The following is a 57,671-nucleotide window of genomic DNA, read 5'->3' as shown; positions in this document are numbered from 1 at the left end:
GTCAACCCGACGCAACAAAATATTTATCTACTTATTTTCCTCCTGTTACTGCAATTCCTTCAATAAATTGTTTTTGCAAAATGATAAATAAAACGAGCATTGGAAGGATCGCTAAAAAGGAGCCTGCCATTAATATTGGGTAGTTTGTTAAATATTGACCTTGAAGCGAAGACAATCCGACAGAAAGTGTCATCGATTCTGGTGAACTATTTACAATCATTGGCCACATCAACTCATTCCAGCTCCAAAGAGTAGTGAAAATACCGAGTGCAACCAATCCAGGCTTCGCTAAAGGAAGCATAATCTTCCAATAAATTTGGAAATGATTGCATCCATCCAGTCTGGCTGCTTCCTCCAGTTCTTTCGGAAGCCCCATAAAGAATTGCCTTAGCAGGAAAGTGCCGAATGCACTAAACAAACCTGGAACTATTACAGCTTGTAATGTATTTAGCCATCCTAATTTTACCATAATCATATATTGTGGAAGTAAAAAGACTTGCCCTGGCACCATTAAAACAGCTAACGCTAGCAAAAACAGGAAGTTTCTGCCGGGAAATTCAATCCGAGCGAAGGCATAGGCGGCTAGAGAGCATAAAAATACTTGTCCTACCGTCCGTACGATCGTAATAATAAGTGTATTTAACATAAATTTAAAAAAAGGCAGGAGTTCAAAAATTTCTTTGTAGTTCCCCCACTGGAATTTATCGGGAAAAATAACAGGAGGAACATGAATAGACTCCGCGTACGTCTTTAATGAGGTTAAGATCATCCATAAAAAAGGAACAACCATTGCTACAGATCCTAAAATTAAGATGAAATGGATTAGGAATGTTTTACTTGTCACAAGCTGTCTTGCTCTTTCCAATGGTTCTCCCTCCTTTAATCATAATGAACCCATTTTTTCTGTAAGACAAATTGAATAGCTGTGATAATCAGAATAACGATTAATAATAGAACAGCAATTGCCGCTGCATAGCCCTTATCGTTTAATACAAACGCGTGCTGATAGAATAAATAGACAATTGATTGCGTATTTTCTAATGCAGTACTGCTCTTTCCAATCATCATGAATATTAAGTCAAACACTTGAAAAGCACCAATTAGTGACATGATACTCACAAAGAAAATAACAGGAGAGAGTAGAGGCAATGTAATCTTAAAAAACACTCTGATTGGGCCTGCTCCGTCCATTTCAGCTGCTTCATAATAAGTTCTCGGAATTCCCTGTAAACCGGAAAGAAATATAACCATGTTATAACCAATTCCACTCCAGATTGCTACTGCAATAAGCGAATATAGTGCAATTTTCGGATCACTTACCCACTGTGGACCTTTGATTCCGATTAATGATAAAAGATAGTTCAGCAGTCCATAATCAGAATTATAAAGCCATTTCCAAACCATGGCGATTGCCGCCGGCATGGTTATAACAGGCAGGAAATATAAGGTACGATAAACAGATTTCCCTTTGATTTTCTGATTCAGAAGCACGGCTACTAGAATGGATAAGAAAATTCCAATCGGGACCGTAAATATAATATAAATCCCCGTATTCTTAAATGATTTAATCAGGTTAGAATCCTCGAACATTCGCTTATAATTATCTAGGCCTGTCCATTCATACTGACCAAATGCTCCCCATTCAGTGAAACTATAATAAAAGGTTTGGAGAATCGGCCATAAATAAAAGATCATTAAGCCTAGCATAGTAGGGGCAATCATAAGATAAGCCCAAAAGTAATCTGATCGCTTCCTAGTATTTGCCAAATTAGAAACCTTAACCTTTGTATTCGCTTTCACTTCAGCTTGTTGAGGAATTCCCTTCACTTTATTCCCTCCTTTTAAGGAAAGTGAAGAGAAGAAATAAATTCTTCCCTTCACTTCTTTATTCATTAGATAGTGATTCATTCGCCTTCTTCGTTAACTCTTTTACTGCATCTTCAACACTTACTTCCTCACTCCAAGCTTTTTTAAGGACATCGATTTCATACTGCCAAATTTCCCCTGTGCTTTTCACACTAGGCAATGGAACAGAATATTCAATTCCATCAATAAATGCTTGAAGATTTATCGTTGGAACAGCTTGTTTCCAAGCATCTTGTGTACCATTGTAAGCAGGAATAACTGTTCCAGTAGCAGCAAATATTTCTGCTGCCTCCTTAGAGCCCAGGAATTGAACAAACTTCCATGCAGCATCTTTATGTTTTGTATTAGCAGCAATTACATTGGCTAGTCCATGAATAGCGACTGCACGCTGTTTTCCCTTAGGGACAACAGCTACATCTACATCCGGATTTTTTTTATACTCTGGAACCATCCAAGGACCATCAAACATCATCGCAATTTTGCCAGATGAGAATAATTCAGAAGCAGCCGTTTCTGTCATTTGCGCTTGTGTTGGTGATAAGCCTTCCTCAATGAAACTAACATTGTACTTAAGAGCTTCTATTGCTTCTGGCTGATCAAATCCGACAGACTTTCCATCCTCAGAAATAATATATCCGCCATTTTGCCAGATGAAATCATAATAGCCGCCTTGGTTGCCCATTAAAGCTGCATAACCCCATATCCCTTTTTCTTTATTTGTTAATTTTTTTGCAACCTCTTTTAACTTATCCCAATCCCATGTATCATCTGGATATGGAACTCCAGCTTCATCAAAGATTTTTTTGTTATACCATAAACCAGTTGTATCCAAGTCTTTTGGAATACCGTAAATGTCTTCATTCACTGTATAGAGTTCGATTAATGATTCAGGGTAATTATCCAAGCTATAATTATCTTTTTTTGCAAGATCAGTAAGCGGAAGGATTACTTTTCCATCAGCATATTGATTCACATGAGCACCATTCATCCACATAACATCCGGCAATGCAGAACCTGTTGCAGCCGTTTCTAGCTTTTGAAAATATTGACCATAAGGAGTAATTTCCGTCTTCACTTTAATGTCAGGATATTTTTCGTTGAATGATTTGATAATTTCATCAATGGCAGGGACTTGTTTCTTATCCCAAAATCCATATGTAATTTCTACCTTCCCATCTCCAGATGCAGCGTCATCATTACTGCACCCAGCTAACACGATGAATCCTATCATTACTGTTACTAGCATCATTAGCCACTTTTTCATCTCTTTCCCCTTCTTTCAATGTAGTTTAATAGACTATTAAATCAAATACTCCAAAACATCTACGTCCTTATAAGCGGTACTCAATTGATATTACTTGTGGAATTAGCTGCTAAACTTGCATAATAATCGTCAATATTAATCGATTGACCTTGTTTTAATCTTGACTCTTCCGCTGCAAATGCCATTAGATGGCTTCTTACTGAAGCAGATGCTGAAGAAACACTGCCTTCCTCACTTCCAGATCGAACTTCTCTTAAGAAAGTTCTGATTATGCCGTTATCACCACCCCCATGCCCGCCAATTGGATTGTCAAATTTGATGATCGTTTCATGTTTGGTAAGAAAATCAAAAATAGAAATTTGGTTTTCATCCATATTTCCACGTATTTCCCCTTTTGTTCCCATGATTTGAACAATGCGCGTTTGCTCTCTAGTAAAGCCGCACATGCTGAATGTAGCTGTTGCTCCACCCTCGAATTCCATATTGACTACTTGATGGTCTACTACATTATTATCTGAGTGATACACACATTTTCCGTATGAGGTTTCATTTAATGCTTTAATAATTCCTTCATTCGTATAATCCTCTGTAAACTTCTTTGCCCACCCTTTGCCTTCACCGAGGTAATATCTTCCAGCATGGAATGGGCATTCATGTTCAACTGGGCAGCCATCTAAACATCTCTTTGGTGCTCCAATTGGTGCATTCTCTTCCTTAAAATGCATAAGGGAACCATAAGAACTTACACGTTTGCAATCCTTACCAATCACAAAAGAAATAATATCCATATCATGACATGACTTTTGCAAAATCATTGGACTTGATTTTTCTTTATTATTCCAATTGCCTCGTACAAAGCTATGAGACATATGCATCACTTCTACATTTTCATTTAATTGAAGCGATACGATCTCGCCGATTTCTCCTGAGGAAATCACCTTTTTAATCGTGGCCCAAAATTCCGTATACCTTAATACATGGCATATGGTAAGCTGCCGATTATACTTTTTGGCTGCCTGTTCCATCACGATGCATTCCTTTGGATCTGGGGACATCGGTTTTTCCAGCAAAATATGATAACCCAGTTCCAGCGCTTTCATGGTTGGCTTAAAATGATTGCGGTCCAGTGTACAAATAATCGCGATATCTGCAATTTTTCTTTCCAGGCTGAATACTTCTTCCCATGATTCAAAACAAAATTCATCGGAAATCGTATGTGCTTGTTGTAATTTGGTTCTTCTTTCCATATTCGGCTCTGCAACACCAATGATTTTTAGTTCATTTGGGTAATTCTGCGCGTATGGTGCATAGGCTCTTACTCCTCTATCACCAGCTCCGATAATAATCGCTGTTAATGGTTTCATGTTAAAATCTCCTTATCTTTCGTTTTCCGATTATTTTCCTCATTTTAGCCAAACGTTTTCCATTTACTTTTAAAAAAAGAACCACTTAGGTTCGTTTTATGTTAGATGATTCCCGAAGGACTAATTCAAAAGGCATAATAATCTTTATTGGAAGGTTAATTTTCCCTTCTACCATTTCCATAATAGTTTTCGCTGCTATTCTTCCCATTTCATATTTTGGGATTTCAACCGTTGAGAGCTGTGGGGATGAATATTTACTCATTTCAATATTGTCAACCCCAAAGAAAGCGATATCATCTGGAATTCTAAGCTCATTCTCTCTAGCAGCTCTCATCGCAGCGATAGCCATTAAGTCACTCGCACACACCATTGCGGTTGGCAAATGCAGCGGCTCTTCTTTAATCAAACTTCCCATTTTTTTATAGCTATTTTCCATTTTCCACTTTGTATGTATGATCCATTCGGGCCGAATGGTCAACCCTGCATCTTCCATGCCGTGTTGAAATCCTTTGAAACGGTGTTCAGCATACAGACCTTCTAACGTTTCATTCATGCCTCCACCAATAAAGCCAATGTCTTTATGACCTTGATCAACTAAGTGCTTTACCACCATTGTGACCGCAGCCTCACGATCATAATCCACGGTCGCTATATTTTTATCCGTGTAAAAAAAATCTAATCCAACTACAGGTATATTTTGTTGAATATATTCGATAATACTGCAATCAATCTGATCGATAAGAAGCAGTCCTTCAATCCCCAACTCATGAATGGTCTTGAGAAGCAGAGCCTCATTTTCTAGCTCGTCCTTGGTAATACTAATCAAGCTGTAATCATTTTTGGCTAATGCATCACGAATACCTGTATAAATCGTTGCAAAATATGGATTCATTTCTGCTTGTTTTGGATTCGCTACCCATCCAATTTTCATTGTTCTTATACTATTCTTCTCTTGCTTGTTAGCAACTAAATTTCGAGCATGCTTATTTGGCACATACCCTAACTCCTTAACAGCTTCCCAAATTTTCGCTTTTGTTTCCTGGTTAACATTTCGAGTCTGATCGTTTTGAATGACTCTCGAAACAGTAGAGATAGAAACGCCTACATATTCCGCAATATCCTTCAATCTTGTCACTGATAAAACACCTCTTAATTATGTACTTATGATCCTTCTTAAATAGGATACCAAATTTTTATCCTATTTAAGAAAGATCTTTTGAATTTTATAAATATTTTAAGAGTCGTTTTATTTCTATGCATAATATGAATCTACTACCAATTTTGCTGTTGGGTTGTAGGTACAAGGTTAATAAAAAAAAATGAACTTCTACTTAATTAGTTTTTTTAAAAAAACCTTTTCTTGTTAACAGAAAATTTTAAGTAATATAAATATAAACTCTTCAATATTAACCTGTCAACCCAACAACTAAAAAATAAACCATTTTTCCTCCACATTTTTAAGATCTCTTGATAAAAAAATACTCATAGCCAAAATGCTATGAGTATTCATTTATGTTAGCTCTGTGTAAAAACGGCAGCGGTCGCCTCGTACAATAGATACACAAAATTCAACAGGCACTCCATTCATATCATAGGCAGTTCGTTCGAGCAGCAGTGCTGGGCGACCCTCTTCCGTTTGAAGGTACTCACTTTCTTCAGAACGAATAAGAACGGGTTCAAATGCCTCTTTTGCTCTCGTTACTACGATATTAAATTGCTGGGCAAATAAATCATATAAAGAGATTTCACCAACTTTTTTTAGGTGATCGATTTCAGAAACAATCCTTTTAGGAATAAAAGATGATTCCAAAATATAAGGCTCATTATTAGCGCAACGAAGACGTTTCATTTCTATCACATGATCATTTTTTCCAAGCATCAGCGCTTCTCTAATTTTTGCAGTTGGTTTAGATTCCTCTATTTTTAGAATGATATCCTTTGGGTTCATTCCTTTTTCTTTTAATACTTTGCTAAAACTATAAAATCCCATTAATGACTGCTGCAATTTTGGCTTTGCCACAAATGTACCTTTTCCTTGGATTCGATAAAGGATGCCTTCCTGTACTAGCTCCTCAATTGCTTTTTTCGCCGTGTTTCGGCTTACACCGAATTGTTCCATCAGTTGGTTCTCAGATGGAATTTTATCTTCATGTGTCCACTGACCGTCCTGAATCGCCCCCTTCAATCTCTCCATTAATTGGTGATAAAGCGGGATGACACTGTCATGCTGCAATGGTTCCATTATCCTAAGCCTGCCTTCCAAACATTCTTTTAACAAATTATATCATTGACCCTTATCGTGTCAACCCAACAAGTAAAAGAAAAGCGTAAGCGCCTTGGTCATCGCCGTACAAACTGGAAGGGCCGGTTCTTTCGATAAAGGAAACACGGTGAGCGAGAGCAAACCGATGTTGACGCAATCGTTGCGGAGGGGACCTGAAGTTTGATAGGCGATAGGCGCTGGAGCTAGACAATTCTCTAACTCCTAAGTTATAAATTCTGATACTATAAAAAAAATAAAACTTTATTGAAATGTTAAATCACCTCAATAAAGTTTTACTCTCTAAATGTATTTTCGATTGTAATCATAAAGCAGCGCTAAAAGACCAGCTAATCCGATTAACATCATTCCTAATTCAAGCTTTCCGGCTGTCTTTTGGCCGATAATAATCAGTGCAAGACAGATGATAAATACAATCATTTTAATGATGACCAAAATATTAGCCTTCATTGGTAAAGCTCTCCCATCTGATTTCACTAGGTGCCAATGTTACTTCCTTCTTATTTCCTTGACCGTCATAGACAAGCGTTGTTTGTTCCTCCATCGAATTATTGACAATGGCCATTTTCTGAATAGATGGATAGACATGGATCTCACAATACATGTTGCTTGCATGCCATTTTTCGAATTCCTTTTCTTTATGGGCTGCATAATATAAGGCTCTCATTAATAGACGCGTATTTTCTTCACTATATGGCAAGCCCGCTATATAGACTGCTCTGCCTTCTCCAAATGGATGACTGGATAGATGAACTTCTCCATTGGAAAACTCAATAATTTCCGTTTCCTCTGATAATGCGTAGATATTTTTCATTCCCTCACCAAAATCGAATGTTGTGCTATCTGCTGAAATGAAGTGTTCTTTAACAGGAGTGATAAAATATTTATCTGTTGATAAACTGAATCCTAGTTCTTTGTCAACACCTAGGACATTCGCCAATTGGAAGTAATGTCCTTCATGCTGATACGCACTAGGTTCACCAATTCCTACGAAACCGCCACCATTATAAATCCAGGCTTTAATAGTCGTGACTACCTTTTCATTCATCCAATTAGCTCCCCCTGAAAAAGCCGTCCCCCCATCCCCGGCATTGATGATCACATCAACATCTTCAGGTACACCATCATTAATGATATCATCAAAACTAATGAACGTAACTTCCACAGCAGCTCCGCTCAACGATTCCAATACACCTAAATAAGAATAAATTTGTTTATACCACAATGCATGGGCAACCATATGTGTCTGCCACGTTCTAAGCTTGCCCCAGGAATTCAGTATAGCAACTTTAAGACCGCTGTATGGTTTAATTCCTTTGATTGTGTCATAAATTTCACGGAATTCATCAGTGACTTTTTCAATATAGTTGACAAATTCCGGGAATTGATAGGCTAGACTTAAATAACCACCATAGCCGATGCGATCAACAGGGTTCCGCAATATCGCTCTTCGGGCTGTCAGCCAGTTTTCATTTGCTTCAATTACCGGGTTATTTCCTTCATAGAAGGTATCCGGGAAGAAATATGGCAAGAAACGTCCTTCCGTATAACGGACATGTGGAATATCAGCAATCATTCGTAGTGTAGCCCCCCCACCGACACTGCCTACGACTGCATCTAAGCCTATATTTTCAAAATATTTCCCATAAGGCTCTGTGCCAATCCAGTTATCGCCAAGAAACATCATCGCTTCCTTGCCGCTTTCATGAACGATGTCCACAAGTTTTTTCGCTTCTTCAGCAACAAACTTTTGGACAAAATCCATATAATCTAAAAAGGCAGGTGTTGGAATTCGAAACGAAGTATTGTAATATCCCTGGTCAACAATGTCTTCCGGTCTTAAACGGTAGCCTTTTTCCTTTTCAAATGCTTCCAATGCAGCTACTGACACACTAGCCCCATACCCAAACCAATCAACAAATTTTTCTTTGCCGAGATTATTGAACACAAGGGTAAAATGATAAAAGAACGTTGTAAATCTTACTACATCAGTATCCGGATTTTCTGTCAGCCATTGTTTTAAATAGGTGCTCATAAATTCATTGGAGTACGGCTGCCTCACATCAAAAGGAATATCATGCGGCTTATCCCCCCAATTGTTCGTAATATGATTGTACATTTGAGTTGGATCCCAAATCGCAAATACGAGGAAAGAAACCGTATATTCGTGCCAAGGAATAGCATTCGTAATCACGACCTGATTTTCCTCTTCATTCACTTCCCAATCATTCACATCCACTATTTTTCCAGTTGTCCGATCAATGACTTCCCAATATTTTTTAGGGTCATGAAGATAATCAGGCTGTAACTGTTCTTCGAAATAGCCTTTCATAATATGAATCGCAAGCTTTTCTGATATCGCTGTATTGAATGTACTCATCAAGTACAGCTGCTGGCATTCATCCATATGGTTCTTAGCAAACTCATTTTGACCCCGTGCAACGAAATAAGTCGTATAGATCTTCGCATCTAATTGTTTAATATCTGAATCCAGCTTTGTTCCATCACTATCACGAATCGCATCTGCTCCCCAGCGCTCCATCAATTCCTTTGTTTCCTTTAAAAAGTTTTCTTCGCTTGGCAGGGTTACTTGTCCTTTTTTCATTTTCATGATATGCCTCCTAGTCCTTTAATCCGCCAAGGGTCATCCCTTGTGTCAATTTTTTTTGTACGATGATATATAAAATCAAGGTCGGCAGCATAACGAGAACCATTCCCGCATACATTTGGCCATAATTGGCAGCAGACTTCTGTGCCGCCATTAAATTCATAAGCCCAACAGGCAAGGTCTTGTTCGGACCGGGTATTAATGTAAGTGCAATGATGTATTCATTCCAAAAGGCAAGAAAGTTAAATAAAATAATGGCAATAATGCTCGGTCGAGCCATTGGCAGCATAATTTTAACCATTGTCTTGAAATAACCTGCCCCATCGACAAATGCAGCTTCCTCATATGTGGATGGCAGTGATTGAAAATAGCTGGAAAGTAAATAAATAGTAAATGGCAGTGCGGTCGCTGCATAAACGACAGCAAGTATAAATAGATTATCCAACAAGAAACTATCTCCAAATTGGCTGCGGAAAAACGTATCCCCATTCAATAGCATTAAAAAAATCGGAACAACAATATAGTTCACATTGATAAATAACCCTGCTTTGAACAATGAATTCATGAATCGGCTGCCTTTAAAGGTATATCTTGCTAATACATAGGCTGCCGGCAAAGCGACAATCAATAAAATCAGCAGTGCCAAAGCAGTCACAAAAATGGAATTAAACATGTATGTACCCATGTTTGCCTTTTCCAGCGCATCAATGAAGTTTTGGAAGTAGAAACCTTTAGGCATGGCCCAAGGGCTGCCATAGAACTCCGAATTTTCCTTCACCGAGGCTAAGAAAACCCATGCAACAGGGATTATGATTGAAATGGCTAATGTAATCAAAGCGACGTAGATAAACAAACGATATGCTGTTTCCGCACTCATTCCCTTTTGTTTTTTCATGTTTATCCCCCCTTAATACTCCAGCACTTCCCGTTTGGTAATATGGCTGATAATTGCAGATAATAGGAATGAGAATAAGAAAATGACCACGCCGATTGCCATTCCATATCCATAAGAAGAATTCGTATATGCCTGCTTATACATATAGCTTAAAAATACTTCTGTCGATCCATCAGGTCCGCCGCCTGTCATCGCTTGGACTAGAAGAAAACTTAAATTAATCGTACTAATAATAAAGAAAGTAAGTGTTGTTCGAATGTTGTTCCAAATTAACGGTAACGTAATGCTGAAAAATTGTCGGACTCGACCAGCACCTTCCAAAGCAGATGCTTCATAAAAGCTTTCTGGAATGCTTGCTATACTAGACATATACATGACCATATAATAGCCAATCGCCTGCCAGACAAGCGCACCACCGATGCTGTAGATAGCAATTTTCTGATCGCCGAGCCACATTTTTTGAAGGTTTTCGAGATTAAATAAAGCCAGCATATTATTCAACAAACCTGTTGTCGGATCATAAACCGCAGAAAAAATTCCTGCAATAACCACAATGGACAGGATATTAGGAATGTAGAAGATCACTCTGAAAAAGCTGTTTCCTTTCAGCTTCTCTCTCGTTAATAAAGTGGCAAACAAGATGGCTATCACCATAGTGATGAGTGTGACAATAACAATCAAGACAATACTGTTTTGGAGAGATCGAAAGAAGTTCATATCATTCCATAGGATTTTGAAGTTATTAAGACCGACAAATACTTTTTCATTAGTAAATCCGCCCCACTTATATAAGGACATCCTAAATACCTCAACTGTAGGTACAATCATAAAAATCGCAAATAAAATCAATGCGGGGGCAGTACAAATGAAGATAAATATCCTTTTTTCCTTTTTTTTATTCATTTCCTTCACCTCGGGCTAATAAATATAACGGTGAGAAAGGTTACTCACCGTTATACGTAGTGAAAACTATAAAACTAGTACTAGTTATTTTAAAGCAGCACGCATTTGGTCACTCACTTTTTCAACGGATTTCTGCCAATCTTTTACCTTTTTATCACCAGAAACAATACTATCAATTGTTCCAAATAACGTATCTGCCATACTGACTCCTTCAACAGCCTCTGTAGCAGCAAATCCGCCCATTCCTGCTTTAGCTCCCGAATCATAAATACTATAGAAGAGTTTACTATCTCCTGACAATTTCTCGGAAATGCCTTCGATTGGCTGAATCGCACCTGATTCTGCAAAGATACCTGCTGCCTCATCTGAATACACATATGTTATAAATTCCTTAGCTGTCTGTTTATTTTTGGCAGCAGAAGGGATCCACAACTGTTCAAAGAATGTAAAAGCGTAACGGGCGCCATTGTCTTCAATAGCTGGTAAAGCTGTCATTCCCCATTCAAAGCCATCTGCTCTTGGGGCTTCTCCCATTTCGCCAACTACCCACGTCCCATTCGGCATAAATAGTGCCTTGTTATCAAGAATTAATTGTTGGTTTTTCGTATAGTCTTTATCATTAGCATTGGCAACAGTTGTTGGAGCTGTATATTTTGCTAATTTTCCAATAATTTCAAATACCTGTGTTGCTTCTGGTGATTCCCAAATGCCATCTTCATATGTCATTGCTTTATTGTAGAAGTCAGGTCCGCCAGCTTCTAGTAATAGTGAATACATAAATGCATCAAAGTAACCTGTAGTAGGGTAAGTGAATAAGGAAATTCCCTCTGCTTTTGCTTGATCACCTAATGCCCACATTTCATCCCAAGTCTTCGGCAATTCCCAGCCTTTTTCTTTCAACAATCCAGCATTGTAGAACAATCCGGTTGGACTGTAGAACATCGGAGACAAGTACATTTTTCCGTCATTATAAGGGTTTGTTGCAAGAGTATCAGTGAAGCCCGGGACTAACTTATCCTTGACTTTCACGTCTTCCCCATACACGTTCATATCCAAAACATCGGTAATATCCTCTAATGCTTGGTCTTTAATTAATGTTTCAGTCAATGCCAGTTTTCTTCCAGTTGCCAATAAAACAACATCTGGATAGTTTCCAGCTTTCATATTTGGACTGATCACATCTTCAAGATTTTTATCCACAGTCAATTCCACATCAACATTTGGATTTGCAGCTTCATAGGCATCAATGACCTTCGTCCACATATCCTTCCCATAAGCTGATTCAAGTGCTGCAACATGTAAGGTTTGTTTTTCACCGGAGTCTTTTCCACTGCCAGATTCATCAACTTTTGCTGTTTCATTACTCTGACAAGCTATTAAACTAAAAGATAATAACGCTGTCATTCCAGTTAACCAAAGCTTCTTTTTCAACTTCATAATAATCCTCCCCCTTTTTCCCTTTACTTTATAGGTAAAGTATACGAAAGATAAAAGCGCTTCCACAATAAACATCTTGTTCAGTTTTTTAGGTATCTTGCTTTCCATTGTAATAATTTACTAATATCCTTATAATATGAATAATAAATTCGTTTAGGGGAGGGAGTCACCTTGTCCAATGATATATATGCTGTACCACAATCACGAAGAAGCCATCTTCCAGTTAAGCTTCTTTATGTAACAAAATCAAAATATGACAAAGATTGGCATAGCACAAACCATACGCATCATTTTACAGAGCTGCTATATATAACCAAGGGAAAAGGAACATTTATATTTTCTAATGAAGAGATTCCCGTTAAAGAGCATGATTTAATTATCATCAATCCAAATATCGAACACACAGAAAAGTCTTGTGACGATTACCCGCTCGAATATATTGCACTTGGTATCCAAGGTCTTGCCTTTTCTTCTCCAGATCATCCGGGTCAGGTTACGATTTACAATTACAAAAAAGAACAGGAAATCTATCTCTTTTACCTCCAGCAATTGATAGAAGAAGTGGAGAATCAAAAAGAAGATTATGAATTGGTCATACAAGATATGTTAGAAATTTTGCTGCTAAAAATGATGAGAAAAAAAGCCTTCAACTTAGAGAAAACCTCCGCCCAAAAAATCAATAAAGATATTGCATTTATCAAAAACTACATTAAGCAGCATTTTCGCGAAAATATTAATCTAGATACTTTAGCAAAAGCCAGTCATATTAATAAATACTATCTAGCTCATTCCTTCAAGAAAATTGTCGGTGTTTCTCCAATTGAATACTTAATTCAAACCCGCATCAGAGAAAGCAAAATATTGTTGGAAACCACCAATTATCCAATTTCCAATATTTCAACCATAACCGGTTTTTCGTCCCAATCCTTCTTTGCACAGTCCTTTAAACGTGAGACAAATCTATCTCCTTCACAATACAGAAAGTCAAAAAACGCGAAAAAAAATAAAAGGAGAATCATAAGGCAATAGAAAAAACATATTCTATTAAAAATAGACCCTTGTTTACTTTTGTAAACAAGGGTGATTGCTTAATATAATTGATTTTGATGCCATCTCCATGCATCAGAAATGATTTGTTCTAAATCCCGTTCTGCCCTCCATTCAAGCTCTGAAAAGATCTTTTGAGCAGAGGCTACAAGTCTTGCTGGATCACCGGCTCGGCGGTCGGCGATTTCGGCATGTACTTTTAGCCCTGTTATCTTTTCACATGTCTCAATCACTTCTTTTACAGAAAAACCTTGCCCATTGCCAAGATTATAAACTTCTGCTGATTTTTCCTTTGATAATAAGGCTTTAAGTGCAAGAATATGTGCACTAGCTAAATCATTTACATGAATATAATCACGAATACACGTTCCATCTGGTGTTTCATAATCAGAACCAAAAATGGAAACTTTCTCTCGTTGGCCTAATAGCTGTTGAAGAATGATTGGAATTAAATGTGTCTCAGGATGATGGCTCTCGCCAATCTTAGCAGACTCGTGAGCACCTGCTGCATTAAAATATCGCAAAATAACATAATTTAATCCGTACGCGGCTTTAAAATCTGCCAACATCTGTTCAATCAATAATTTAGAATGCCCATAAGGATTAATTGGAGATGCCGCTGTTTTTTCGTCTATGATTTCAACAGCCGGAATTCCATAAACGGCTGCTGTAGATGAGAAAATAAAGTTTTCCACTTTATTATTCAGCATTACTTTTAATAGTTTTAATGTAGAAGCCACATTATTTTCGTAGTATTTGAGCGGATCAAGTACGGATTCGCCAACTAAACTATAAGCTGCAAAGTGCATAACGGCTTTGATAGGGTAGCTTTTGAAGATCATTTGCAGCACTTCTTCGTTTCCAAGATCACCTTCAACAAATATGGCACGGGAATCCACTGCTTCTCGATGCCCTGTTGATAGATTATCAAGAACAATGACATCTTCGTTTTCTACAAGTTCCTTAACTAGATGACTGCCTATATAGCCAGCACCGCCAACAACAAGAATCAAGATTATCTCTCCTCAGCTACAATTTCTTTGACCTTGTGTAATAATAGATTTCCGTAATCTATTGTTTTTTGTTTCTTATCTATTTCTCCGGACGAATACGATAGTCGGTTTCCATATCAAAGAAGTGAGCCTTGTTCATGTCTAATGCTAATGTGATCATTTGACCTGTTTTCACTTCCGTGCGAGAATCGATACGAGCAATAAATTGCTGGCCCTCCAATTGGGAATATAACATTGTTTCTGCTCCCATTAATTCAGCCACTTCTATTTTTGCATCAATTCTAGAAGCTTGAGAAGCCTCAATGAAAATTTGCTCATCATGTAGGTCCTCTGGACGAATGCCCATCATTATTTCTTTATTTATATACCCTTGTTCACGTAAATATTTCATTTTCCCTTCTGGAATAGCGATTGAAACCTTCCCAATATTTATTTTCCCATCTGAAAGAGTTCCTTTAAAGAAGTTCATAGCAGGAGAACCAATAAAACCGCCTACAAAAGCATTTTCAGGTGTCTCGTAAACTTCTTTAGGTGTACCCACTTGTTGAATAATTCCATCTTTCATAACAACAAGCCTAGATGCCATTGTCATAGCCTCTGTTTGATCATGAGTAACATATATTGTTGTTGTTTGTAAACGATGATGAAGCTTTGTAATCTCGGCTCGCATCTGTACTCTCAGCTTTGCATCTAAATTTGATAATGGCTCATCCATTAAAAAGACCTTTGCATCACGGACAATGGCACGTCCCAATGCAACCCGTTGACGCTGCCCGCCAGATAGAGCTTTAGGTTTACGGTTTAAATACTCTTCAAGACCCAGTATACGTGCAGCCTCATTTACACGGCTATTAATTTCAGCCTTAGGAAATTTGCGAAGCTTAAGTCCAAATGCCATATTATCATATACAGTCATATGCGGATAAAGGGCATAGTTTTGGAATACCATTGCGATATCTCTGTCCTTTGGGGGAACATCATTCATCCGCACTCCATTAATGAGAAGAGCCCCTTCAGAAATTTCCTCTAATCCTGCAATCATTCGTAAAGTTGTTGATTTGCCACATCCAGAGGGGCCAACAAAAACAATAAATTCCTTATCCTCAATATCAAGATTAAAGTCTTTTACTGCTGTTACCTTATTGTCATATTTTTTATAAATATGCTCTAGTTTTAATTCAGCCATTTTTCTCCCCCTCATTTTTGTTGTATGGTATCAATATTGTTTATAGTTTAATAATCATTGATGAAGGATGTAAATATGCAAACTGCACAAAATATTCAGAATTGCAATTAGGCATCATGTACAATCAAAGAATTTTTCTTATTTATCAATAAGATTGCAAGCGTTACAAAGGTGGCATTTGAAAAAGAACGAATATCAATTCCTGTTTTTTCAATAAACTTATCCAATCGGTACTGAAGACTATTTCGGTGAATATACAGCTTTTTTGCTGTTAATGAAGCATTTAAATTATTTCGAAAAAACACTTGAAGGGTATGAAGCATTTCCTGTTCCTGAACACTCTCAATCAAATAATCCGATAAAATGCGTGGATCTGCTAGTGAAGGTGATTCAATGAGTAATAATGGAAATCCTTCATAAAAATTCATTACTTTTTCTTGATGAGCGCCCTGATGAATGGCCTCTATACACTGATATTCGTAAGAGAACTTTTCTTTTAATGAATGATCGAATTTATTCAATTGACCGATATAACCGTGAATTTCAACAAAAAAGTCACTTGTTAATGTATTAATTAATTGATTAAATTCGATTTTAGTGAAAGCTTCTTGAGGTTTTTGATCAATAATGAATCCATGTGTACGGCTTTGCCAAAATAAAATGGGCTGACCAAATCCTCCGATAATTGCTTCTTCAAAGCTATTTGGATCTTCGAGCGGGGTCTTAAGAAAAAAATAAAAAAATCGTACAGTCCCGACTCCGCTTAAAATGGGGAGATCGTTTGTATGTTCATATAAAAATGTATGCCATTCTTGTTTTATGCGAGAGTTATATATTCTATCTTCATGATAATCAATGGAAGTAAATAAATGATTTAATAGGTTTAATTCATCATCGGTAAGGGCCGTTTTACTTATTCCAAATTTATGGCCATCATCCGTTTGAAACCAATTTCTATTTTTATCATTTGGATTAAATTGTTCCGTATAGGCTGTTTGAAAATACCTTTTTAGTTTCTCAAGCATGTTATCCCTACTTTATTTATATTGTTTGATTCTATTTTATAATAAAAATAGAAAAAGCAGGAGCTCTCATGTCTCCTGCTTCATCTATCATTAATCATCATATTCCACATTCAATACATTTCCAGTGATTGCATCCAGCTCAAGATCTACTTTTCCTTTGATTGTCTTCAGCTCAAATTCGTAAATCATTCTGCCATCATCTTCATCTTTGTCCATTTCAGTTACTTTGCCATTCACTGTTTTTTCTGCAATTTCGATGGCTTTCTCAGATGAGAGGAGATTTTTGTTTGATGTATTTATTTTCTCATCAAAATTGTCATCATCCCAGTCATCATCCCAATCATCATCCATATCCATTTGTTCTTTCACTTTTAGAACATCCCCGCTGTATGCATCGATATGAATATCATAATCGATCTTTCCATTTTCAATATCCACATCAAAATAACGCTGTCCGAATCGATTTTCTAGCTCTACGCTTTCAACCTTGCCTTCTGCTTTTGTTAACGCTATTTTTTCTGCATCCTGAGCAGTAATCATTTTCCCTTCATTAACCATTGGTTCTTTTTTAGCTGCACTTACTGCAACAGTACCTCCTACAAGCAATGCTGCCGCAATTCCGCTTATGAATAGTTTATTTTTCATCATTCATTTCCTCCTTCATTTCCTCTTTCTTTGCTACATCTACAATATACCCCGCAAATATTAGAGGAAATGGAAAGGAAGATTAGAATTTGATGAGAAACGCTTAATCATCCCATGAAACCGAGAGGATCTTTCCTGTTGTTGCATGTATTTCAACAACCGCTTCCCTGTCATCAGCCGTCTCGATTTCCACAAGGTAGTAAGTAAGATCTCCAGAGGATTCCAAATCGATATCATCTACGATTCCTTCCACCTTCTTCAAGGCTATTTCCTTCGCATCTGATTCACTTAAAAGCTGCGGTGTTTGCTGCTCCCCATCTTTTTCTAAATCTTGTTGAATCTCTTGATCAGATTTTCCCTCTGATGGTTCTTTTTCATTCTCCTTCTTCCTGCTGCCGATTTTCGAAAAAGACAGGACTTCCCCATTTGAAGCATTTAGTTTTATTTCATAGATCATCTGATTTCTATCCATTTCAATGATATATTCGTCTTTGTTTTGTACTATTTTTGTGATATCACCTTTGTATCTTTTTTCAACAAGATCTGCTGCCTCCTCTTGGGACATAGAGTCGGCCGAAGTGGTTACTCTTCCCCATTGCTGTAATCCTATAAAAAGGAATGCAAGCAGGACAACACTACCTGCAATCCAGAGCCAAAGCTTTTTTCTCATTATTACACCTCACTTTACACCTATATTTTCTTACATAATAATGAGAATTTGCTGAGAAACCGCCTAAAATTGTAAATAAAGTGTGACTGTCGTACCGATGCCTTCTTTACTTTCAAGATCAATCTTAATGTCCAGAACCTCACCAAGCTCCTTTGCCAGTGAAAGCCCTAAACCTGATCCCCCGCTCTTTCTATTTCTTGCCTTATCCACTCGATAAAAACGGTCGAACACCTTCGGCAATTCATCCTTATGAATGCCAATCCCTTGATCAATCATTTGAATAAATACTTGACCATCCTTTATCCTTGCTGCAACAGTAATCGCCTTATCACTATATTTCCTTGCATTATCAAGGAAAATATACATCAGCTGTTTTAGCTTTTGTTCATCTGTATCAACCATAAGGGACGGCTGTAATTCATTATTAAATATAATTTTCCGATTATAGGCATTTTGAAAGGCATGAAGGGTTTGTTTAAGGAACTCGTTAAGATTTACTTCTGACATATGCAGATTCCATTGTTCATTATGTTTGGCAAGCAATAGAAGCTGCTCAGTCATATCCCTCATCCGAATCGCTTCTGAATGAATGGCGTCAATCGACTCTGCAAAAAGCTCCGGTTCCTGCATCCCCCTGCGTTTTAACAAGCTTGCATAGCTTTCAATAACAGTCAGAGGTGTTTTCAGCTCATGTGAGGCATTGGAAACAAATTGCTTTTGTTTCTCGAAGTTTGTTTCCAGCAAGTCAATCATATGATTAAACGTTTCGCCCATTTCATGAAGTTCATCCTTTGATTTCCCTTCAAGAGGAAGCCTTTTAAATTGACCACTTTGCTTGATTTCCGTCATTGTTTTTATCATTGATGTCACAGGCTTGATCAATAAATCACTTAGAAGACGGCTTGATATAAAAACAGGAATGAGTGCAATTAGTGTGACAGTTATAAGGACAATTCGAAGAATTTTTAAATTCTCAATGGCCCTTTCAATATTTTTCATTATTTGCAAATTTGCCACATTGCCATCTGATAGAATGATTGGCATAGAGGCGAAAGCATATGTCCGATGATTGATCATCATCCTTTTGCTTATTTCTCCGGTATAATAAATGGCATCCTCTTTACTTAATTCGATTTCAGTTGGCGAGGTAGTTGTCAGGGTACCTTGCCTATTCGGCTTTATAATTCTTATCATGCCATCAATAGGAACATAGGCACGTAGAAATTCACCTTCTTCAGCCATCTTTGTTGATTGATTAAACACTTCTGCTATCTTTTCTGTTTCTTCTTTCACACCCTTTGTTTCACTTTCAAGGATCAAATTACTAAATAGAAAATAAATAGACAGATTCATCAATAGCAACAAAACAGAAAATAGTACCGCGGTATATAGATTAATCTTATTTCGCAGTTTCATTTTGCTTCCTTTAACACATATCCAACCCCGCGAATGGTATGAATAAGTGTTGGTTTATTTAAAGTATCTATCTTTTTCCTAATGTAGCGAATATAGACATCAACTACATTTGTATCGCCTAAAAAATCATATCCCCACACGGCTTCGATGATTTGATCACGGTTCAACACTTGCCGCTTGTTATGCATGAAATAAACGAGGAGATCAAATTCCCTTGGGGTTAACTCAATGGCATCTTCTCCTCTGATAACTTCTCTTGTTTTTTCATTCAATTTTAAATCAGCTATTGTCAGCCAATCGCTTTCTTCTTCCATTTGCTCTTTTCCCTTAAATCTTAAGGCTGCGCGAATTCTAGCCAGAAGCTCCTCAATTTGGAATGGCTTTGTCATATAATCATTCGCTCCAAGATCAAGTCCAGATACCTTATCCTCAACCGAGCTTTTTGCAGTTAATAAGAGAACAGGCGTATGCAAATCATGAGCACGAATACGTCTCAATAGCTCAATTCCGCTTAATCCGGGAAGCATCACATCCAATAAGATTAAATCCCATTTTTGTGATCGATATAATGCCAAAGCATCCAATCCATCCATTGCCTTTGTCACTTGATAGCCCTCATATTCCAGCTCTAATTCCAGCAGCCTGGCAATCTTTTCTTCATCCTCAACGACTAAAATAGACTCATTTGACAACTTAATCTCTCCTTCTCTTACGTCCATCATGTTAAAACAAGAGTAGCAGAAATCTTAAGGAAATTCATTATTTACCATGCAATGTTACACAAAAAAGAAGAAGAGTGGCTTTACCCTCTCTTCTCCTCAACAGTTAAACTAAGCGTTCTTTTATTATCAAGACTGTGGGTGACTTTTACAATTAAGGTAACCGGCTTCCCGGCTTCGTTTACTTGGAATGTAAATGAATCTGTCACATCAGATGCGGATACTTTTTGCCTGCCTGTATATTGGTATTCGACTACATCTTCACCAGGGAAATCTTCTTTCACAACGGCTGTTGCAATTCTTCCATATTTTTCATAATCTGGCTTTTCGCTAGCTGCAGCTGATAAGGTCCATGCGCCCATAAATAAACTAATAATTATAAAAACAAACAAGAGCCTCTTCATTCTATCCCTCCAAATGCAATTGTGATTACCCCTATTTTTCACGACTTTTTTAATATTATGCATTCAAACATTATTCAAGGTAAAACTTGAAAACCCCATCAAATCAACATGTCCAACATTTACAGTGCAATTTCCTCCTAAAGAACCGCAAACTATAATCAACTCCTGAAAGAGGAGGAAAGGACAAATGAATAAGTTGGATTATGACCGTGCTCTATTCTACACCCATCGATCAGAATGGGACAATTTGTTAATTTTGATGGTAAGAACGGAGGATCAATTTCTTTCAAAAAAAATTGAACATTTCCTCCATGCTTATCATTTTGAAAAAGATTACTCCGTTCTGGAAAAACATTTATATTCTTTACTCAGATACATCGACCATGCGAATGAATTTAATGAAACTGACGAGCTAGAAACTATTTCCATCCTTCCTTGAGTATCAAAAGAATTCCACCAATAAAAAACACGATCCATTCAACCGGGGATCGTGTTTTTTCTCATTTCGGCTCTCTAACATCATTTCGTTAAACCATTTCGTACAGCAAAAAGTGCAGCCTGCGTACGATCGGCTAAGCCAAGCTTAGAAAGAACATTTGAGACGTGGGTTTTTACTGTTTTTTCAGTAATGAATAAATCTGCTGCAATTTCTTTATTGCTTTTTCCTTTTGCGATTTCCTTCAGCACTTCTATCTCTCTTTTAGTTAACCCCTCTAATGGCTTTCTTTCCTCACTTTTATTCGATGTTAAATGAGAAAGCAGGTGGGAAGTCGCCTTAGGATGCAATTGGCTTTCCCCACTTTTCAAATGAATGATGGCCCGTACAAGCTCGTCTGGTTCAATATCCTTTAACTGAAAGCCCGAAGCACCTGCTTCAATGGCTGGAATCACATGGTCCTGGTCAGAGAAGCTCGTTAACATCATTATTTTTACATCTGGGCAACCTTGTTTTATTGCACGTGTTGCTTCGATTCCGTTCATATTTGGCATTTCTAAATCCATTAATACAATATCCGGCAGGAGCTTCATTGTCATTTCTACTGCCTCTTTCCCATCTCTTGCCTCGCCAATAATTTCTATATTAGGCTGTGTTTTGAGAAAAAATACTAATCCCCGTCTTACAACATGATGATCATCAGCAATAAGAACACGAATAGCCATGCATACACCCCCTTATATTGGAATGGTAATTACAATTTTTGTACCTTTTTGCGGGGAGCTTTGCAGTATAAACATACCATTCAAGCTTTCCGTGCGGTCCTTCATACTTTTTAAACCGAGTGATGGAATTCTCCCCGTCTTCCCATCATAATAAAATCCAGAGCCACAATCAGAGATCACCATAATTACCTTATGTCTTTCTATTGAAAGGCATAAATCAGCATTTGTCTGACCAGAATGTTTTTTGCAATTGGCCAATGCTTCTTGACCAATTCTCCATAGTGCCTCCTCCACTTTTCCTGGAAGGGAGATCACTCCGTTTACTTCTGTTTGCAGCTTGAGACCAAGCATCTCTCCATAGCCGATTAAAGCGCTAGTGAGCCCATTTTCCAAGCCACGTGGACGAAGCTGCCAAATAAGTGCTCTCATTTCACTTAGAGCTTCCTGTGCTAAATCTTGAATATACAAAAAGGTTTCCTTCGTATCCGCTTCTTTAGCCATTTCAGCTCCGCCTCTAGCTGTTAAGCTTAATGAAAAAAGCAGCTGATTAACAGAATCATGAAGATCCCTCGCTAACCGATTCCTTTCTGCCGTGAGAGCTGTTTCCTGTTCACCCTCGGTCAGCTTAATCCGTTTGAGTGCCGTACCAATCTGAAAGGCAATTGACTCCAGCAAAGCGAGCTCTTCTGGCTCAAAATGGGTTTTATTTGGGGCACCTACATTAAGAATGCCAAATTTTTCATCGCCTGCCCGTAAAGGTACAGTTGCATGATGGGTCAAGCCGTTCGTGTCATTTCTTTTCTCTAGCAAGGCTGCTTCAATTCTTTTACATTCAATAATATTGATGGCTTTATGAAGCCTGCCATTATTGTAACGATCTATACACCAGCAATCCCCTGAACACATCGGTTTATAATCATTACGCGAGAGTGCAGGCGGAAGGTTTTCTTTTGCTGCTAGCACATAGTTCCCATCAGGCTCGATTAGAAAAATCCACCCGCTTGTTAAGCCAGTCACATGAAGCAATTTTGCCAGAACCTCTGATAATATTCCTTTCACTTCTGTGCCTTCATTCAATAATTCAGCAATTTCCTTTAATATTCGGATTTCAGAATGACGTTTTTCCACCGTTTCTCCTCCAAAAACTAATTCCTCCCACTATTATAATACTTTTCAAATAAACATTCGTTAGAAATTAGAATGAGATTACGTACGACTAAAGTTGTAAGAAAAGCAGAAGCGCCTTGGTCATCGCCGTACAAACTGGAAGGGCCGCGACTGAGATATAGGAGACACAATGAGCGATAGCGAATTGATGTCGACTTATCGTAGGGAGGGGACCTGAAGTTTGTTAGGCGATAGGCGCTGGAGCTAGACATATCGAAAAGCAGAAGCGCCTTGTAAAAAAACACCGAAGAGATCCCCTCCCCGGCGGAGATATAGGAGCCAAAATGAGCGATAGCGAATTGATGTCGACTTATCGTAGGGAGGGGACCTGAAGTTTGTTAGGCGATAGGCGCTGGAGCTAGACATATCGAAAAGCAGAAGCGCCTTGTAAAAAAACACCGAAGAGATCCCCTCCCCGGTGTCATTGTTTTAACCTATTTTATCGATAATGATTTTATTTTTTCATCAATGATTTTCATGAATTCATTTTCTATTGCGGATAGCTTTTGCCTGCTTCCTTCTAATGATGGACTGTTAATGCCGAAATAAAATTTAACCTTTGGCTCTGTTCCCGATGGGCGCATACAAATCCATGTTCCATCCTCAAAGATATATTTAATGACATTTGATTTTGGTAATTCAATGACCTGTTCTTGTCCCTTGTTATCTGTTCGAACACCTGTTAAATAATCTTCAACTGCGATTATCTTCAGACTGCCAAGCGCTTCAAGCGGATTCTCACGGAACGAAGCTAATGTTTGCTGAATAATCTCGGCGCCTTCTTTTCCTTTTAATGTGATCGAGCGGAGTCCTTCAAGATAATAGCCATATTGTTCATAGATCGCTAATAGGGCATCATATAAGGACAATCCCTTTTTCTTATTGAAAGCGGCAGCTTCGGCTGCTAGTACAGCGGCTTGTACGGCATCCTTATCTCTGGCAAAGTCCCCAATTAAGTAGCCATAGCTTTCTTCATACCCAAACAAAAACGTGTATTTTCCTGTTGCATCATACTCTTTCATCTTCTCTGCAATAAATTTAAAGCCAGTTAATACATCAATCGTATCAACTCCATAGGAGGAAGCAATCTTTCTTCCTAATTCTGAGGTAACAATTGTTTTGAGGACGACCCCATTTTCCGGAAGTGCATGCTTTTCCTTCTTCTGTGACAGAAGATAGTCCAGCAGCAGCGCTCCTGTTTGATTTCCAGTCAGCAGAACATATTCACCCGTTTGATCCTTCACAGCTATTCCTAATCTGTCGGCATCAGGATCTGTTGCGATTAATAAATCTGCATTAGATTCCTTCCCAACCTTTATGGCCAGTTCGAAGGCGGATTTTTCCTCTGGATTTGGACTTTTTACCGTTGAAAACTCTGGGTCTGGGAGCTCTTGCTCTTTAACAACTTGAACATTTTTATAATTTAGTGCCCGGAAAGCATCCCTTACAGGCTTGTTAGCTGTTCCGTGTAATGGGGTAAAGACAATTGAAAGGTCTACCTCCTCACTAATAGCTGGATTTTCCGAAATCGTGACAAGCTTCTCTATGTACTTGCTGTCAACTTCTTCCCCAACCATTTTAATTAAGCCCTGTTCCTTGAGCATGGTTTCATCGTGAACAGCAATATGCAGTTCATTTTCAATTTCATTTACTTTAGAAATAATCACATCTGCAATAGATGGCGGCAGCTGGGCACCATCTGATCCATATACTTTATAGCCATTATATTCAGGCGGGTTATGACTCGCCGTTACTACAATCCCTGCAAAAGCTTGCAGATGCCTCACAGCAAATGATAACTCAGGGGTCGGTCTCAGCTCATTAAACACATATGTCTGAATCCCTCTTGTCGCTAACGTTTTTGCCGCTTCCATTGCAAAATCAAATGACATATGGCGTGAATCATAGGCAATAACAACCCCTCTTTTCATTGCCTCCGTTCCCGCTTCTTCTATGTATGCGGCTAGACCGGCAGAAGCTTTTCTAACGGTGTAAATATTCATTCGGTTCGTACCGACACCGATTTCTCCACGCATCCCGCCAGTACCAAATTCTAAATCTTTATAAAAAGCATCCTCCAGCTTTTTTTCATCTAACGCTAACTTTTGAAGCTCCGATAATAAATCTTGATCCAATTGTTCATGCTTAATCCAGCGTTCAGCTTTCGTTTTCCAATTCATATTCATCCCTCCAAAACTCCTTACATTAAAACATTTCTCTCTAATAAAATCTACTAATCATCCAAATATTTCTGCAAAGATATATAACCTCTGCTCTTAATTGTATTCACCTATTCCTTACGATATTATTTGTATCAATGAATGTCAAAACTATGACGAAACTCAGAACAAACAAGGATTTTGTGATAATGTTGATTTACAAAGGCAGGACAGTAGGTCATAATTTTATCGTAATTATCTATTGGAGGAGTATAAGATGGAGAAAACAAAAAAAGATCAAAGGGAAACATGGTTATTTGTTTCATGGGCTGCATCCGTTCTTGCCATGTTCGGAAGCCTCTATTTTTCAGAAATCCGTCAATATGAACCTTGTACGCTATGCTGGTATCAGCGAATCCTTATGTATCCAATGGTCATCATATTAGGCATCGCTGTCGTTAAGAAGGATTTTCGGATTAGTATTTATACAATGGTGCTTTCTGCAATAGGCGGCTGCATCTCTCTATACCATTACTCAATCCAAAAGATTTCTTTTTTAGCAGACCATGCTGCTTCATGCGGAAGAGTTCCGTGCACTGGACAATATATAAATTGGCTCGGATTTATTACAATCCCATTTTTAGCATTAATCGCTTTTATCATTATTTTCATTTGCAGTTATCTACTATGGAAAAAGTCAAAGGAGGCAGCATAAGTGAAAAAGGTTTTTATTTTTTTAGCAGTAATCATCCTTTTATTCGGAGCTGTTGCATTACTAACAAAAATGCAAAATGAAGAAAAGATTACAGAAGAGAATCCATATGGAAAAAGCAACCTTCATCCTGAAACAATTGCACAAATGGATGATCCAAATTATCAAAATTTAATCCTTCCTGATCAATTAGAGAAAAAGCTTGATAAAAAAGAGGATGTAACGGTTTATTTTTATAGCCCGACTTGCTCTCACTGTCAAAGAACAACACCAGTGGTCTCACCACTTGCTAAGGATATGAATATAAATCTTACACAGTTTAATCTGCTTGAATTTGAAAATGGCTGGGATCAATATGGAATTAAAGAAACTCCAACCATTGTTCAATACAAAGCTGGTAAAGAAGTAAATCGCATAACTGGGTATCAGGAAAAAGAAGTATTTGAAAAATGGTTTGAAGAAAATACAAAGTAATCTACACTAAAAAAACGCCTGCAAAAAAATTTGCAGGCATTTTATTATTCAAATTAATAATTCATTTGCAGCCTTTGTGTACATGCTGAGCATATCATTCTTCATCACTTTTCCATGAAAAAAGTTACTAAAGGTAAATGGAAAAGACAAACCGAAATCTTGTAAAATATTTACATTTTTTTCGAAAATTTTTTCGTACCTTTCCTCCAGTTTCTCTGTTTCCAGAATAGCTGTGATAATTTGTAAGCTGACAATCACTTGATAGGCTTCCTTTAATGTGCCAAAATATTCAAAATGTCTAGTTGAAGTATGTAACACATCTAATTGCTCAAATTCTTTAATATCTTCATCTGGAAAATAATTTGGAAAAATAGTAGAATACATTCTTTGTACAAGCTTCCTGATTTCTTCTTCTTGTTCAGGAGTTGATGCAAATACGATTTTCACCGATAAAACCCACCTTTATAATCCCTTGTAACTATTTTGTAATATACAATAAGAATATCACATCCACTTCTAGTTTTCGGGTGGTAATTAAATCCATGAAACGGTTAAAATACAGATAGGACAAGGGCAAACACGCACTGTAAATAATTGGATTGACTAAAAAGGAGAATAGAATGATACGGACAAAATGTTTTGGTGAATGGTTTGAAATGACATTGCCTTCGAAATGGGAAGGCTATTCTATAGATGATTTATTTAGGATTGTGTGGAAAGCACCAAAGAAACAAATACATACAATTAGAATGGAAATGCATGTAAAGGTAAATGGAGAACTGATTAATTGGAATCAGCCTCTAAAGGAAAGTGATCGACTTCAGCTTAAACTTTTTATGGAAGAGGATTTTGGTGTCATTCCAGCCTATCATGAGGTTGATGTTCTTTATGAGGACGAGCACATGATTGTGTTTAATAAACCGGCAAACATGGATACACACCCTAATTCACCCGAGCAAACAAACACATTGGCAAATGCTGCAGCGTTTTATTTACAGGCAAAAGGCGAGCAGCGAAAAATTAAGCATGTACACCGTCTAGATCGTGATACAACTGGGGCCATTTTATTTGCGAAGCACTCACTTGCTGGATCGATTTTAGATAAAATGCTTGAGGAAAGATCCATTAAACGAACGTATTTTGCACTCGTCCACGGCCGAATAAAAAGGAAAAAAGGAACCATTCAAGAACCTATTGGCCGCGACCGGCATCACCCCACGAAAAGGCGTGTATCTTCATCAGGACAGCCCGCTATAACCCACTACGAGCTGCTCGAATACAGTCCTAGGCAAGATCTTTCCCTCATCCAATGTCAGCTTGAAACAGGTAGAACACATCAAATTCGTGTTCATTTAAGTTTTATTGGACATCCAATCGTTGGAGATAAACTATATGGGGGAAAACCCTTATTCGAGAGACAAGCACTGCATGCAGGAAAGCTTGTCATTCCCCATCCATTTACAGATGAAAACATTGTTGTGGAAGATTTTATGACCATTCCTTTCCTGCATTTACTCAAAAAATAAAAGCCTTCCAGCTGGAAGGCTTTTATTTTATTAATCAGTCGATTTTCTAAATGCTCTCATCAGTAAGCTTAAAAGGAATACAAGCAGTACAGCACCTATAAGTGCAGGGATAATCGCAAAATCCGCAACAACGGGACCCCAGTTTCCAAAAATTAATGTCCCAAGCCATGCTCCGACAAACCCCGCAATAATATTGCCGAATACACCACCTGGAATATCTTTACCAACTACCATTCCTGCAATCCATCCAATAATTCCACCTATGATTAATGCCCATAAAAAGGTAAACATCTGATCCACTCCTTGCTGTTTTATCGTAGTTTTCGTTTTTTTTCTCTTTTTATTACAAAAACCGCTCAGGAATATTATGGAATTTTTTATGTGATTGTAAAAATGCAAAAAGCGATTGCTGTCTAAGCAATCGCTTTCTATATTAACGGCAATAGCCGGGATTCGTAATGAGTGGTTATTTCACTTTTACCCGTACTAAAATTGTCCTAAACAAGAGAATAATCATATTTATACAAAAAAAACCTATGGAACCCTTTCAATATTTCTTAGGAACTCCACAGGTCTTATCAATAAAGCTATTAGTTACTTGGAATTTCAGGCTTCTCAACCATTGGAAGTTCTCCACTTAAGCTTTCCAGGAATGCAACAAGTGAATTCATTTCTTTTCCTGTTAAATTAAGCGGTTTCATCAGAACGCTTTTATTCGCATGATCCCCGCCGCCTTCATTATAGTAGGTAATAACATCTTTCAAAGTTTCAAGGCTGCCATCATGCATAAATGGTGCCGTATGAGCCACTCCTCTTAATCCAGATGTTCGGAACTTCCCTTTATCATCCTCATTTCCCGTTACAGCAAAGCGTCCATCATCCCCACTCATACCTAAATTATGATAATTATAATCAGATAATAACGGACCTGCATGACAAGAAATACAGCCTGCCTTGCCGGCAAATAATTTCATTCCCTCTTTTGCATCGACACTAATGGCATCCTCTTCCCCTTGAAGATAGCGATCAAATGCTGTATCAGCGATAACGATCGTTCTTTCAAAGGCAGCAATCGCTTTTGCAATATTATCAGCAGATATTTTGTCATTAAAGACCGTATTAAATCGCTCTACATAGGTTGGAACCCCATTTAATTCAATCACTAGCTCATCTAAATTTTGATTCATTTCCACTTCCGATTGTATCGGCCCCAATGCTTGTTCCTCTAAGCTTCCTGCTCGTCCATCCCAGAAATTTGTTGGATAATAGCCAGAATTAATGATTGTCGGACTATTTCGCGGGCCATTAAAGCCCTCAAATCCAATAAACTTTGCCATCCCATCTCCATAGCCTGCTCCAGGCGCATGACAGGACATACAGCTTTGAACATTATTCCCTGATAGGCGGGGATCGAAGTATAACGTTTTCCCTAATTCTATTTTTTCCTCTGTCATTGGATTATCAGCAGGAACTGGTATTTCTCCTAACGGTTCAAATTTAGCTTTCGCATCTTCAAGCTCTTGATCAATAACATTTTCTTTCGCTGGCTCTTTCGCATTTTTGTCAGCAGGAGCTGCTGCATCCTCGTTGGCACCGCATGCACCGAGAATTGATAGTACAAATAGTAACAAAATCCCAAAACCCATTCTTCTCATAAATAGCTCCCCCTATTTATTTATTTATTTATTTAGATTCAGTGAAAGAAATGGGATGAATAACCATTTCTTCCATTCATCTTTAAAGTGATTATATAATTAAACTTATTCTTATTTACGTATCACTTTCGAAAAGTTTGTGACATTAATCACAAACTAAGTTTTACTCAGTTAGTATATTGGAAACATATTTGAATGAAAATAATCACATAATAAAAAAAAATGAGTGTTTTTAATACTTTTTTCAACTTTTTTAGGCATATAACTATCTAATTCGCCTTTTTTCGTATAAAATTATTTCGTTTGGATGATATTTTTTTCATGGGGGTAAAAAAATGGCTTTTAAGAAAAAGGACAAATTTAACACATTACTTAGCAGTATCGCACTAAATGTGAAAGAAGGAGCAAATTACTTTGCAGACTATAAACTAAAAAATGTGAGTGATCTTAAAATCTTCTCAGAAACAATGAAGGATTACGAAACAAAAGGGGATTCATATGTTCATGAGGTTATTAAAGAATTAAATAATGCCTTCATTACACCAATTGAACGTGAGGATATACTTGCACTAGCAATGAGCTTGGATGATGTCATTGATGGGATAGAGCACTGTGCGGCACTATTTGAAATGTACTCAATTACACAGGCAGATGACTTTATGCTTAAATTTGTGGATGCCATTAAACATTGTGCTGATGAAATTGAAAAATCAATTGAACTACTATCAAATAAAAAGTTGCAGCAAATCCGTGAACATGCAATCAAAATAAAAGATTATGAATCAAAATGTGATGGCGTGCTAAGACAATCTATTAAACATCTCTTCTCTGTTGAGAAGGATCCTGTACGCATTATTCAATTTAAAGAAATTTACGAAAATCTTGAAGAGATTGCTGACAGCTGTCAAAGTGTGGCAAATACTTTGGAAACCATTATTATGAAAAATGCGTAAGGAGTCTTAGCAAATGGATGGATTTTTAATTCTAACGATTTTAATTGTAGTCATGGCTTTAGCTTTTGATTTTATCAATGGTTTCCATGATACCGCCAATGCCATTGCAACATCTGTTTCAACAAAAGCACTAAAGCCCAGACATGCAATTATTTTAGCAGCAGTAATGAACTTTGTTGGAGCAATGACCTTTACAGGCGTTGCAAAAACAATCACTAAAGACATCGTTGATCCATTTACATTAGAAAATGGGTCACTCGTCATTTTAGCCGCACTTATATCTGCGGTTTTCTGGAATTTACTTACTTGGTACTATGGAATTCCAAGCAGTTCTTCTCATGCGCTTATCGGTTCAATTGCCGGTGCTGCAATTGCCGCTGCTGGCTTTGCCTCACTTAACTACCAAGGATTTCTAAAGATTATTCAGGCTCTTATTTTCTCTCCAATAATTGCCTTTGTATTTGGATTTATCGTCTACAGCATATTTAAAGTTGTATTTAAAAATAATAATTTAACAAAAACAAATCGCAACTTTCGTATCTTTCAAATTTTCACAGCAGCCTTGCAATCCTATACCCACGGGACAAATGATGCACAGAAAGCCATGGGGATTATTACAATGGCTTTAATTGCCAATAACTACGTAACAAGTACAGATATTCCTTTTTGGGTACAATTTTCCTGTGCTTTAGCAATGGGACTTGGAACATCTGTAGGCGGCTGGAAAATTATCAAAACAGTTGGCGGGAAAATAATGAAAATTCGACCTGTTAACGGAGTTGCTGCAGATTTAACTGGTGCAATGATTATCTTCGGCTCCACTTTAATTCACTTGCCAGTTAGTACAACTCATGTTATTTCATCTTCCATTCTTGGTGTTGGTTCAGCTCATCGCCTAAAGGGTGTAAAATGGGGAACCGCTCAAAGAATGCTTATTACATGGGTCATAACATTGCCAATTTCTGCTACAATCGCTGGACTTATTTACCTTTTATTGAATGCAATATTTTAAGTATGAGGATGGTCACATGGCCATCTTTTTTTATGTCCATATTTTTCAATGGAATGATTTTCGTACAATTTATAGATAATAGTAAATAAGGACTTGTAATCCATTCTAATAACGAATATTATATTAAATGTGCTTTTTAATGTTCGTATTTGGAGGAACTATCATGTTTAAATTAAAAGAGAATCAAACTAATGCCAAAACGGAGGTTCTTGCTGGGATAACTACCTTTTTAACCATGGTCTATATAGTCGTTGTTAACCCGGTGATCTTATCCGATGCAGGGGTACCCTTTGAACAAGTATTTACTGCCACAATCGTTGCGGCAGTTGTCGGAACACTTTGGATGGCCATTTTCGCAAATTATCCGATCGCCATTGCTCCTGGAATGGGATTGAATGCATATTTTGCTTATTCAGTCGTTGGCACGCATGGAAATATAGATTATCAAACAGCCTTCGCAGCTGTTTTTATCGCAGGTATTATTTTCATTATTTTATCTTTAACCCCTTTTCGCTCTAAGCTTATTGAAGCTATTCCAGACAATTTAAAACACGGGATTACTTCAGGGATTGGTTTATTTATCGCTTTTATTGGTTTACGCCAAACAGGAATTATTACAAGCCATCCGTCAAATCTTGTCGCACTTGGAGATTTACACGAACCATCTGCTATTTTAGCTTTGATCGGACTAACTGTTACATTAATATTAATGGTTTTGCGAGTGAATGGCGCATTATTCTTCGGAATGGTTGTTACTGGACTAATCGCTTTCTTTACAGGCCAGCTTTCGTTTGATCAGGGCTTCTTATCATTGCCCTCTCTTCCTGAGGGTCTAATGATTCTTAATCCGTTTCAAGCCTTAGGTGACGTTATTCAGCATAGCTTATATGCCGTTGTATTTTCATTTTTGCTAGTGACCATTTTCGATACAACCGGAACAATGGTTGGCGTTGCACAGCAGGCTGGATTAATGAAAGGAAAGACCATGCCAAGAGCCAGAGAAGCATTGCTGTCCGATTCAATTGGGACCACTGTTGGTGCTATGTTTGGGACAAGCCCAACATCCGCTTTCGTTGAATCCTCTGCAGGTGTTGCTGCTGGCGGACGAACAGGGTTAACATCGCTAACCGTTGCTATATTATTTATCGTTTCTGCCTTTTTTGGCCCGTTAGTGAGTGCCGTGTCTGGTCTTTCCGCCATCACTGCTCCTGCCCTAATCATTGTAGGAAGTTTAATGATGGGAAGTATTGCACAAATTAAGTGGGGAGAGCTTGACGAAGCATTCCCAGCATTTCTAATTGTTTTAAGCATGCCGTTAACATCAAGCATTGCAACAGGAATTGCGCTAGGGTTTATTTCTTATCCGATTATGAAAGTATTTAAAGGAAAATGGCGGGACGTTCATCCGCTGGTTTATATTTTTGCTGTCCTATTCTTCTACCAGCTGGCATTTTTACCGCATTAATAAGAAAAGCGAAAGCGCCTTGGTCATCGCCGTACAAACTGGAAGGGACTGAGATAAAGAAGACACAATGAGCGATAGCGAATGGATGTCGACTTATCGTAGGGAGGGGACCTGAAGTTAGGCGATACGACGCTTGCGCTAGACAGTAGAAAAGCGGAAGCGCCTTGCTTAGCGCCGTATGGACTGGACCTCCCCTGACGAGATAAAGGAAACACGAAGAGCGATAGCGATTCGATGTTGACTTATCGTAGGAGGGGGCGGGAAGTCCAATAGGCGTTAGGCGCTGGAGCTAGACACTTCTCAAATTTATAAAAATTTATACTTTCTTATCTTTTTAGTAAGAGGTTAAGCAATGAAGTCTATTTTGTTTAACCTCTTATCTATCTTTATTCCCTCTAAATTATATTACAAAAATTCCCCAGTATACTTTCCCATTATTTTATTAATAATAATATTTGATGAATTGCTAATTTATTAAGTTTTACCACTTATTTTGATTCTATTGCCACAAAATTATCATTACTTTACAATAATATAGTTGACTATACATTTTAAATATTGGAGGCATAGAAAATGGATGCAGCAGTAGACAATAAAGCCAGAAAAAAGCATCCCCCTGGTTTGTACTTATTATTCTTAACAGAAATGTGGGAGCGCTTTAGTTATTATGGTATGAGAGCAATCCTCGTTCTTTACTTAACTACCTCGTTTGTAAGCGGTGGTCTTGGGTTTAGTGACAGTTATGCCATGATGTTATATGGATTTTTCACTGGAGCCGTATATTTCACCCCAATGGTTGGAGGATATTTATCAGACCGCTTCTTAGGCCAGCGACGTGCAATAACTATCGGTGGAATTATGATGGCTGTTGGTAACATCGTTTTATTCGCACACCAAAGTGCAGGAGCATTATATTTAGGTCTGATCTTGTTAATAATTGGAAACGGTTTCTTTAAACCAAATATTTCAACAATTGTTGGAGAATTGTATGAAAATAATGATCCACGCAGAGATGCTGCCTTTACCATTTTCTATATGGGAATTAACGTTGGAGGATTTCTCGCACCACTTGTAATCGGATTCTTATACAATGATCTCTTTAAAACAACAACAATTGACGGAATCATTCAATACGGGTTTAAATATGGATTTTTAGCAGCTGCGATCGGAATGATTATTGGTCAAGTACTCTTTAACTTACTTGGCAACCGCTATCTTGGCGATATTGGGAAGAAGCCAACTGGAGCACCTGATAAAACAGTTGATGCTCATGCTAAAAATAAACCACTTACAAAGAAAGAAAAACAAAGAACAGCTGTTATCGTTATCTTAGCTTGTTTTGTCGTTTTCTTCTGGGCTGGTTTTGAACAAGCTGGAAGCTCATTAACGCTTTATACAGATCGATTTGTTGATCGACAAATTTTTGGCTGGGAAATTCCAACAGCTTGGTTCCAATCCGTAAACCCTTTATTTATTGTTCTTTTAGCTCCGCTATTCTCTATGCTTTGGATTAAACTCGCTTCTTCTAAACGCGGAGACATTAAAGTTCCTTCAAAAATGGGAATTGGGATGATCCTTCTTGGACTTGGATACATGATCCTCTTAATTGCGGTTATGAAGACTGGAAGCGATGAAGCAAACATTCAAGTAAAAGCAAATATTATGTTTATAGTCTTAACATATCTCATGCATACAATGGGTGAGTTAATGCTATCACCTGTAGGCCTGTCACTAGTAAGTAGAATTGCTCCTGTAAAGCTTGCTTCCCTATTAATGGGTGTTTGGCTAGCAAGTTCAGGTGTAGCAAATATCTTAGCAGGACAGCTTGCTGCATTTACACAAACTCTTGGTTACTTTGAAATTTTCGGACTAATCGGTCTAATGGCGATTGTGTTAGGATTAATTCTCCTTTCATTCTCGAAAAAACTTGTGCAAATGATGGACTAATTCAAAAAATCGGCAGGTTCAAAAGACCTGCCGATTTTTCTCTTTATGCTTCTGCTTCAATCTTCTCATTCATATCATTGTACACACTGCTATCTATCTCTCCAGTTATCCTGCTTGTTAGGATCCCTGACGCCATGGATCCACTGACATTCACTGCTGTACGCCCCATGTCAATCAGCGGCTCAATCGAAATGAGTAATCCTGCTAAAGCAACTGGTAGATTTAATGCGGATAACACTAATATTGCTGCAAAGGTAGCACCTCCGCCAACACCAGCCACACCAAATGAACTGACAGCAACAATGGCAATGACAGTGATGATGAAGGATGGCGTTAAGGGATTAACTCCTACTGTTGGAGCAATCATCACAGCCAGCATAGCTGGATAGATGCCTGCACAGCCGTTCTGTCCAATCGATAACCCGAACGAACCAGAAAAGTTTGCTATTCCCTCTGGCACCCCAAGTGACTTTTGTGTCTTAATATTTAACGGAAGAGCACCGGCACTTGTACGAGATGTAAAAGCAAAGGTTAAAACAGGAAAAGCCTTTTTCATATATGTGACGGGATTAAGTCCAGCAAATGTAAGCAGTAATAAATGGATTAAGAACATGACAGCTAGTGCAACATAAGATGCGACCACAAATTTCCCCAGTTTCAGTATTGAATCCACATCACTCACCGCAACCGTTCTTGTCATAATTGCCAATACTCCATATGGGGTTAAGCGCAAAATAAGAATGACGACTCGCATAACTACTGCATGGATAGTGTCCACTATTTTCGCGAAAAACTCCGCTTGCTCTGCTGATTTCCTCCTAACCCCGAGGTAAGCGATTCCTAAGAAAGCTGCAAATATGACGACTGCTATCGTAGATGTTGGACGCTGACCTGTAAAATCGAGAAAAGGATTGGCTGGAATTAAATCAAGAATTTGCTGTGGAAAAGTTCTCCCTTCTATACTTTGAAAGCTTTGTTCAAGCTGCTCTCCCCTTGCTGACTCTGCCTCACCTTGTGTAATTTCAACAGCTTCCAGATCGAACCCAACTGCTGCAGCAATACCTACAGCAGCTGCTATCGCGGTTGTGCCAACGAGCAGACCGAGAATAAGTGAACTAATCTTCCCCACATTATTACTTAATTTCATTTTTGTAAAAGCAGCTAGAATGGAGATAAAAACGAGCGGCATAACAATCATCTGCAGAAACTTTACATAGCCCCCGCCAACTAAATGAATCCACCCTGCAGATTCGGACACGATTTCAGACGCTGGTCCGTAAGCAAACTGTAAACCAAACCCAAATATGATTCCTAATCCTAACGCAGTAAAAACACGCTTAGAAAAAGAAATATGCTTCTTCTGCATGTAGAATAAACCGATAAGAAGAATGATCAAGATGGCAATATTCAATAAGACGAACCATGTTGTCACCATAAACCCCCCTTAAAAATTTTTAATAGGTTGTTTAAATTGTGTATCCGCATCAATCTAGTAGGAATTATCCCGCCTCTATCCCTCCCTCCTAGCAGGTTTATAGGATATATGCGTTTTTTTAAAAGATTATTCCACATATTATCATGCAAATTAATTGACCATTACTGACCATCTGAGTATGATGAAAGAGAGAAGAATTTGTCGATAAAAAATCTTTGTTTAGACTTTTTTTCATCTCATGTTTATTTTACAATTAAAAGGATATATTCTTTATAGGATTCCTTTACTAATTTTGGATGGGATGGTGTTAAGATGGCAGAAAATAAAAAAGACAAGAACGTAAAAAAGGACTTAAACATTGGCGCGAATGTTTCATTAAACGGCCTTGTAACTGCTGTTTTTGACAACATGGTCCACGTCCAAATAGGTGCTAAAATTGTTACTGTGCATATAAAGGATTTATATGCTGGACTGAACCATTCATTAATAAAAAATTAGCACATCAAATTGATATTTAATAATACAGGAGGAGCAGTAATCACTGCTCCTCCTGTTTGTTCTATCGTTCGTTTTTTTGAGAGAGAGAATTTGTTTTTGCCGTACAGCTTTCCATTGCCGACAAAATAGCAGACCTGAATCCCTTATTCTCAAGCTCCGCTACGGCTTCAATTGTAGCTCCTCCCGGTGTACAAACCTCATCCTTTAACTCTCCAGGATGCTTCGCTGACTCTAGGACCATTTTTGCCGCTCCGAGAACTGCTTGGGCAGCTAAATGATAAGATTGTTCTCTTGGTAATCCATTCTTTACTCCCCCATCGGCTAATGCCTCGATAAACATGTAAACATATGCCGGAGAGGATCCGCTAATTGCTGGTATGGCATTCATTAATTTTTCCTCAATCACTTCAATCTTTCCAAAGCTTGAAAAAACGTGAATAATGTTCTCTAACTCATCCTTCGTTACAAAGTCATTTGCACAAATAGCACTCATCCCTTCTCCAACTAAGGAAGGGGTATTTGGCATGGAGCGGACCGCTTTTATCGGCTGATTAAAGGATTCCTCTAGAAAATCCAAGCTTATCCCTGCTGCAATCGTAATGATGATCGTATCTTTCTTTATCGAATGCTTTATTTCTTCGATTATTTGAGCATGTAGATTCGGCTTTATCGCCAAAAATAAAATATCTGCTTGCTCAGCAACGAGCATATTATTTGCAGTTACTTGAATTTGAAATTTTTCTGATGCTTGATCGATTGTCTCCTGTGACCTTGCACTAGCTACGATTTGTTCTGGCTGAACGGTATTTGATTGAAGCATGCCGCCAATCATTGCCTGCGCCATTTTGCCGCATCCGATAAACCCAATTTTTCTTTTCAAAAAAAGCACTTCCTCATTTTAAAGGTGTTAGGACAGTTTAAATGATCTCAGTAAAATGCTTGAGGATGCGAGCCGTCAGTCCCCATATCACTTTATCTTCATAGTAATAAAAGCACTCGTCCATCTTTCTTGTCTGCCAATTATAATTCTCTCCTCCTGGAATTTGATTCAAAGGGAAATTCTTTTCTGGCATTACTTTATATTCGACCTGAAAAATCTCAGGCTTATGTTCCTTTAGAAAGGATAGCGGAACAGTAAAAATACTGTCAACTTCACTTGGATTGGGTCGAATATCCTCTGGCTGTTCGATAAAACCGGCAAATGGGTAAATAATTGTACCAAAGGGAGAAATCATGTAGTCAAGCGGAACGATATTAACAATGCTTTTTCCACTGATTCCGAGCTCTTCTGATGTTTCGCGAACAGCAGTACTCTGCTCATTTTCATCAGATGGATCCATTCGTCCGCCAGGAAAACAGACCTCACCCGGCTGCCTTCTTAGCATACTAGACCGCACTTCAAATAAAACATGCAATTCATTTTCACTTTGAATGAGAGGCAATAATACGGAGTATTTGGAAAATCCTTCACTTCCTAGAATACCCGGTTTCCGGTTCTCAAGCCTTTGGATTATTTCTTGAACGTTCAACTTCTCACCCCATGTCATTAACACTTTTTTCCCATTATAATACGGATAGGGCTGAAAAACGAAATAAACAGGCCAGACAATTGACTCATCTGGCCGCCTATATCTTATTTGGTTTGTTTTTTTGCTAAATAATCGATGATTCCCATCGATCCAACACTTAAATCAAGCTTTATGATCTCAGTCATTTCTTGATCTAATGTGAACTCCTTTTCGGTTAAAAATGAGCTGACTTTAACAAATAACTCTTGAAATAGTCCTTCACTTTTCGTTTCAATAGAATCATCTTGTTTTTCTTTCCACACTTTTTCGCCAGTCTCCATAAATATTGGGAGCCATTTGTATATTTGCTCATACACATGAGAAGGATTTGTTGTCATTCCATAATGGCCAAAATAAATTCGTTCAACATCAAGTGCCTTTATTTTTTCGAGTGAATCGAGCATGGCATTAGGATCAAACTGATTTGGAGATGTAGATGGGAGATATAGTTCAAGTCCTTTCACAAATAGCTGTGGATAGAATACTCCGATTGTATCACCGGTAAAAATCCCATTGCTCATTGAATCATGGATTGAAAAGTGATGCTTCGCATGTCCTGGTGTATCAATAAATGTAAGTATACGATTTTCTCCGATTTGGAGCGTATCCCCATCTTCTTTAACAACTAACCGATTGTCTGGCACAGGCAAAATAGGGTCGAATAGTTCATCAAACTTCTCGCCATAAACAGCTCTTGCTCCGAGAATTAATTTTGATGGATCAGCTAGATGCCGCATTCCCCGTGGATGAACAATGACCTTTGCATTTGGACAGCTTTCAAGTAATAATCCAACCCCGCCTGCATGGTCCAGATGGATATGAGTAACAATAATATTTTTTATTTCTTTTGGATCAATGCCTAATCTCTTAAACCCCTCTAATAAAAATGGAATGGACGGACTTGCACAAGTCTCAACAATCGTTAACTCCTCTGCATGCAGGACGTAACAGCCTGTCCTTCTTTCTTTGCCTAAATCCATTGCATCTATGATTGATATTCCTCTGCCTAAATCCATTGGAAAGCCACCTTTCTAAAAACTTTTCTACTTTTATTTGTGAAATATCAGGTAATTTTGCAAATATCCTGCTTTTTTTTGCAAATACTCAGGGATTTTTGCAATTATCCTGTTTTTTTTTGCAAATATTCAAGGATTTTTGCAATTATCCTACTTTTTTTGCAAATACTCAGGGACCTGGCCAAACAGGAATGTTATTATGTAAAGGCTGTGAAACATCAATCCATTTATTCATTTTACTCTCCTCCACCTATTCCTTATTATAAAATATATTGCACCAGTTTACATGCGGATCTATCTATCAAGAATTTCAGCAAATTCGACAGTATCGTCATCCTTCACATGACTTTATTTATCTTCGCTTTTCGTGCATATATTTCATCCATTTCCTGAGCTTCCAGCTCGTAATTATATAACCTGTAATTGCCAGAAAAGTTAAACCTAGTGATAGCTTTATAAGTACTGTATTTGAAAGAGAAATTCCTATTCCACTGCCTGCTAATCCTAGCAATAGCAATTGAAAGGACTGCTTTTTCCGATTTTCAAAGATTGCAAATTGGAATTGTCTTCTTTGTTCCGTTTCCTTTAATTGCTCCATTTTTTGCGGTGTCTTTAAGAACTCATTAACAGAATGAAAGATTTTGAATACTGGCTGTGACTGGATTACCTGCCATATAAACGACCATTTATTCCCTTGTCCTTTTAGCCATTCAATAAAAACTGGCTTACCCAAATCTATAATTTCTTCATCTGGTGCGAGATTAATTACAATCCCTTCAATTGTGATAAAAGAACGGCCAAGAAAAACAAATCGGGTTGGAACCTGAATGGGAAGTGCTTGAATCATATCATTCAATTCCATCTTTAAGGCAAAAAGGTCCATTTCTTTTAATTGAGATGGCTGGAAAGACATCCATTCAGCTAATAATTTTTCAATCGTTCTTGTATCCGCCTCGGGAAGCAAAAATCCTAAACGGGATAAGCATTCAACAGCCTTCATATAATTTTTTGCAAGGAAACATTCGATTAACCCTTGAAAGGCGGCCGCATCATTCTTTGAAATTTCTCCTGCCATTCCGAAATCAAGTAAAATGATTCTCCCATCCTTAGAAACCAGGACGTTTCCCTGATGCGGGTCTGCATGAAAGATTCCAGGCTCAAGCCATTGCGGCAGAAAAACCTTGATGAGCCGCTGAGCCATTTCCTTACGTGATATAGGTAACTGTTCAATCGCCTGATGGTCTGTTAATCTAATTCCTTCAATCCACTCCATTACCAGCACCTTCGACGTGCAAAGCTCTGAATAAACAGAAGGAATTTGAACGATATCACTTTCCTTAAATTTTTCTCTAAAATAAAGAAGTGTCTCCTTTTCCTTAGAAAAATCAAGCTCTCGTCCGATTACATGTTTCAGCTCTGAAAACAAAACTTTAAGATTAATAAATCCCTTTGGGAGGGGAACTAAGTAATTTGCTAACCAAATAACCATTCTCAATGTTCGAAAATCTGTTTGGACAATAGATTGAATATGTGGCCGCTGCACTTTAATAGCTACCTCTGCTCCATTAAGCAGCGTAGCTTTATACACTTCTCCAATAGAGGCGGATGCGATCGCCTCTCTCTCAATTGAATGCAGCTTTTCCGAAATTTTGCTGTCCCACTCCATTTCAAGAATCTCTTGAATATGACTCCATTCAGAAGGAGGAACCTTGTCTGTGAGATCTTCTATTTCACTAATGAATGCTTGTGGCAAAAGATCGGCTCGGGTACTAATGATTTGGCCGATTTTTATTAGCAAGCCTTCGAGTTCAAAAAGCGTCTTCCTCACTCTTTTACCGATAGCCCCCCACAGTTTCTCCCATTCAGCTTCTGGCTTTTTAGTTATCTTATACCAGTAAATCTGAACAAAAATGCCGAAGAACAAGGATAACACCTTAAACATCCGGTTCATTTTATTATTTTTTGCCATGTAGAAACCTCTCTCTTCTCTTGAACTGCTTCTATTGTACAGTTCAACAAACAGACACTGTACTCCTTCTAAGAAACTGAACTTATCACGATTAAGCCATTTAGAAACCTTTTTGATCATACTTAAAAGCAATGGAAATCACTAATGTTGTAATGTTATCCCTTAAGTAGTCCTCCATATTCGAGTTTAGCAAAACATGATAAAATATTCTTAAAAAGGTGATAGGTAATGAGATTTTATATTGCATCAAGCTTTAAAAATAGCACTTTAGTTAAGGAACTTTCACAGAAGCTAATCAACTATAATTATGAACATTCCTATGATTGGACGAAAAACCAGCGAGCAAACTCAATTGAAGATTTATCTACCATTGGCACGAAGGAAAAGGAGGCAATCATCGACTCTGATTTTATTGTCATTTTGTTACCTGCCGGAAAAGGCAGTCATATCGAATTAGGAATTGCACTTGGACTTGAAAAAAGAATTTATTTATATTCTCCTAATCAGGAGATCTATCATTTTGATCAAACGACCACCTTTTATCATGTAGAGGGTGTAGATAAATTTGTTGGGACCCTTGAAAATTTCACTAATTATTTAATTCAAAAAGAAAATAATTATCGGCTTCAATTTTTAAAGGTATAAATCATTTCAAAATAAATTAGACAAAAGGAATGGATCATATGAAAAACTCACGTAATCCTGAATCGATTCATGCGCCTGTTGCCCCTTATGTACATCAAATTGAAATAACAGGGCCATGTAAGTGGCTTACACTATCTGGACAATTAGGTATGAACCAAGATGGCACTGTTCCAGAAAACCCTATTGAACAAATGAAAATATCCTTAGAGAATATTAGAAAAAACCTTGAAGCAGCGAACATGGAGATTAAAGACCTCACTAAGTTAGTATTTTATTTGGTTGGAGAATTCGAAGCGGCTGAAAGAAGAAAAGTGATTAGTGACTTTTTAGGGGATCATCTTCCATGTACAACAATGATTTATGTAGTTGCCCTTGCTGCCCCAGCATTTAAAATTGAAATTGATGCTTGGGCTTGTAAAGAGATGTAACAACTAGAAAATTGTCTTTGCACGAGTAGGATAACTTCGGGAAGCATAAACAACCTAGTTGATTAAAAAAGCCGACTCTAAAATTTGTTTTCAGAATTTTGGAGTCGGTATATTTTGAAATAATGACGTTTTCAGAGTCCCCGCCTATAAAAAATCAGCCCATTCATGCATACATTTTATCCTCTTGTTCCTTCTTGAAGAAACTCTTCATCGCATGGAATACATCCACTTTTTGCTTCAAAATATAGTACCGGAAATCTTCATGCTTAATATTTTTGTATGCTGTCATGAGGGTGGAGTGGCGGTTGTATTGCTTTGACGGTACATCATATATACATTATCAAACAGAAGTTATCAGCCTTACATAAAATAAATATTAATTTATTTCTCCCTTAAAATTTAAAGCATCTCCATTTTATTAATTCTTTCTATAGGAATACGAATTACTGATGAGATTTTATTAATCTCATTATTACTATCAACATGGCGACATTGTTTTAAAATATAATAACCTTTTTGTTCACCAATGAAGTAAGCTTCAATATCGTAATTTTCATCATTCAAGTAAAAAAGATATTTTTTTAGATCATGTAATAACGCAAAAGTCAAATAGTATCCTGACATTAAAAATAGGATAGCTGTATTAATGATAAAAAATAGATAATTAACCATGCTAGAACCAAAGAAAAAGAAAAGCAGTGCAGGTACTATTGAAAAAATTGATAATACCGCCAATGCATTCCTTTGGTTCTTTTTATAAATTGTTTTATTAGGAGTATATTCATTGTTAAATTTGTATAATTCCTGTCTTGTTAATTGACATTTTTGAGAATCATTGTTCATTTTTAAGAGTTTGAATCTTTTCATCTTAAAACTTCTTCTATAATTTGCATGTCCCTATAATGTTTGTACTAATCTCTATCTAATTTCCTTATCTCGTCTGCTTTGTCTGATAGCCTGTTAAAGTATGCAGCTATTTCGTGTAAGTAATCCATTATTTTTCAATTACCATTTCTATAATGTTACTAATCTTCACACTCAATCGATCCAATATCTTAACCTGTTCATCTTTCTCAATTTCAGCTCCTTGATCTTCAGCTGAAAGTTTGATTTCCTCTACATACCAATTCAGAAAAGAATGCAGCATATTCATTTCTTTTTCATCAATGCTGAATTCATAGAATCCCTTCTCTTCCTCTTCCAAATCGCTTCCTAAGCGTTCTTTAATATCATCATAGACCTTTACTTTTCTTTCCCCTCAGAACGTCTATAGTTCGATTTAAAGCCCTATTTAATGTTGTGTTTCATGATGTTCATGTGCAGCACTAACGTCCCTTTTTGTTGATTCATCATGATAACCATCCTTTTTCAATGGTCCCCATGTCTTAAATTCTACCTAGTATAGTTTGTTTTTTAATCTTGCCTCATGGAGCCCTATCTCTTTGGGGCTTTTTTTGTCCTCCTTCCGCCAGGGAATGATTTGTATTTCTATATTATTAAACAATCCCATCCGGAAGTGCCAACATAAAATTTTACAGAAAACAACAAATAATACTGCCATTAAAATTTGCAGCGGACAAAAGAAGGCTTTAAAAAGGGGCTAAAACACTTGGTAATATGTCCATACACTGTGTGTATATATGAATAGATTGTAATTAAGAAAGCGAAGGGAGGAATCTAAATGAGCAGAAGAAGGTATGACAATAATGGAAACCAAAGTTACTTTAGAGGGTCTTCTAGAAATAGAAGAAACAATGGTAGGACAGATGTGAATGTTGAAAGCGATATCGATTTCAGAAACGATATTGATAACAGAGCCGATGCTGATGCTGATGCAGATGTTCGAAATGTCGACAGGAACACTAATATATCTCGTTCTATAGTAAGTAATTCTGGGAATTCCTGTGTGGATATTCGTTTAAATAGCAGGAGTAATGCACGCGTTAGAGCTGATCAAGATCAGGAAAATGATCAAGAACAGAATACTGATGTTGATGTAGACTTTTAAGTGGTGGTGGGATATATTATATCCCACCTTTAAACAAAGGGGTGAAAAAAATAGTGAAAAAAAACAATGATATTTTTGTGAATGAAGACAGGTTAAAAGCATATGGGTTTACTAAAGAAAGAAAAACAATTAAAAATAATAATGATAATGATAATGATAATGATAATATAAATTCTATAGGGAATAGCGGAAATTCAGATATTGATATGAATTTGGAAGTATATATTGATAACTCAGCTATAGGCTTTGCTATTTTATGTTCTCTTCTTGCTACTGGGCAAATGAATGAAAGTGAATTTCAAAAATCCGTTAAAAAATTAGAAGAATTAACGAACAAAAAGATGAGTAATTTTTCTGGGTATGATATAAACAATCCTTCTAATGTAAGACTATATAATCCAAAAAGATATTAGAGCAGTATATTAAACTACGCTGCTCTAATTTACATATTGGGCCCTTTATGTACACCACCCTTTTTTTCAAAAAAAGGCTCTATATGAGCCTCTTTGGTATTTAATTACTTTTTCAGAAAATGATCTAATCTAATTTCGGGTTGTATTCCAACTAGTTACTTTATTAAATACACAGAAATGTTATAAGTTAGAGTTATGTTTGATTTCTCAAACCTAATATTTGTAAAATAAACTTCTAATATTTATCTAGCTATATATAAAGAACCTATTTTTCAAAATCAGAAAATAGGTTCTTTATGGTTAATTTTCCCAATATATGTGTTATTTAGCTTATCTGATTCCAAATTCTGTCTATATTTAATGGAACATATACTGTATCTCCATGTATCTGCCTATGTATGATTGGGTTTCTAAATAGGTGTTCCATACTATCAACTCCTTTTTTATGCCTTGCTCTAGGACTTACTCCATAAAAATTGTTTAAGCCTTCTCCAGATAATCTCATATCTCATTCTCCTTATTTGAAAATAACATTTAATAATATATCCAAATTAGTGAGAAAGATTATTCTAAAATTTATGGATTAAATTGGAAATTCTAAAGGAAGTTGCATCACAAAAAATAAACGTACTTTTGTATATCAATACCTGTATAATCTTCCAATGAGTATCGCAAGAGCAGCAAACAATATATTTTGATTGTTACTTTCTTATTTTCAAATATTGCCTAATACATAATAAAAGCCATAATGAATCATTAGACCTTACAAACAACTCATTTTCTTCACTGTGAGAGCGACTTGTACTCCATAATTCCTGACCGTTGTACTGGACTTCCAACCTAATGGTTTTTACAAGCAAAAAAACAATTTAACATTAAAAAAGGGGGCTCAATTGTTCTAATTGAACCCCTAATTATAAATTACTATCCCAAAAACGAACCGATCGCTAAAATATGCAACCTTTTTATTTATAACTTAACAGTTTCCTTTTCTTTTTTAAAAAACGTCTTCATCGCATGAAACACATCCACTTTTTGTTTTAAAATATAGTATCGGAAATCTTCGTTTTTGATGTTTTTGTATGCTGTCATGAGGGTCGAGTGGCGGTTGTATTGGTTTACCTCCCCATATCCAAACATATTCGATACCTTCATCAGCTCCTCAACAAGCTTTACACAGCGTGCATTGTCTGATGTTAAGTTGTCACCGTCTGAAAAATGGAAGGGGTAAATATTATATTTTTGAGGATTGTATTTTCCATCAATAAGCTCGAGGGATTTTCGATAGGCAGATGAACATATGGTACCTCCACTTTCTCCCTTTGAAAAGAAATCTTCCTCTGATACAACTTTTGCTTCCGTATGGTGAGCAATAAACTCGATTTCGACCGTTTCATATTTTGTTCTTAAAAATCTGGTCATCCAGAAGAAGAAGCTTCTAGCCATATATTTTTCCCAAATTCCCATCGAGCCGCTCGTATCCATCATCGCTAACACAACAGCCTTTGAGTCTGGCTTTTTCACTTCGTTCCACGTTTTAAATTTTAAATCTTCTTGATAAATAGGATGGAAACTTGGCTTTCCTGTCATTGCATTTCGCTTAAATGCGGTCATCATCGTCCGCTTTTTATCGATATTTCCCATTAAACCTGTTTTTCGTATATCATTAAATTCAATGTTTTCAACAAGATTCTCAGCTTGCTCTTTTCGCTTTAAATTAGGAAGCTCCAGCTGCTTAAATAACGCTTCTTCAATCTCCATTAAAGATACTTCCGCTTCAAAGTAATCTTCTCCAGGCTGATCGCCTGCACCTTGCCCTTTTCCAGGTCCCTTCTGGCTTGCTGATCCGTCGCGCGCCACGACATCACCAATTTGACTGTCTCCATCTCCTTGGCCAACATGCTTGTTTTTATCATAATTATAGCGAATTTTATATTCGTCCAATGAACGAATCGGGATTTTTACTACTTCTCGACCATTCGACATCACTATACTCTCTTCTGTGATTAGGTCTGGTAAATTATTTCGAATTGCATCCTGTACTTTTTCCTGATGGCGCTGCTGGTCATCATGGCCTTTGCGATGGAGGGACCAATCTTCTTGTGAAATTACAAACTGATGATTATTAGCATCGGTCATTTCTTTTGCCCTCCTTATATTAAATTCTTTCGCACACATTGAACTATTCAACATACAATATCGAGAGTGTCATACTGCAATCATCCATAACTTCCTAAATCCCGTTTGCCAACTTCAATCTCTTCCAACAAAACTAACAAACTCTGGACAACTCTAGTCCATTTAGTGTTTATTACTCTATCCTATGCAAGAGGTCGAAATAATTTACACATAATTTCGATAATGGGGCAATCATATTTATTCCAAGGACAAGCTGAATGAAAAACGAATTCGGATAATACAAGCTGGAATTTGGATACGGATGTGTGTCGAATTTTTGACCACTTCGGACTGGTTCAGCTGAATTTTTGGTGTTGTTGTCCGAACTCGCAATCACTTCGGACTTGCTCAACTGAATTTTGGGTGTGGTTGTCCGAACTCGCTGCTTCTTCGGACTTCTTCAACTGAATTTTGAGTGTGGTTGTCTGAACCCACTACCACTTCGGACTTCTTCAGCCGAATTTTGAGTGTGGTTGTCTGAATCCACTACCACTTCGGACTTCTTCAGCCGAATTTTGGGTGTGGTTGTCTGAACCCACTACTACTTCGGACTTCTTCAGCCGAATTTTGGGTGTGGTTGTCTGAATCCACTACCACTTCGGACTTCTTCAGCCGAATTTTGAGTGTGGTTGTCTGAACCCACTACCACTTCGGACTTCTTCAGCCGAATTTTGAGTGTGGTTGTCTGAACTCGCTACTTCTTCGGACTTCTTCAACTGAATTTTGCGTGTGGTTGTCTGAACCGACTACCACTTCGGACTCCTTCAATTATATTTTGATTGTTGTTATCCGAACTTGCGACTTCTTCGGACTGATTCAGATGGAATTTAAATGCCGTTGTCCGAACTCACTACCATAACCCCATAACCCCATAATCCACAAAAAAGTCTTCCTAAATTAAGAAGACTTCTTTAAGTTTTATTCCTTTTTTATCTATAATCACTTTATATTTCCAATTCACTCTTGTGACACTTTAATCTGTCATCTTTTAGGTGCTCATTGAAAATTTTAATTACTCGATCATCTTCATTCCGATAAATATGATAAAAAAGAAAACAAATGGAAGATTGAAGACTATGCAGATGTTTTTCTGAGGGAATTTAATGAGATTAGAAAATATGAAATAAGTTAAGGACAGTCTAAGTGACTGTCCTTTATCTATTCTTATAGAACCGCAACATTCATCGATTCAGCAAGCTTCCTACATAGCGAAGCAATTCATTGGCAGAGGTTGAATTATAGCCATGCTCATCAATTAACCGGGCGACCACTTCATTGACCTTCTTCAGCTGCTGTTCATCTGGTGTCTTCGTTGAAGTAGTAATTTTTACAACATCCTTCAAGTCAGCAAATAATTTCTTTTGAATGGCTTCACGAAGCCGGTCATGGGAATTATAATCAAACCGTTTTCCTTTGCGGGCATAAGCAGAAATGCGGATTAGTATTTCTTCGCGGAATGCTTTTTTTGCATTTTCAGAGATGCCAATTTGCTCCTCAATCGAACGCATCAGCTTTTCATCTGGATTGATTTCTTCACCTGTTAACTGGTCGCGCAGCTTCGACTTATTGCAATAGGCTTCAACATTATCTAGGTAATTGTCCATTAACGTCTTCGCTGATTCTTCATAGGAATAGACAAAAGCCTTCTGAACCTCTTTCTTCGCAATATCATCGTATTCCTTACGTGCAAGTGAAATAAAGTTTAAATAGCGTTCCTTCAGTTCTGGCGTAATCGAAGGATGCTGATCCAGCCCTTCCTTCAAGGATCGTAAAACATCCAGTGCATTGATCGATGATATTTCTTTTCTAATGATCGTTGAAGAAATCCGGTTGATGACATAACGAGGATCAATCCCGCTCATTCCTTCATCCGCATATTCCTTCTTTAATTCCTCTACATCTGCGCGATTATAGCCCTCCACATTTTCCCCATCATAAAGGCGCATTTTCTTTACTAAATCGATATCACCCTTTTTCGGCTCTTTCAATCGGGTTAATATCGTAAACATCGCGGCAACTCTTAACGTATGAGGCGCAATATGGACATCTGCTACATCGCTTTCACGGATCATTTTGTCATAGATTTTCTCTTCCTGTGTAACCTTTAAATTATATGGAATCGGCATGACAATAATCCGGGAATGCAAGGCCTCATTTTTCTTATTTGAAATAAAGGAACGATATTCGGTTTCATTCGTATGCGCCACAATCAATTCATCCGCAGAAATGAGGGCAAATCTTCCCGCTTTAAAATTTCCTTCCTGGGTTAAGGATAATAAATGCCAAAGGAATTTCTCATCACATTTAAGCATTTCCTGGAATTCCATCATACCACGGTTTGCTTTATTTAATTCTCCATCAAAGCGGTATGCACGCGGATCGGACTCCGATCCATATTCAGCAATGGTTGAAAAGTCGATGCTTCCTGTTAGATCCGCAATATCCTGTGACTTCGGATCAGATGGACTGAACGTGCCGATTCCTACCCTGCGATCCTCTGAAAAAATGATTCTTTCTACTAGGACGTCCTCTATCCGGCCCCCGTATTCCTGCTCAAGCCGCATACTATTCAATGGTGATAAATTCCCTTCAATTCGAATTCCATATTCATCATAGAAATCCTTACGGAGATGATGAGGAATTAAATGAAGCGGATCTTCATGCATCGGGCAGCCTTTTATCGCATAAACCGCGCCTTTCTCGTGATGAGAGTAAGCCTCCAGCCCTCTCTTTAACATGGTAACTAAAGTAGATTTCCCTCCACTGACAGGTCCCATTAATAAAAGAATTCGTTTCCGGACATCCAGCCTTTTAGCAGCCGGATGAAAATATTCCTCTACAAGTCTTTCCAACGCTTCCTCAAGGCCAAAGAGCTGATTGCTAAAAAATTGATATCGTTTCTGCCCTTTTACTTCTTCTACACCGGCATCTTTAATCATATTATAAACCCGGGAATGTGCGGACTGGGCAACCCATGGCTTTTCTTTAACAATTTCTAAATACTCTCCAAAAGTCCCTTCCCATTTCAGCTTTTCCTCTTCATGGCGATACATCTCAATTTTTTTTAGTATATCCATAAGGACCTCCCCCTGTCGCATGATCGCAAGACGTTAATATACTGTATGCGGCTGGACAAATGAACATGCTAATCTATGCCCTGTATCAGTTGTCCTTTTTATAGGTAAAATCTGGTCATCTTTATTAATGAAGAAACGAACGGGATGACAAAGGGGAAATATGTCAATAATAGACATGTATTCTATGATGACTAAGTAAAGAAGTGTAGAAAAATCTCCACACATTTCATTCACAGTTTCTTGTAAATGGGCTATAATGGATTTGTTATTTATGCTTGACTATTATAAAGGGGGATACATAGTAATGAAGCTTATTCTCATTATCGGTGTTATGGTTGCATTTTTAACAGCTATTTTAACATCTGGGTACGAAGACAAGCCAGGGTCTGGTGTAGAGAAATAAGAAATGCAGAAGCACCTTAATCACCCACGACAAGCTCAAGACGAGCTTTACGGAAAGGTGTCCTTTACCTTTTTGGGAAGCTCGGCTTGTGACCTCGAGGTCGACAAAAACGCGACGTCCTGTCGCATTGTCGACACTCGTACGTCCTGTACGTCGGGGGTAGGTGCTGGAGCTAGACAAATAATAAGAAAAGCTGCTGTGGGTTACAGCAGCTTTTTTCTTATTTTAAATGGATATAATCCTGCTGGCGCAATGCTTCGTAAATAAGAATGGCTGCCGTGTTGGATAGATTTAAGGAGCGAACATTTCCGTTCATTGGAATCCGCAATGCTCGATCTTTATTGGATTCAATAACATCCTTTGGCAATCCAGTTGTTTCTTTGCCAAAGATAAAATAATAATCCTTTTGCTTGTTACTGTAATCAAAAGTAGAATGCGGCTGATGACCGAATTTCGTTAAATAGAAAAATTCACCACCCTCATTTTTCTCGTAAAATTCATCAAGTGAATCATAATAAATAATGTTTACAAATTGCCAGTAATCCAAGCCAGCACGCTTTAACATTTTGTCATCTGTGGAGAACCCAAGCGGACGAATTAAATGTAATACCGTATCTGTTGCCGCACAAGTACGAGCAATATTTCCAGTATTCGCTGGAATTTCTGGTTGATATAATACTATATGCAATGCCACGATTTTCACCTCTAAATTCATGCTATCTATGTTATTATAGCACTGTTTTCTTCACGAATCATTCATCGTCCACTATCGAAAAAAACTTATATTTTATATTCGGAGTATATGCTGTTGAATCCTCATACGCCCAGTACCGCATCCGGCTATTCGTCGTATGAGCGTTCACATAGGGCATGCCATACGCATCCTTTGCCGTTACGATTGTTGTATGGTCAAAACGTCCATCTCCTTGAAAATCATAGCAAATCACATCCCCTAACAGCAATTCTTCCGGAGAAGAGACTTCTTTGGCCCTTAATCCCACTTTTGAACCCGGCAAATGCCAGCGAAATGAATTCGCGACCGTCCAGCTATAACTCCAATTATTACTTCTCATCCACCAGCCCTGCGAACGATTCGGGTATCCCCGCATGGGCGCTCCTCCAGCATGCAGGCATTGAGAAATATAATTGGTACAATCCACTTCAAATGATTTATATGCAGGATTATAGCTATTCCACCATCTTTCAGCATATTGGACCGCTTTCAACCGATCATACTGATAGGAAATTCTTGCAAGCGAAGCCTCTTCCTCGTCCATTGGTTCATCATCAGCTACTAACTCTTCATAAGGATTGATCTCTTTATCTTCAACTAATATGCCTTTATAAAATTCTGCTGTTCTAGTCTCGATTTCCTCTTCTATATGAAATAAGCTTTTTTGCTTGATCAAATATTTAAAATGGACATGATATTGAACTGTACGAACATCCTCTTTTTCTTCGCCTAGTGTAACAATCGTCCCGATTGCATGAACTTTAATAATTTCACCTGAACGACTCCCCAATCCTGCTTTTTTCTGCTCAATTTTTTGACAAGAATGGATCGTGCTTCCTGTATTCGAAACACATTGTTGAACCCTTTTCTCCAAATGTGCTTGAAGCTGTTCTCTCACTGCCCAACACTCCTTTCACTATTATAGATATGAAAGAAGTCTCGATTTCACCTCATAAAAAATAAGGAAGCCCAAGGGGCATTCCTCATTTTAAATTAATTAGATTTGAAAAGTCTCCATGATTACCCTGTGCTTCGTTTATGGGTAATGAGGGAAAACATTTAACTCGTTTGATTCCGTGGTTCTCGTTTTTCGTTAAATGCGGGAATCATTTTTAAAAAACGCTAAACCTCGCTCGATTTCAACTAACACTTCTTCATCGCTTTCCGCTTCCCGTGCCTTTTCTAATGCCAATTTGGCTATTTCCCCGCCGATTTTCCCTAAAGCCCATGCGGCTGTTCCGCGAATCACTGCGCGAGAGTCCTTCATCATCACTTCAATTAATTCTTCCACAGAAGTTTCATCTTTAAAATGTGCTAGAGCGATTATAGCATTTCGCTGAATCGGCTTTTTCCCTCTCCAAGAACCAGCAAGCGGGCCAAATTTTTCTTTAAATTCCCGATTGCTTATTTGCAGAATTGGTTTTAAAAGCGGCTTAACAATTTCAGGATCAGGCTCCATTTCTTCATGAAAATGAAAGTTCTTTCCTTTGTTTTCAGGACAAGCTGTTTGGCAGGAGTCGCAGCCATACACTCGATTGCCAATTTTTTCGCGATATTGCTCCTCAATAAAGCCCTTTGTTTGTGTTAGAAAGGCAATACACTTCTGCGCGTTAATTTGTCCGCCTTGAACAAGCGCACCTGTCGGACATGCTTCTAGGCATTTATTACAAGTTCCGCATTGGTCCTCAATTGGCTGATCCGGTTCAAAAGGAATGGTCGTAATCATTTCTCCCAAATAAACATAGGAACCAAACTCCGGAGTGATAATGGAACAATTTTTCCCGCTCCAGCCGATGCCTGCACGCTCTGCAACAGCTCGATCCACCAGTTCGCCTGTATCCACCATTGACTTGCACTTGGCTTCAGGTACTCTTTCTATAATATAGGCTTCTAGCTTTTTCAGCCGATCACGTAAAATAAGATGATAATCCTCGCCCCAGGAGGCACGGCTAAAAATGCCTCTCCGCTCCCCTTTTTTACTCGTTACTCTTTCATTCATCTTAGATGGGTAGGCTAGGGCAATCGCAATAATTGAACGTGGGCTATCCATCAGCAATGCAGGGTTTACTCTCTTTTCAATATCCTTCTCCTCAAAACCTGATTGGTATTGGAGCTCCTGCTGACGAATTAATCGATTTCTCAATTCATCGAAGGTGCTTGCCGTCGTAAATCCGATTTTATCTATACCAATTGTCTTGCTATATTCTATAATCTCTTTTTTAAACTGCGAAAAGTCCATAAGCTTCTCTCTTTTCTACATATATATTAATGAAAGTATGTTAAAAGGCATCGACTATTATGATAAACTATTTTTAACTATTTTTGGAGGTGGAAAGGTTGGAAATTCATATTTCACCAGAGCTTTGTACACTTTTCCCAGTATTTAAAGTTGGTGTGATTCGTTATCAGAATATACGAGTAGGTGATTCTCCGCAAATGGTCAAAGGACGCCTGCAATTATTTCAGGAATCGATTTTTTTCGATTTAGAAGAGAAGAATGTAACGGATTTAGACGGGATTAAAGAATGGCGGCAGATTGTTAAAGCCTGCGGGAAGGATCCGAACCGTTATCGTCATTCTGCTGAAGCTCTGTATAGAAGAGTGAAGAAGCAGGATTATTTAAAGCCAGTTAACAGTTCAACTGATATTAATAATTTCTTCTCCTTACAATATCAAATCCCAATTGGCATCTATGATGCAGATCAACTAAACGGCACGGTTGAAATTAGAAAGGGGTCTGAAGGCGAAGAATACATAGGGTTAAATGGACGAGTGAACTCTCTGCAGAATTTAATTTTGAGTGCAGATGAAAAAGGGCCATTTGGCAGTCCATTCGTTGATTCGGAAAGAACATGTGTAACGGAAAAAACGAAGAATGCTGTGCAAATTGTTTATTTGCGCCCTTCAATGAGCAGTGATGAAGCTTCTAGAATGGTGGAGTCATTAATGAATATGTTTATTCAAGTTCATGGCGGGGATGGGAATTTTGAGATTATCGGGTGCTAATTCAGCATCCTTTTTTCTATTAAAATGGAAAAAACGCAGCACCTCGTTTTCTTCGAAACGAAACACTGCGTTGTGATATGTATGGAGCGGGTGAAGGGAATCGAACCCTCGACAACAGCTTGGAAGGCTGTGGTTTTACCACTAAACTACACCCGCAAAATATAGGTTATTATGTAAAAAATTCTGTCATTCAATCAACTTCTATATAATACTCCTGTTCTATGAGCTGGTCAAGAACTTTTGTGAAATTTGTCGAAAAAAAAGTTAATTGACAGCTAGAAGAAATTTCCCCTATTAAATGATACGATTAAATGATATAGATAGAATATTTCGAATTAAATGGAGGGCGATTATGTTCAAATTATATTGCCGGGTTTATCAAGGCGCTTTCAGACTGGCATCAAACTTTATGCCCTGGCGTAAGCCCGAACTAATAGAAGGCAAAAACAGCTTAAATAAGGTGCCAAAACTTCTTTTGGACAAGGAAATTGATCGTGTACTAATCGTTACTGACAAAGGGATTACCTCACTTGGACTTATCAATGGTTTACTAAGAGGGTTAGAGGATTCAGACATTGAATATGTTTTATATGATCAAACGATTCCTAATCCGACGATTGACAATATTGAAGAAGCACTCGAACAATACAAAGCAGCCAACTGTAAAGGAATGATTGCCTTTGGCGGTGGTTCACCAATGGACTGTGCCAAGGGTGTAGGTGCTCGTGTAGCCAGACCTGAAAAAAGCATTCCGCAAATGAAGGGCGAACTAAAGATAAGAAAAAAGATCCCTCTTCTCATAGCTGTTCCAACTACCGCCGGTACAGGAAGTGAAGCAACGGTTGTTGCCGTTGTATCAAATAGCCAAACCCATGAAAAATATGCAATCAATGATATGTCACTTATTCCGCACTATGCTGTCCTTGATCCTTTGCTTACTGTTCAGCTGCCACCGCATATTACTTCAACAACAGGTATTGACGCGTTAACACATGCCATCGAGGCATACATCGGCAAAAGCAATACATCAGAGACAATAGCGTATAGTCAAGAGGCGGTAAAACTGATTTTCGATAACATCTATGAAGCTTATTCTAATGGGACAAATATAGAGGCACGAATCAATATGCAAAGAGCAGCGTATCTTGCAGGTATGGCATTTACGCGTGCATATGTAGGGTATGTCCATGCGATTGCACATACATTAGGCGGATTTTATGGAGTACCGCATGGACTGGCAAATGCCATTATTTTGCCTTATGTTCTCACTTACTATGGCAAGTCTGTACATAAACCATTAGCCGAATTAGCTGATATTGCCGGAATTGGCGGGTCTGCTGATTCAATTGAACAGAAGGCAGCAATGTTTATTGAAGCAATAAAGGATTTAAATCAAAAAATGAACATTCCCTCTAAGGTAACCGGGATAATTGACAGCGACATTCCCTTAATGGTCGAGCGTGCATTTAAAGAAGCCAATCCACTTTACCCCGTTCCGCAAATTTTATCAAGAAAGGACCTGCTGGCTCTTTATCAAATGATTAAAGACTAAGGAAATCTACTACATTTTCTTGGCGACTATTTTGCAGAGATTAATAAGGTTAAGGTCGCCAATAGGGTCTATTGGCGACCTTTTTATTGAAAATAGTTGAGTTTCGGGTACCAATACGCCTTATTGGTGACTGTTTTTTCAAAAATAGTAGAGGTTCTGGAACCAATACTACTTATTGGCGACCGTTTTATTAAATATAGTAGAGATTCTGGAACCAATACACCTTATTGGCGACTGTTTTTTCAAAAATAGTTGAGTTTCGGGTACCAATACTACTTATTGGCGACCGTTTAATCAAATATAGTTGAGTTTCGGGTACCAATACGCCTTATTGGCAACCGTTTTATTAAATATAGTAGAGATTCTGGAACCAATACACCTTATTGGCGACCGTTTTATTAAATATAGTAGTGTTTCGGGTACCAATGCACCTTATTGGCGACCGTTTTATTAAATATAGTAGTGTTTCGGGAATCAATGCACCCTATCGGCGACCGTTTTAATAAAAATAGGAGAGTCTCAGGTACCAATACACCTTATTGGCGACCGTTTCTTTGAAATCTATCAAGTTCGGGAAACCAATCCAATTACACTCCTCCACTTTGAGCCAAAACTCACATATTATGAAATGACTAATCTTACTTTTTCCGAATCTTTTCCACTTCATCTGCAACAAACTGGACATTTGTTCCGATGATGACTTGGATGCTTTGTGGTCCGATCACATTGATGCCAGGTACACCTGTTAATTTAATTTTCTTTTGATCGACTTTATCAACCGTTTCTACCTCTACACGTAAACGAGTGGCGCAATAATCAACGGATACAACATTTTCATCTCCGCCTAGTCCTTCATAAATAGTTGCTGCCATTTCTGAAAATTTATTCGTTGAAGCATTTCCAACGCTGCCTTCTTCCTCGTCTTCCATATCATCCCCTCTGCCAGGCGTTTTCAAGTCGAATTTCACGATTAAGAAGCGGAATAAGAAATAGTAAACGAGAGCAAAGCCTAATCCCTGCACCACTAGCATCAATGGCATGTTCGCAATGGGAATGCGCAGGCTTAAGGCAAAATCAATAAATCCTGCACTAAATCCGAAGCCGGCCGTCCATTGGAAGGCTGCTGCAATAAATAAGGAAAGACCTGTTAATGCTGCATGGACGACATAAAGAGCTGGTGCTAAGAACATGAAGACAAATTCAATCGGCTCGGTTACACCTGTGAAAAATGAAGCAAAGCCTGCTGCTAGCATTAAAGAAGCAACCATTTTCTTTTTCCCTGTTTTAGCCGTATGATACATCGCTAATGCTGCAGCTGGTAAGCCAAACATCATAATCGGGAAAAATCCAGCTTGATACATGCCCGTTACGCCCTTCTCCCCAGCGCTTGCCCAGAAGTTCCCGATATCATTGATGCCAACTGTATCAAACCAAAAGACTGCATTTAATGCATGATGCAAACCAGTTGGAATTAAGAGACGATTGAAGAATCCATATATTCCTGCACCAGCAGCTCCTAAACTGCTAATCGCTTCCCCAAAGGATACCAATCCGCTATAGACAACTGGCCAAATAAAGAATAAAGCCGCTGAGACTACAAGCATGGATACGGCAGACATGATTGGCACCAGCCGCTTCCCGCTAAAGAATGCCAAAAAGTCTGGCAGTTTTACATGGCTAAATCGATTGTACATCCATGCAGCAATAAGTCCGGAAAGAATACCTATAAATGCATTATCAATTTTCGCAAATGCTGCATTGACACTTT

General features: G+C 37.9%; 55 protein-coding genes, 1 tRNA gene and 1 pseudogene (1 of these 57 only partly in view). 16 read left to right on the top strand and 41 right to left on the bottom strand.

Translation table 11 applies throughout. The annotated features are described in order from the left end of the window. Nucleotides 1–31 precede the first annotated feature (31 nt). From AN957_RS08060 to AN957_RS08015, 11 genes are all read right to left on the bottom strand, one after another. A complete protein-coding gene (locus AN957_RS08060) occupies nt 32–790 on the bottom strand; it encodes a carbohydrate ABC transporter permease (protein ID WP_082446818.1) in 759 nt (252 codons plus the stop codon). Between the two features lie 89 nt (nt 791–879). Continuing rightward, nucleotides 880–1,800, bottom strand: a complete 921-nt coding sequence (locus AN957_RS08055; RefSeq protein WP_053477479.1) for a carbohydrate ABC transporter permease — start codon at nt 1,798–1,800, stop codon at nt 880–882. 85 nt (nt 1,801–1,885) lie between these two features. Beyond that, the gene (locus tag AN957_RS08050) at nt 1,886–3,130 is read right to left on the bottom strand and encodes an ABC transporter substrate-binding protein (protein ID WP_053475094.1); all 1,245 of its coding nucleotides are present in this window, start codon (nt 3,128–3,130) and stop codon (nt 1,886–1,888) included. A gap of 80 nt (nt 3,131–3,210) precedes the next feature. Then, the gene (locus tag AN957_RS08045) at nt 3,211–4,494 is read right to left on the bottom strand and encodes a Gfo/Idh/MocA family protein (RefSeq protein ID WP_053475093.1); all 1,284 of its coding nucleotides are present in this window, start codon (nt 4,492–4,494) and stop codon (nt 3,211–3,213) included. Nucleotides 4,495–4,579: 85 nt separating this feature from the next. Next, nucleotides 4,580–5,629 carry a LacI family DNA-binding transcriptional regulator gene (locus AN957_RS08040; protein WP_053475092.1) on the bottom strand — a complete coding sequence of 350 codons (1,050 nt, stop codon included), beginning with the start codon at nt 5,627–5,629 and terminating at the stop codon, nt 4,580–4,582. Nucleotides 5,630–6,004: 375 nt separating this feature from the next. Next, a complete protein-coding gene (locus AN957_RS28785) occupies nt 6,005–6,736 on the bottom strand; it encodes a GntR family transcriptional regulator (protein ID WP_053475091.1) in 732 nt (243 codons plus the stop codon). 321 nt (nt 6,737–7,057) lie between these two features. Then, nucleotides 7,058–7,225, bottom strand: coding sequence for a DUF6903 family protein (locus AN957_RS28025; RefSeq protein ID WP_172797627.1), 168 nt, complete (start codon nt 7,223–7,225; stop codon nt 7,058–7,060). After that, nucleotides 7,215–9,386, bottom strand: a complete 2,172-nt coding sequence (gene gnpA / locus AN957_RS08030) for a 1,3-beta-galactosyl-N-acetylhexosamine phosphorylase (protein ID WP_053475090.1) — start codon at nt 9,384–9,386, stop codon at nt 7,215–7,217. The genes AN957_RS28025 and gnpA overlap by 11 nt, the downstream gene beginning before the upstream one ends. A gap of 10 nt (nt 9,387–9,396) precedes the next feature. After that, nucleotides 9,397–10,278, bottom strand: coding sequence for a carbohydrate ABC transporter permease (locus AN957_RS08025; RefSeq protein ID WP_053475089.1), 882 nt, complete (start codon nt 10,276–10,278; stop codon nt 9,397–9,399). A 12-nt stretch (nt 10,279–10,290) separates the two neighbouring features. Continuing rightward, the gene (locus AN957_RS08020; RefSeq protein ID WP_053475088.1) at nt 10,291–11,181 is read right to left on the bottom strand and encodes a carbohydrate ABC transporter permease; all 891 of its coding nucleotides are present in this window, start codon (nt 11,179–11,181) and stop codon (nt 10,291–10,293) included. A gap of 84 nt (nt 11,182–11,265) precedes the next feature. Then, complete coding sequence (locus tag AN957_RS08015; protein ID WP_231690115.1) at nt 11,266–12,612, bottom strand: carbohydrate ABC transporter substrate-binding protein; 1,347 nt, start codon at nt 12,610–12,612, stop codon at nt 11,266–11,268. Nucleotides 12,613–12,789: 177 nt separating this feature from the next. On the opposite strand from AN957_RS08015, the gene AN957_RS08010 reads away from it, so the two are divergent. After that, nucleotides 12,790–13,647 (top strand): AraC family transcriptional regulator, encoded by an 858-nt coding sequence (locus tag AN957_RS08010; protein ID WP_053475087.1) that lies wholly within the window; start codon nt 12,790–12,792, stop codon nt 13,645–13,647. A gap of 59 nt (nt 13,648–13,706) precedes the next feature. Here the strand turns inward: AN957_RS08010 and galE are convergent, their stop codons facing one another. The 8 genes from galE to AN957_RS07970 all read right to left on the bottom strand — a co-directional run bounded on the left by galE (nt 13,707) and on the right by AN957_RS07970 (nt 20,743). Continuing rightward, a complete protein-coding gene (gene galE, locus AN957_RS08005) occupies nt 13,707–14,678 on the bottom strand; it encodes a UDP-glucose 4-epimerase GalE (RefSeq protein ID WP_053475086.1) in 972 nt (323 codons plus the stop codon). Between the two features lie 79 nt (nt 14,679–14,757). After that, entirely contained in the window at nt 14,758–15,864 is a 1,107-nt protein-coding gene (locus AN957_RS08000) for an ABC transporter ATP-binding protein (protein ID WP_053475085.1), read from the bottom strand. A 107-nt stretch (nt 15,865–15,971) separates the two neighbouring features. Continuing rightward, complete coding sequence (locus AN957_RS07995; RefSeq protein WP_053475084.1) at nt 15,972–16,889, bottom strand: PucR family transcriptional regulator; 918 nt, start codon at nt 16,887–16,889, stop codon at nt 15,972–15,974. A 90-nt stretch (nt 16,890–16,979) separates the two neighbouring features. After that, on the bottom strand, nt 16,980–17,537 hold the full coding sequence (locus AN957_RS07990; protein ID WP_053475083.1) for a PepSY domain-containing protein: 558 nt from the start codon (nt 17,535–17,537) through the stop codon (nt 16,980–16,982). A 100-nt stretch (nt 17,538–17,637) separates the two neighbouring features. Then, nucleotides 17,638–18,204 carry a PepSY domain-containing protein gene (locus AN957_RS07985; RefSeq protein WP_053475082.1) on the bottom strand — a complete coding sequence of 189 codons (567 nt, stop codon included), beginning with the start codon at nt 18,202–18,204 and terminating at the stop codon, nt 17,638–17,640. Nucleotides 18,205–18,267: 63 nt separating this feature from the next. After that, on the bottom strand, nt 18,268–19,620 hold the full coding sequence (locus AN957_RS07980; RefSeq protein WP_056683367.1) for a sensor histidine kinase: 1,353 nt from the start codon (nt 19,618–19,620) through the stop codon (nt 18,268–18,270). After that, a complete protein-coding gene (locus AN957_RS07975) occupies nt 19,617–20,339 on the bottom strand; it encodes a response regulator transcription factor (protein WP_053477477.1) in 723 nt (240 codons plus the stop codon). Before AN957_RS07975 ends, AN957_RS07980 begins: the two co-directional genes overlap by 4 nt. An 83-nt stretch (nt 20,340–20,422) precedes the next feature. Next, entirely contained in the window at nt 20,423–20,743 is a 321-nt protein-coding gene (locus AN957_RS07970; protein ID WP_053475080.1) for a DUF3889 domain-containing protein, read from the bottom strand. A 187-nt stretch (nt 20,744–20,930) separates the two neighbouring features. Between AN957_RS07970 and AN957_RS07965 the strand changes: the two genes are divergently transcribed. Next, entirely contained in the window at nt 20,931–21,182 is a 252-nt protein-coding gene (locus tag AN957_RS07965) for a YhdB family protein (protein WP_053475079.1), read from the top strand. Between the two features lie 80 nt (nt 21,183–21,262). On the opposite strand, the gene AN957_RS07960 is transcribed toward AN957_RS07965, so the two are convergent. The 3 genes from AN957_RS07960 to AN957_RS07950 form a co-directional block, all read right to left on the bottom strand. Next, the gene (locus tag AN957_RS07960) at nt 21,263–21,904 is read right to left on the bottom strand and encodes a response regulator (RefSeq protein ID WP_053475078.1); all 642 of its coding nucleotides are present in this window, start codon (nt 21,902–21,904) and stop codon (nt 21,263–21,265) included. Nucleotides 21,905–21,916: 12 nt separating this feature from the next. Then, nucleotides 21,917–23,032: a GAF domain-containing sensor histidine kinase gene (locus AN957_RS07955; protein WP_053475077.1), complete on the bottom strand. Its 1,116-nt coding sequence runs from the start codon at nt 23,030–23,032 to the stop codon at nt 21,917–21,919. A gap of 473 nt (nt 23,033–23,505) precedes the next feature. Beyond that, nucleotides 23,506–25,251 carry a phospho-sugar mutase gene (locus AN957_RS07950; protein WP_053475076.1) on the bottom strand — a complete coding sequence of 582 codons (1,746 nt, stop codon included), beginning with the start codon at nt 25,249–25,251 and terminating at the stop codon, nt 23,506–23,508. A 256-nt stretch (nt 25,252–25,507) separates the two neighbouring features. On the opposite strand from AN957_RS07950, the gene AN957_RS07945 reads away from it, so the two are divergent. Together AN957_RS07945 and AN957_RS07940 are read left to right on the top strand one after the other, a co-directional pair. Continuing rightward, entirely contained in the window at nt 25,508–25,945 is a 438-nt protein-coding gene (locus AN957_RS07945) for a disulfide oxidoreductase (RefSeq protein WP_053475075.1), read from the top strand. Continuing rightward, nucleotides 25,946–26,416, top strand: a complete 471-nt coding sequence (locus tag AN957_RS07940; RefSeq protein ID WP_053475074.1) for a thioredoxin family protein — start codon at nt 25,946–25,948, stop codon at nt 26,414–26,416. Between the two features lie 48 nt (nt 26,417–26,464). Here the strand turns inward: AN957_RS07940 and AN957_RS07935 are convergent, their stop codons facing one another. After that, nucleotides 26,465–26,863: a YhcU family protein gene (locus AN957_RS07935; protein ID WP_053475073.1), complete on the bottom strand. Its 399-nt coding sequence runs from the start codon at nt 26,861–26,863 to the stop codon at nt 26,465–26,467. A 173-nt stretch (nt 26,864–27,036) separates the two neighbouring features. Here AN957_RS07935 and AN957_RS07930 point away from each other — a divergent pair, with 173 nt between their 5' ends. Further along, on the top strand, nt 27,037–27,942 hold the full coding sequence (locus AN957_RS07930; RefSeq protein WP_053475072.1) for an RluA family pseudouridine synthase: 906 nt from the start codon (nt 27,037–27,039) through the stop codon (nt 27,940–27,942). 30 nt (nt 27,943–27,972) lie between these two features. On the opposite strand, the gene AN957_RS07925 is transcribed toward AN957_RS07930, so the two are convergent. Both AN957_RS07925 and AN957_RS07920 read right to left on the bottom strand, forming a co-directional pair. Next, a complete protein-coding gene (locus AN957_RS07925) occupies nt 27,973–28,233 on the bottom strand; it encodes a GlsB/YeaQ/YmgE family stress response membrane protein (RefSeq protein WP_053475071.1) in 261 nt (86 codons plus the stop codon). A gap of 299 nt (nt 28,234–28,532) precedes the next feature. Beyond that, nucleotides 28,533–29,597 carry a cytochrome-c peroxidase gene (locus AN957_RS07920; protein WP_053475070.1) on the bottom strand — a complete coding sequence of 355 codons (1,065 nt, stop codon included), beginning with the start codon at nt 29,595–29,597 and terminating at the stop codon, nt 28,533–28,535. Nucleotides 29,598–29,932: 335 nt separating this feature from the next. Between AN957_RS07920 and AN957_RS07915 the strand changes: the two genes are divergently transcribed. The 4 genes from AN957_RS07915 (at nt 29,933) to AN957_RS07900 (ending at nt 34,974) form a co-directional block, all read left to right on the top strand. Continuing rightward, the gene (locus AN957_RS07915; RefSeq protein ID WP_053475069.1) at nt 29,933–30,550 is read left to right on the top strand and encodes a DUF47 domain-containing protein; all 618 of its coding nucleotides are present in this window, start codon (nt 29,933–29,935) and stop codon (nt 30,548–30,550) included. 13 nt (nt 30,551–30,563) lie between these two features. Then, entirely contained in the window at nt 30,564–31,562 is a 999-nt protein-coding gene (locus AN957_RS07910; RefSeq protein ID WP_053475068.1) for an inorganic phosphate transporter, read from the top strand. 163 nt (nt 31,563–31,725) lie between these two features. Next, nucleotides 31,726–33,027: an NCS2 family permease gene (locus tag AN957_RS07905; protein WP_053475067.1), complete on the top strand. Its 1,302-nt coding sequence runs from the start codon at nt 31,726–31,728 to the stop codon at nt 33,025–33,027. 573 nt (nt 33,028–33,600) lie between these two features. Continuing rightward, complete coding sequence (locus tag AN957_RS07900; protein ID WP_053475066.1) at nt 33,601–34,974, top strand: peptide MFS transporter; 1,374 nt, start codon at nt 33,601–33,603, stop codon at nt 34,972–34,974. A 43-nt stretch (nt 34,975–35,017) separates the two neighbouring features. Here AN957_RS07900 and AN957_RS07895 read toward each other — a convergent pair whose 3' ends face one another. Continuing rightward, the gene (locus tag AN957_RS07895) at nt 35,018–36,406 is read right to left on the bottom strand and encodes an L-cystine transporter (protein ID WP_056683364.1); all 1,389 of its coding nucleotides are present in this window, start codon (nt 36,404–36,406) and stop codon (nt 35,018–35,020) included. Between the two features lie 315 nt (nt 36,407–36,721). On the opposite strand from AN957_RS07895, the gene AN957_RS07890 reads away from it, so the two are divergent. Beyond that, on the top strand, nt 36,722–36,907 hold the full coding sequence (locus AN957_RS07890) for a hypothetical protein (protein ID WP_053475064.1): 186 nt from the start codon (nt 36,722–36,724) through the stop codon (nt 36,905–36,907). A gap of 61 nt (nt 36,908–36,968) precedes the next feature. Here AN957_RS07890 and proC read toward each other — a convergent pair whose 3' ends face one another. From proC to AN957_RS07870, 4 genes are all read right to left on the bottom strand, one after another. Continuing rightward, nucleotides 36,969–37,787 (bottom strand): pyrroline-5-carboxylate reductase, encoded by an 819-nt coding sequence (proC, locus tag AN957_RS07885; protein ID WP_053475063.1) that lies wholly within the window; start codon nt 37,785–37,787, stop codon nt 36,969–36,971. Nucleotides 37,788–37,824: 37 nt separating this feature from the next. Then, nucleotides 37,825–38,436, bottom strand: a complete 612-nt coding sequence (locus AN957_RS07880) for an NUDIX hydrolase (protein ID WP_053477476.1) — start codon at nt 38,434–38,436, stop codon at nt 37,825–37,827. Between the two features lie 104 nt (nt 38,437–38,540). After that, entirely contained in the window at nt 38,541–39,491 is a 951-nt protein-coding gene (locus AN957_RS07875) for an MBL fold metallo-hydrolase (protein ID WP_053475062.1), read from the bottom strand. A gap of 352 nt (nt 39,492–39,843) precedes the next feature. Further along, complete coding sequence (locus AN957_RS07870) at nt 39,844–41,460, bottom strand: ABC1 kinase family protein (protein WP_053475061.1); 1,617 nt, start codon at nt 41,458–41,460, stop codon at nt 39,844–39,846. Between the two features lie 228 nt (nt 41,461–41,688). On the opposite strand from AN957_RS07870, the gene AN957_RS07865 reads away from it, so the two are divergent. Continuing rightward, a complete protein-coding gene (locus AN957_RS07865) occupies nt 41,689–42,105 on the top strand; it encodes a hypothetical protein (RefSeq protein ID WP_053475060.1) in 417 nt (138 codons plus the stop codon). Between the two features lie 38 nt (nt 42,106–42,143). Then, the gene (locus tag AN957_RS07860) at nt 42,144–42,533 is read left to right on the top strand and encodes a RidA family protein (RefSeq protein WP_053475059.1); all 390 of its coding nucleotides are present in this window, start codon (nt 42,144–42,146) and stop codon (nt 42,531–42,533) included. 163 nt (nt 42,534–42,696) lie between these two features. Here AN957_RS07860 and AN957_RS27585 read toward each other — a convergent pair. The 3 genes and pseudogenes from AN957_RS27585 to AN957_RS07850 all read right to left on the bottom strand — a co-directional run. Continuing rightward, nucleotides 42,697–42,846, bottom strand: a pseudogene (locus tag AN957_RS27585) (sporulation protein YhbH); the annotation flags it as partial. 86 nt (nt 42,847–42,932) lie between these two features. Beyond that, nucleotides 42,933–43,400: a hypothetical protein gene (locus tag AN957_RS07855; RefSeq protein WP_053475058.1), complete on the bottom strand. Its 468-nt coding sequence runs from the start codon at nt 43,398–43,400 to the stop codon at nt 42,933–42,935. A gap of 127 nt (nt 43,401–43,527) precedes the next feature. Next, nucleotides 43,528–43,737: a hypothetical protein gene (locus tag AN957_RS07850; RefSeq protein WP_053475057.1), complete on the bottom strand. Its 210-nt coding sequence runs from the start codon at nt 43,735–43,737 to the stop codon at nt 43,528–43,530. 477 nt (nt 43,738–44,214) lie between these two features. Between AN957_RS07850 and AN957_RS07845 the strand changes: the two genes are divergently transcribed. Further along, nucleotides 44,215–44,541: a hypothetical protein gene (locus tag AN957_RS07845; RefSeq protein ID WP_053475056.1), complete on the top strand. Its 327-nt coding sequence runs from the start codon at nt 44,215–44,217 to the stop codon at nt 44,539–44,541. A 53-nt stretch (nt 44,542–44,594) separates the two neighbouring features. Beyond that, entirely contained in the window at nt 44,595–44,954 is a 360-nt protein-coding gene (locus AN957_RS07840; RefSeq protein ID WP_056683360.1) for a hypothetical protein, read from the top strand. A gap of 325 nt (nt 44,955–45,279) precedes the next feature. Here AN957_RS07840 and AN957_RS07835 read toward each other — a convergent pair whose 3' ends face one another. The 6 genes from AN957_RS07835 to queG form a co-directional block, all read right to left on the bottom strand. Next, on the bottom strand, nt 45,280–45,459 hold the full coding sequence (locus AN957_RS07835) for a hypothetical protein (protein WP_053475054.1): 180 nt from the start codon (nt 45,457–45,459) through the stop codon (nt 45,280–45,282). A gap of 464 nt (nt 45,460–45,923) precedes the next feature. Beyond that, entirely contained in the window at nt 45,924–47,093 is a 1,170-nt protein-coding gene (gene yhbH / locus AN957_RS07830) for a sporulation protein YhbH (RefSeq protein WP_053475053.1), read from the bottom strand. Between the two features lie 1,220 nt (nt 47,094–48,313). Further along, nucleotides 48,314–50,209 (bottom strand): PrkA family serine protein kinase, encoded by a 1,896-nt coding sequence (locus AN957_RS07825; protein WP_053475052.1) that lies wholly within the window; start codon nt 50,207–50,209, stop codon nt 48,314–48,316. Between the two features lie 623 nt (nt 50,210–50,832). Beyond that, entirely contained in the window at nt 50,833–51,306 is a 474-nt protein-coding gene (trmL, locus tag AN957_RS07820) for a tRNA (uridine(34)/cytosine(34)/5-carboxymethylaminomethyluridine(34)-2'-O)-methyltransferase TrmL (RefSeq protein WP_053475051.1), read from the bottom strand. A gap of 58 nt (nt 51,307–51,364) precedes the next feature. Next, entirely contained in the window at nt 51,365–52,243 is an 879-nt protein-coding gene (locus AN957_RS07815) for an amidase domain-containing protein (protein WP_053475050.1), read from the bottom strand. A 195-nt stretch (nt 52,244–52,438) separates the two neighbouring features. Next, nucleotides 52,439–53,584, bottom strand: a complete 1,146-nt coding sequence (gene queG / locus AN957_RS07810) for a tRNA epoxyqueuosine(34) reductase QueG (RefSeq protein ID WP_056683358.1) — start codon at nt 53,582–53,584, stop codon at nt 52,439–52,441. Nucleotides 53,585–53,682: 98 nt separating this feature from the next. Here queG and AN957_RS07805 point away from each other — a divergent pair, with 98 nt between their 5' ends. Continuing rightward, nucleotides 53,683–54,351, top strand: coding sequence for a B3/B4 domain-containing protein (locus AN957_RS07805; protein WP_053475048.1), 669 nt, complete (start codon nt 53,683–53,685; stop codon nt 54,349–54,351). A gap of 82 nt (nt 54,352–54,433) precedes the next feature. Here the strand turns inward: AN957_RS07805 and AN957_RS07800 are convergent. Continuing rightward, nucleotides 54,434–54,507 (bottom strand) — tRNA-Gly (locus AN957_RS07800). A gap of 196 nt (nt 54,508–54,703) precedes the next feature. Between AN957_RS07800 and AN957_RS07795 the strand changes: the two genes are divergently transcribed. After that, a complete protein-coding gene (locus AN957_RS07795; RefSeq protein ID WP_053475047.1) occupies nt 54,704–55,903 on the top strand; it encodes an iron-containing alcohol dehydrogenase in 1,200 nt (399 codons plus the stop codon). A gap of 638 nt (nt 55,904–56,541) precedes the next feature. On the opposite strand, the gene nagE is transcribed toward AN957_RS07795, so the two are convergent. Next, nucleotides 56,542–57,671, bottom strand: the 3' portion of a protein-coding gene (gene nagE, locus AN957_RS07790) for an N-acetylglucosamine-specific PTS transporter subunit IIBC (RefSeq protein ID WP_053475046.1). 319 nt of this gene lie beyond the right edge of the window; 1,130 of the gene's 1,449 nt are visible here — the last part of the coding sequence; its start codon lies beyond the right edge, outside the window — the gene reads right to left on this strand; the stop codon is at nt 56,542–56,544.

The organism is Cytobacillus solani (assembly GCF_001420595.1).
In the GTDB taxonomy this organism is placed as follows: domain Bacteria; phylum Bacillota; class Bacilli; order Bacillales; family Cytobacillaceae; genus Cytobacillus; species Cytobacillus solani.
Note: the sequence above shows the minus strand (reverse complement) of the source record. Positions and strands in the feature narration are given on the sequence as shown.

What these genes read in the sequence shown, in the direction of transcription:
- AN957_RS08060 (WP_082446818.1), bottom strand. Translation starts at nt 790, where the DNA reads ATGGTTGTTCCTTTTTTATGGATGATCTTAACCTCATTAAAGACGTAC.
- AN957_RS08050 (WP_053475094.1), bottom strand. Translation starts at nt 3,130, where the DNA reads ATGAAAAAGTGGCTAATGATGCTAGTAACAGTAATGATAGGATTCATC.
- AN957_RS08045 (WP_053475093.1), bottom strand. Translation starts at nt 4,494, where the DNA reads ATGAAACCATTAACAGCGATTATTATCGGAGCTGGTGATAGAGGAGTA.
- AN957_RS28785 (WP_053475091.1), bottom strand. Translation starts at nt 6,736, where the DNA reads ATGGAACCATTGCAGCATGACAGTGTCATCCCGCTTTATCACCAATTA.
- AN957_RS28025 (WP_172797627.1), bottom strand. Translation starts at nt 7,225, where the DNA reads ATGAAGGCTAATATTTTGGTCATCATTAAAATGATTGTATTTATCATC.
- gnpA (WP_053475090.1), bottom strand. Translation starts at nt 9,386, where the DNA reads ATGAAAATGAAAAAAGGACAAGTAACCCTGCCAAGCGAAGAAAACTTT.
- AN957_RS08025 (WP_053475089.1), bottom strand. Translation starts at nt 10,278, where the DNA reads ATGAAAAAACAAAAGGGAATGAGTGCGGAAACAGCATATCGTTTGTTT.
- AN957_RS08020 (WP_053475088.1), bottom strand. Translation starts at nt 11,181, where the DNA reads ATGAATAAAAAAAAGGAAAAAAGGATATTTATCTTCATTTGTACTGCC.
- AN957_RS08000 (WP_053475085.1), bottom strand. Translation starts at nt 15,864, where the DNA reads ATGGCTGAATTAAAACTAGAGCATATTTATAAAAAATATGACAATAAG.
- AN957_RS07995 (WP_053475084.1), bottom strand. Translation starts at nt 16,889, where the DNA reads ATGCTTGAGAAACTAAAAAGGTATTTTCAAACAGCCTATACGGAACAA.
- AN957_RS07990 (WP_053475083.1), bottom strand. Translation starts at nt 17,537, where the DNA reads ATGATGAAAAATAAACTATTCATAAGCGGAATTGCGGCAGCATTGCTT.
- AN957_RS07985 (WP_053475082.1), bottom strand. Translation starts at nt 18,204, where the DNA reads ATGAGAAAAAAGCTTTGGCTCTGGATTGCAGGTAGTGTTGTCCTGCTT.
- AN957_RS07980 (WP_056683367.1), bottom strand. Translation starts at nt 19,620, where the DNA reads ATGAAACTGCGAAATAAGATTAATCTATATACCGCGGTACTATTTTCT.
- AN957_RS07975 (WP_053477477.1), bottom strand. Translation starts at nt 20,339, where the DNA reads ATGGACGTAAGAGAAGGAGAGATTAAGTTGTCAAATGAGTCTATTTTA.
- AN957_RS07970 (WP_053475080.1), bottom strand. Translation starts at nt 20,743, where the DNA reads ATGAAGAGGCTCTTGTTTGTTTTTATAATTATTAGTTTATTTATGGGC.
- AN957_RS07965 (WP_053475079.1), top strand. Translation starts at nt 20,931, where the DNA reads ATGAATAAGTTGGATTATGACCGTGCTCTATTCTACACCCATCGATCA.
- AN957_RS07960 (WP_053475078.1), bottom strand. Translation starts at nt 21,904, where the DNA reads ATGGCTATTCGTGTTCTTATTGCTGATGATCATCATGTTGTAAGACGG.
- AN957_RS07950 (WP_053475076.1), bottom strand. Translation starts at nt 25,251, where the DNA reads ATGAATTGGAAAACGAAAGCTGAACGCTGGATTAAGCATGAACAATTG.
- AN957_RS07945 (WP_053475075.1), top strand. Translation starts at nt 25,508, where the DNA reads ATGGAGAAAACAAAAAAAGATCAAAGGGAAACATGGTTATTTGTTTCA.
- AN957_RS07930 (WP_053475072.1), top strand. Translation starts at nt 27,037, where the DNA reads ATGATACGGACAAAATGTTTTGGTGAATGGTTTGAAATGACATTGCCT.
- AN957_RS07925 (WP_053475071.1), bottom strand. Translation starts at nt 28,233, where the DNA reads ATGTTTACCTTTTTATGGGCATTAATCATAGGTGGAATTATTGGATGG.
- AN957_RS07920 (WP_053475070.1), bottom strand. Translation starts at nt 29,597, where the DNA reads ATGAGAAGAATGGGTTTTGGGATTTTGTTACTATTTGTACTATCAATT.
- AN957_RS07915 (WP_053475069.1), top strand. Translation starts at nt 29,933, where the DNA reads ATGGCTTTTAAGAAAAAGGACAAATTTAACACATTACTTAGCAGTATC.
- AN957_RS07910 (WP_053475068.1), top strand. Translation starts at nt 30,564, where the DNA reads ATGGATGGATTTTTAATTCTAACGATTTTAATTGTAGTCATGGCTTTA.
- AN957_RS07905 (WP_053475067.1), top strand. Translation starts at nt 31,726, where the DNA reads ATGTTTAAATTAAAAGAGAATCAAACTAATGCCAAAACGGAGGTTCTT.
- AN957_RS07900 (WP_053475066.1), top strand. Translation starts at nt 33,601, where the DNA reads ATGGATGCAGCAGTAGACAATAAAGCCAGAAAAAAGCATCCCCCTGGT.
- AN957_RS07890 (WP_053475064.1), top strand. Translation starts at nt 36,722, where the DNA reads ATGGCAGAAAATAAAAAAGACAAGAACGTAAAAAAGGACTTAAACATT.
- AN957_RS07875 (WP_053475062.1), bottom strand. Translation starts at nt 39,491, where the DNA reads ATGGATTTAGGCAGAGGAATATCAATCATAGATGCAATGGATTTAGGC.
- AN957_RS07870 (WP_053475061.1), bottom strand. Translation starts at nt 41,460, where the DNA reads ATGGCAAAAAATAATAAAATGAACCGGATGTTTAAGGTGTTATCCTTG.
- AN957_RS07865 (WP_053475060.1), top strand. Translation starts at nt 41,689, where the DNA reads ATGAGATTTTATATTGCATCAAGCTTTAAAAATAGCACTTTAGTTAAG.
- AN957_RS07860 (WP_053475059.1), top strand. Translation starts at nt 42,144, where the DNA reads ATGAAAAACTCACGTAATCCTGAATCGATTCATGCGCCTGTTGCCCCT.
- AN957_RS07855 (WP_053475058.1), bottom strand. Translation starts at nt 43,400, where the DNA reads ATGAAAAGATTCAAACTCTTAAAAATGAACAATGATTCTCAAAAATGT.
- AN957_RS07845 (WP_053475056.1), top strand. Translation starts at nt 44,215, where the DNA reads ATGAGCAGAAGAAGGTATGACAATAATGGAAACCAAAGTTACTTTAGA.
- AN957_RS07835 (WP_053475054.1), bottom strand. Translation starts at nt 45,459, where the DNA reads ATGAGATTATCTGGAGAAGGCTTAAACAATTTTTATGGAGTAAGTCCT.
- yhbH (WP_053475053.1), bottom strand. Translation starts at nt 47,093, where the DNA reads ATGACCGATGCTAATAATCATCAGTTTGTAATTTCACAAGAAGATTGG.
- AN957_RS07825 (WP_053475052.1), bottom strand. Translation starts at nt 50,209, where the DNA reads ATGGATATACTAAAAAAAATTGAGATGTATCGCCATGAAGAGGAAAAG.
- queG (WP_056683358.1), bottom strand. Translation starts at nt 53,584, where the DNA reads ATGGACTTTTCGCAGTTTAAAAAAGAGATTATAGAATATAGCAAGACA.
- AN957_RS07795 (WP_053475047.1), top strand. Translation starts at nt 54,704, where the DNA reads ATGTTCAAATTATATTGCCGGGTTTATCAAGGCGCTTTCAGACTGGCA.